At 66.4% G+C, this 55,158-nt stretch carries 52 protein-coding genes and 3 pseudogenes (1 of these 55 only partly in view); 29 read left to right on the top strand and 26 right to left on the bottom strand.

The annotated features are described in order from the left end of the window. Positions 1–71, bottom strand: the beginning of a protein-coding gene (locus B0920_RS24920; protein ID WP_078035400.1) for an SDR family NAD(P)-dependent oxidoreductase. Its footprint begins 694 nt before the window's first position; 71 of the gene's 765 nt are visible here — the first part of the coding sequence; it begins with the start codon at positions 69–71; the stop codon falls past the left edge of the window. Positions 72–175: 104 nt separating this feature from the next. Here B0920_RS24920 and B0920_RS24915 point away from each other — a divergent pair, with 104 nt between their 5' ends. From B0920_RS24915 to B0920_RS26415, 3 genes and pseudogenes are all read left to right on the top strand, one after another. Continuing rightward, positions 176–1,075 (top strand): LysR family transcriptional regulator, encoded by a 900-nt coding sequence (locus B0920_RS24915; RefSeq protein WP_078035399.1) that lies wholly within the window; start codon positions 176–178, stop codon positions 1,073–1,075. A gap of 139 nt (positions 1,076–1,214) precedes the next feature. After that, positions 1,215–1,490: pseudogene (locus B0920_RS26420) on the top strand (DUF2314 domain-containing protein); the annotation flags it as partial. Positions 1,491–1,595: 105 nt separating this feature from the next. Then, a pseudogene (locus tag B0920_RS26415) lies at positions 1,596–1,826 on the top strand (DUF2185 domain-containing protein); the annotation flags it as partial. Between the two features lie 158 nt (positions 1,827–1,984). Here the strand turns inward: B0920_RS26415 and mnmE are convergent. The 5 genes from mnmE to rpmH all read right to left on the bottom strand — a co-directional run bounded on the left by mnmE (position 1,985) and on the right by rpmH (position 6,132). Next, a complete protein-coding gene (mnmE, locus tag B0920_RS24905; RefSeq protein ID WP_078035397.1) occupies positions 1,985–3,364 on the bottom strand; it encodes a tRNA uridine-5-carboxymethylaminomethyl(34) synthesis GTPase MnmE in 1,380 nt (459 codons plus the stop codon). Positions 3,365–3,608: 244 nt separating this feature from the next. Continuing rightward, on the bottom strand, positions 3,609–5,288 hold the full coding sequence (gene yidC / locus B0920_RS24900; RefSeq protein WP_078035396.1) for a membrane protein insertase YidC: 1,680 nt from the start codon (positions 5,286–5,288) through the stop codon (positions 3,609–3,611). Positions 5,289–5,299: 11 nt separating this feature from the next. Next, positions 5,300–5,557, bottom strand: coding sequence for a membrane protein insertion efficiency factor YidD (yidD, locus tag B0920_RS24895; protein ID WP_078035395.1), 258 nt, complete (start codon positions 5,555–5,557; stop codon positions 5,300–5,302). Continuing rightward, on the bottom strand, positions 5,554–5,961 hold the full coding sequence (rnpA, locus tag B0920_RS24890; protein ID WP_078035394.1) for a ribonuclease P protein component: 408 nt from the start codon (positions 5,959–5,961) through the stop codon (positions 5,554–5,556). Before rnpA ends, yidD begins: the two co-directional genes overlap by 4 nt. A 33-nt stretch (positions 5,962–5,994) precedes the next feature. Further along, positions 5,995–6,132 carry a 50S ribosomal protein L34 gene (gene rpmH, locus B0920_RS24885; RefSeq protein WP_078035393.1) on the bottom strand — a complete coding sequence of 46 codons (138 nt, stop codon included), beginning with the start codon at positions 6,130–6,132 and terminating at the stop codon, positions 5,995–5,997. A gap of 368 nt (positions 6,133–6,500) precedes the next feature. Here rpmH and dnaA point away from each other — a divergent pair, with 368 nt between their 5' ends. The 3 genes from dnaA to gyrB all read left to right on the top strand — a co-directional run bounded on the left by dnaA (position 6,501) and on the right by gyrB (position 11,859). Continuing rightward, on the top strand, positions 6,501–7,904 hold the full coding sequence (gene dnaA, locus B0920_RS24880) for a chromosomal replication initiator protein DnaA (RefSeq protein WP_078035392.1): 1,404 nt from the start codon (positions 6,501–6,503) through the stop codon (positions 7,902–7,904). Positions 7,905–8,005: 101 nt separating this feature from the next. Beyond that, complete coding sequence (gene dnaN / locus B0920_RS24875) at positions 8,006–9,112, top strand: DNA polymerase III subunit beta (protein ID WP_078035391.1); 1,107 nt, start codon at positions 8,006–8,008, stop codon at positions 9,110–9,112. Positions 9,113–9,357: 245 nt separating this feature from the next. Then, positions 9,358–11,859, top strand: a complete 2,502-nt coding sequence (gene gyrB, locus B0920_RS24870; protein ID WP_078035390.1) for a DNA topoisomerase (ATP-hydrolyzing) subunit B — start codon at positions 9,358–9,360, stop codon at positions 11,857–11,859. Positions 11,860–11,995: 136 nt separating this feature from the next. Here the strand turns inward: gyrB and B0920_RS24865 are convergent, their stop codons facing one another. The 3 genes from B0920_RS24865 to B0920_RS24855 all read right to left on the bottom strand — a co-directional run bounded on the left by B0920_RS24865 (position 11,996) and on the right by B0920_RS24855 (position 15,561). Then, entirely contained in the window at positions 11,996–13,771 is a 1,776-nt protein-coding gene (locus B0920_RS24865; protein ID WP_078035389.1) for a DUF885 domain-containing protein, read from the bottom strand. 151 nt (positions 13,772–13,922) lie between these two features. After that, the gene (locus B0920_RS24860) at positions 13,923–14,801 is read right to left on the bottom strand and encodes a LysR family transcriptional regulator (RefSeq protein ID WP_078035388.1); all 879 of its coding nucleotides are present in this window, start codon (positions 14,799–14,801) and stop codon (positions 13,923–13,925) included. 19 nt (positions 14,802–14,820) lie between these two features. After that, the gene (locus B0920_RS24855; RefSeq protein WP_078035387.1) at positions 14,821–15,561 is read right to left on the bottom strand and encodes an SDR family NAD(P)-dependent oxidoreductase; all 741 of its coding nucleotides are present in this window, start codon (positions 15,559–15,561) and stop codon (positions 14,821–14,823) included. A 576-nt stretch (positions 15,562–16,137) separates the two neighbouring features. On the opposite strand from B0920_RS24855, the gene B0920_RS24850 reads away from it, so the two are divergent. The 3 genes from B0920_RS24850 to B0920_RS24840 all read left to right on the top strand — a co-directional run bounded on the left by B0920_RS24850 (position 16,138) and on the right by B0920_RS24840 (position 19,014). Further along, positions 16,138–17,049 carry a pirin family protein gene (locus B0920_RS24850; protein WP_078035386.1) on the top strand — a complete coding sequence of 304 codons (912 nt, stop codon included), beginning with the start codon at positions 16,138–16,140 and terminating at the stop codon, positions 17,047–17,049. After that, positions 17,046–17,930 carry a LysR family transcriptional regulator gene (locus B0920_RS24845; protein ID WP_229456864.1) on the top strand — a complete coding sequence of 295 codons (885 nt, stop codon included), beginning with the start codon at positions 17,046–17,048 and terminating at the stop codon, positions 17,928–17,930. Before B0920_RS24850 ends, B0920_RS24845 begins: the two co-directional genes overlap by 4 nt. A gap of 124 nt (positions 17,931–18,054) precedes the next feature. Then, on the top strand, positions 18,055–19,014 hold the full coding sequence (locus B0920_RS24840; RefSeq protein WP_078035385.1) for an alpha/beta hydrolase: 960 nt from the start codon (positions 18,055–18,057) through the stop codon (positions 19,012–19,014). Here B0920_RS24840 and B0920_RS24835 read toward each other — a convergent pair. Continuing rightward, the gene (locus tag B0920_RS24835; protein ID WP_078035384.1) at positions 19,011–19,262 is read right to left on the bottom strand and encodes a hypothetical protein; all 252 of its coding nucleotides are present in this window, start codon (positions 19,260–19,262) and stop codon (positions 19,011–19,013) included. The two genes, B0920_RS24840 and B0920_RS24835, sit on opposite strands and share 4 nt — an antisense overlap. Before the next feature lie 298 nt (positions 19,263–19,560). On the opposite strand from B0920_RS24835, the gene B0920_RS24830 reads away from it, so the two are divergent. Continuing rightward, the gene (locus B0920_RS24830) at positions 19,561–20,205 is read left to right on the top strand and encodes a hydrolase (protein WP_078035383.1); all 645 of its coding nucleotides are present in this window, start codon (positions 19,561–19,563) and stop codon (positions 20,203–20,205) included. 121 nt (positions 20,206–20,326) lie between these two features. Here the strand turns inward: B0920_RS24830 and B0920_RS24825 are convergent, their stop codons facing one another. Beyond that, a complete protein-coding gene (locus B0920_RS24825) occupies positions 20,327–21,613 on the bottom strand; it encodes an MFS transporter (protein WP_078035382.1) in 1,287 nt (428 codons plus the stop codon). A gap of 191 nt (positions 21,614–21,804) precedes the next feature. Here B0920_RS24825 and B0920_RS24820 point away from each other — a divergent pair, with 191 nt between their 5' ends. Next, on the top strand, positions 21,805–22,305 hold the full coding sequence (locus B0920_RS24820) for a hypothetical protein (RefSeq protein ID WP_078035381.1): 501 nt from the start codon (positions 21,805–21,807) through the stop codon (positions 22,303–22,305). Between the two features lie 107 nt (positions 22,306–22,412). On the opposite strand, the gene B0920_RS24815 is transcribed toward B0920_RS24820, so the two are convergent. From B0920_RS24815 to B0920_RS24805, 3 genes are all read right to left on the bottom strand, one after another. After that, the gene (locus B0920_RS24815; RefSeq protein ID WP_078035416.1) at positions 22,413–22,622 is read right to left on the bottom strand and encodes a cold-shock protein; all 210 of its coding nucleotides are present in this window, start codon (positions 22,620–22,622) and stop codon (positions 22,413–22,415) included. Positions 22,623–22,772: 150 nt separating this feature from the next. Then, the gene (infA, locus tag B0920_RS24810; protein WP_078035380.1) at positions 22,773–23,039 is read right to left on the bottom strand and encodes a translation initiation factor IF-1; all 267 of its coding nucleotides are present in this window, start codon (positions 23,037–23,039) and stop codon (positions 22,773–22,775) included. A 267-nt stretch (positions 23,040–23,306) separates the two neighbouring features. Further along, positions 23,307–23,549 (bottom strand): hypothetical protein, encoded by a 243-nt coding sequence (locus B0920_RS24805; protein WP_078035379.1) that lies wholly within the window; start codon positions 23,547–23,549, stop codon positions 23,307–23,309. A gap of 285 nt (positions 23,550–23,834) precedes the next feature. Here B0920_RS24805 and B0920_RS24800 point away from each other — a divergent pair, with 285 nt between their 5' ends. Continuing rightward, positions 23,835–24,272: a hypothetical protein gene (locus tag B0920_RS24800; protein WP_078035378.1), complete on the top strand. Its 438-nt coding sequence runs from the start codon at positions 23,835–23,837 to the stop codon at positions 24,270–24,272. 55 nt (positions 24,273–24,327) lie between these two features. Here B0920_RS24800 and B0920_RS24795 read toward each other — a convergent pair whose 3' ends face one another. Together B0920_RS24795 and B0920_RS24790 are read right to left on the bottom strand one after the other, a co-directional pair. Further along, complete coding sequence (locus B0920_RS24795; RefSeq protein WP_078035377.1) at positions 24,328–24,660, bottom strand: hypothetical protein; 333 nt, start codon at positions 24,658–24,660, stop codon at positions 24,328–24,330. Positions 24,661–24,788: 128 nt separating this feature from the next. Next, positions 24,789–25,844, bottom strand: coding sequence for a hypothetical protein (locus B0920_RS24790; RefSeq protein ID WP_078035376.1), 1,056 nt, complete (start codon positions 25,842–25,844; stop codon positions 24,789–24,791). Between the two features lie 571 nt (positions 25,845–26,415). On the opposite strand from B0920_RS24790, the gene leuA reads away from it, so the two are divergent. Further along, positions 26,416–28,095: a 2-isopropylmalate synthase gene (gene leuA, locus B0920_RS24785; RefSeq protein ID WP_078035375.1), complete on the top strand. Its 1,680-nt coding sequence runs from the start codon at positions 26,416–26,418 to the stop codon at positions 28,093–28,095. Positions 28,096–28,135: 40 nt separating this feature from the next. On the opposite strand, the gene B0920_RS24780 is transcribed toward leuA, so the two are convergent. After that, positions 28,136–29,773, bottom strand: a complete 1,638-nt coding sequence (locus tag B0920_RS24780; protein WP_078035374.1) for an ATP-dependent helicase — start codon at positions 29,771–29,773, stop codon at positions 28,136–28,138. Between the two features lie 191 nt (positions 29,774–29,964). Here B0920_RS24780 and B0920_RS24775 point away from each other — a divergent pair, with 191 nt between their 5' ends. The 10 genes from B0920_RS24775 (at position 29,965) to B0920_RS24730 (ending at position 40,641) form a co-directional block, all read left to right on the top strand. Further along, a complete protein-coding gene (locus B0920_RS24775; RefSeq protein ID WP_078035373.1) occupies positions 29,965–32,874 on the top strand; it encodes a polymer-forming cytoskeletal protein in 2,910 nt (969 codons plus the stop codon). Further along, positions 32,871–33,365, top strand: coding sequence for a Tfp pilus assembly protein FimT/FimU (locus B0920_RS24770; protein ID WP_179119292.1), 495 nt, complete (start codon positions 32,871–32,873; stop codon positions 33,363–33,365). The genes B0920_RS24775 and B0920_RS24770 overlap by 4 nt, the downstream gene beginning before the upstream one ends. Then, positions 33,355–33,798 (top strand): prepilin-type N-terminal cleavage/methylation domain-containing protein, encoded by a 444-nt coding sequence (locus B0920_RS24765; protein ID WP_078035371.1) that lies wholly within the window; start codon positions 33,355–33,357, stop codon positions 33,796–33,798. The genes B0920_RS24770 and B0920_RS24765 overlap by 11 nt, the downstream gene beginning before the upstream one ends. Further along, positions 33,795–34,649 (top strand): type II secretion system protein, encoded by an 855-nt coding sequence (locus B0920_RS24760; RefSeq protein WP_078035370.1) that lies wholly within the window; start codon positions 33,795–33,797, stop codon positions 34,647–34,649. Before B0920_RS24765 ends, B0920_RS24760 begins: the two co-directional genes overlap by 4 nt. Further along, entirely contained in the window at positions 34,646–35,113 is a 468-nt protein-coding gene (locus tag B0920_RS24755) for a hypothetical protein (protein WP_078035369.1), read from the top strand. Before B0920_RS24760 ends, B0920_RS24755 begins: the two co-directional genes overlap by 4 nt. A 133-nt stretch (positions 35,114–35,246) precedes the next feature. After that, positions 35,247–35,705, top strand: a complete 459-nt coding sequence (locus tag B0920_RS24750; RefSeq protein WP_078035368.1) for a (2Fe-2S)-binding protein — start codon at positions 35,247–35,249, stop codon at positions 35,703–35,705. Continuing rightward, the gene (locus B0920_RS24745) at positions 35,705–37,837 is read left to right on the top strand and encodes a xanthine dehydrogenase family protein molybdopterin-binding subunit (protein ID WP_179119291.1); all 2,133 of its coding nucleotides are present in this window, start codon (positions 35,705–35,707) and stop codon (positions 37,835–37,837) included. The genes B0920_RS24750 and B0920_RS24745 overlap by 1 nt, the downstream gene beginning before the upstream one ends. Before the next feature lie 56 nt (positions 37,838–37,893). Next, positions 37,894–38,787 (top strand): LysR family transcriptional regulator, encoded by an 894-nt coding sequence (locus B0920_RS24740; protein ID WP_078035366.1) that lies wholly within the window; start codon positions 37,894–37,896, stop codon positions 38,785–38,787. 92 nt (positions 38,788–38,879) lie between these two features. Then, complete coding sequence (locus tag B0920_RS24735; RefSeq protein ID WP_078035365.1) at positions 38,880–39,623, top strand: SDR family oxidoreductase; 744 nt, start codon at positions 38,880–38,882, stop codon at positions 39,621–39,623. A gap of 88 nt (positions 39,624–39,711) precedes the next feature. Further along, a complete protein-coding gene (locus B0920_RS24730) occupies positions 39,712–40,641 on the top strand; it encodes an AraC family transcriptional regulator (protein ID WP_078035364.1) in 930 nt (309 codons plus the stop codon). A gap of 13 nt (positions 40,642–40,654) precedes the next feature. Here the strand turns inward: B0920_RS24730 and B0920_RS24725 are convergent, their stop codons facing one another. Beyond that, positions 40,655–42,601, bottom strand: a complete 1,947-nt coding sequence (locus tag B0920_RS24725) for an FG-GAP-like repeat-containing protein (protein ID WP_143745908.1) — start codon at positions 42,599–42,601, stop codon at positions 40,655–40,657. 179 nt (positions 42,602–42,780) lie between these two features. Here B0920_RS24725 and B0920_RS24720 point away from each other — a divergent pair, with 179 nt between their 5' ends. Then, entirely contained in the window at positions 42,781–43,428 is a 648-nt protein-coding gene (locus B0920_RS24720; RefSeq protein ID WP_078035362.1) for an HAD hydrolase-like protein, read from the top strand. Between the two features lies 1 nt (position 43,429). On the opposite strand, the gene B0920_RS24715 is transcribed toward B0920_RS24720, so the two are convergent. Beyond that, on the bottom strand, positions 43,430–43,645 hold the full coding sequence (locus tag B0920_RS24715) for a hypothetical protein (protein WP_078035361.1): 216 nt from the start codon (positions 43,643–43,645) through the stop codon (positions 43,430–43,432). Between the two features lie 200 nt (positions 43,646–43,845). Here B0920_RS24715 and B0920_RS24710 point away from each other — a divergent pair, with 200 nt between their 5' ends. Together B0920_RS24710 and B0920_RS24705 are read left to right on the top strand one after the other, a co-directional pair. Continuing rightward, positions 43,846–44,874, top strand: a complete 1,029-nt coding sequence (locus tag B0920_RS24710) for a lipid A deacylase LpxR family protein (RefSeq protein ID WP_078035360.1) — start codon at positions 43,846–43,848, stop codon at positions 44,872–44,874. A gap of 83 nt (positions 44,875–44,957) precedes the next feature. Next, complete coding sequence (locus B0920_RS24705; protein WP_229456862.1) at positions 44,958–45,368, top strand: hypothetical protein; 411 nt, start codon at positions 44,958–44,960, stop codon at positions 45,366–45,368. 18 nt (positions 45,369–45,386) lie between these two features. Here the strand turns inward: B0920_RS24705 and B0920_RS24700 are convergent, their stop codons facing one another. The 3 genes and pseudogenes from B0920_RS24700 to folE all read right to left on the bottom strand — a co-directional run bounded on the left by B0920_RS24700 (position 45,387) and on the right by folE (position 47,124). Beyond that, complete coding sequence (locus tag B0920_RS24700; RefSeq protein WP_078035359.1) at positions 45,387–45,995, bottom strand: phosphatase PAP2 family protein; 609 nt, start codon at positions 45,993–45,995, stop codon at positions 45,387–45,389. Positions 45,996–46,162: 167 nt separating this feature from the next. Further along, positions 46,163–46,438 (bottom strand): annotated as a pseudogene (locus tag B0920_RS24695) (transposase); the annotation flags it as partial. 107 nt (positions 46,439–46,545) lie between these two features. Next, positions 46,546–47,124, bottom strand: a complete 579-nt coding sequence (gene folE / locus B0920_RS24690; RefSeq protein ID WP_078035357.1) for a GTP cyclohydrolase I FolE — start codon at positions 47,122–47,124, stop codon at positions 46,546–46,548. Between the two features lie 142 nt (positions 47,125–47,266). Between folE and B0920_RS24685 the strand changes: the two genes are divergently transcribed. Next, the gene (locus tag B0920_RS24685) at positions 47,267–48,148 is read left to right on the top strand and encodes a hypothetical protein (RefSeq protein WP_078035356.1); all 882 of its coding nucleotides are present in this window, start codon (positions 47,267–47,269) and stop codon (positions 48,146–48,148) included. 166 nt (positions 48,149–48,314) lie between these two features. Here B0920_RS24685 and nudC read toward each other — a convergent pair whose 3' ends face one another. Beyond that, positions 48,315–49,148, bottom strand: a complete 834-nt coding sequence (gene nudC / locus B0920_RS24680; protein ID WP_078035355.1) for an NAD(+) diphosphatase — start codon at positions 49,146–49,148, stop codon at positions 48,315–48,317. 152 nt (positions 49,149–49,300) lie between these two features. Here nudC and B0920_RS24675 point away from each other — a divergent pair, with 152 nt between their 5' ends. After that, complete coding sequence (locus tag B0920_RS24675; protein ID WP_078035354.1) at positions 49,301–50,356, top strand: glycosyltransferase family 9 protein; 1,056 nt, start codon at positions 49,301–49,303, stop codon at positions 50,354–50,356. 170 nt (positions 50,357–50,526) lie between these two features. Here B0920_RS24675 and B0920_RS26490 read toward each other — a convergent pair whose 3' ends face one another. Continuing rightward, entirely contained in the window at positions 50,527–52,158 is a 1,632-nt protein-coding gene (locus B0920_RS26490; RefSeq protein WP_078035353.1) for a methyl-accepting chemotaxis protein, read from the bottom strand. Positions 52,159–52,294: 136 nt separating this feature from the next. Between B0920_RS26490 and B0920_RS24665 the strand changes: the two genes are divergently transcribed. After that, the gene (locus tag B0920_RS24665; RefSeq protein WP_078035352.1) at positions 52,295–53,116 is read left to right on the top strand and encodes a cupin domain-containing protein; all 822 of its coding nucleotides are present in this window, start codon (positions 52,295–52,297) and stop codon (positions 53,114–53,116) included. Positions 53,117–53,203: 87 nt separating this feature from the next. Here the strand turns inward: B0920_RS24665 and B0920_RS24660 are convergent, their stop codons facing one another. Further along, positions 53,204–54,367: an MFS transporter gene (locus tag B0920_RS24660; RefSeq protein ID WP_229456860.1), complete on the bottom strand. Its 1,164-nt coding sequence runs from the start codon at positions 54,365–54,367 to the stop codon at positions 53,204–53,206. Between the two features lie 567 nt (positions 54,368–54,934). Beyond that, a partial coding sequence (locus tag B0920_RS24655) for an alpha/beta hydrolase fold domain-containing protein (RefSeq protein WP_143745907.1) occupies positions 54,935–55,158 on the bottom strand: 224 nt, incomplete at its 5' end.

The raw sequence follows: 55,158 nt of genomic DNA, 5'->3' as shown, positions 1-55,158 counted from the left end.
CTCGCGATGTTGCGGCCGAGGCCGCGGCTGGCGCCGGTGATCAGGGCGATGCGGGTATGGTGGGTCTTCATGCCTGGGCTCCTTGAGGAAAATTGATGGAGCCAGTATATTTTTCGTGCGCGCGGTAATAAATCCGCCATTTCTGCTTGGACTTTGCAGGATCTACGAAAAATCCATGAACGAACTCGATACGATCGCGGTCTTTCTCAAGGTGGCCGAACTGGGCAGCTTCAGCGGCGCGGCGCGCCAGCTCGGCTTGCCGAATGCGACGGTGTCGGCCGCCGTGCGCGAGCTAGAGCAGCAGCTCGGCACCCGGCTCCTGCAGCGCACCACGCGCCGCGTGCAGATGACCCAGGAGGGCGAAGCCTATTTCGCACGCAGCCGTGAGGTGCTGGAGCAGGTGGAAGCGCTGCGCGCCATGTTCCGCGAGGGCGGGGCCGGCGTCACCGGCCGCCTGCGGGTGGACATGCCGGTCAGCCTGGCCACCGATATCGTGCTGCCGCGCCTGGGCGAATTCATGGCGCGCCATCCGCAACTGCTGGTGGACCTCGGCAGCATGGACCGGCGGGTGGACCTGGTGCGCGACGGCTACGACTGCGTGATACGCATCGGCGAGCTGACGGATTCCAACCTGGTGGCGCGCCATCTCGGCAGCTTCCGGGTGGTCAACTGCGCCAGTCCGGACTACATCGCGCGCCATGGCGTGCCGCGCAGCCTGGAGGATCTGGCGCAGCACCGGCTGGTGCACTACGACACCCAGCTCGGCGGGAGCGCGCCCTGCTGGGAATGGTTCGATGGCGAAGCGACCCAGCGCCTGCCGGCGCCGGGCGCGCTCACGGTCAACAACACGGCGGCTTATCGCGCGGCCTGCGTGGCGGGGCTGGGCATCGCGCAGGCGCCGGCGGTGGGGGTGGCGGCGCTGGTGGAGGCGAGACGGCTGGTGGAGGTGCTGCCGGAATATCGTCCGGCCTCGATGCCGCTGTCCTTTGTCTATCCTTCGCGCCGCCACGTGCCGGCGCGCACCCGTCTGTTCATGGACTGGGTGGCGGAGCTGCTGGCTCCTTTGGTGGACTAAGGGCGCATGGGGAAATGCGCGGATTGCTCACGCGGCAAGGGCTCGGTACACTGAGCCGGTGAAGCGTTCCTTACCGGTCAAATGCGGACGCTTGCTGCTATTAGCGAAGATCATGAAACCTGATGAGGGATGACATCGTATGCCGAGTTGGACGCTGGAAGATGCGGATGAGTTGGCAGCCGCGAACAAATACACCTTCTTCAAACCGCCCAGGGAAGCAATCGCGCTCGTCCGACCCGGCGACGTCGTCAAGCTGATTTTCAATTTCGAGTCAGACGACCCCGAGGCGCCGGGAGCCGAGAGAATGTGGGTAATCGTGGATCATGTTGGCCTGGACGGGAAATTTCTTGGACGGCTGGACAACGAGCCCTATTGGATCAAAGACCTGAAGCTGGGTGATGAGGTGGCCTTCGATGCCCGGCACATCATCAATACGCCGCATGACAGCCACGATAATATCGTCGAGCGATATGCCAAACGATGTTTCGTCACTCAACGGATTCTGAGCGATGGGGCGAAAGTCGGCTATTTGTACCGTGAGGAGCCTGACAATGAGAACGATAGCGGCTGGCGCATCGCGGCGGGTGACGAATCGGATGAGTACATGGATGACCCGGACAATATTGCCTTCGTTTCCCTCGGCCGGGTGCTTTCCAAAGATGATTCCTTCATCGATCTTCTTGATGCGCCTGGAGGCGCATCGTTTGCGAGAGACCCGCAAACCGGCGCTTTCGTGTCCATGATGGACTGACCCCGGGTGGTCCGCTTCGGGTCGATAGAGGGTCTACGCATTCTCTGTCCGCTCATGAACATCAGGGCCGTGTTGCAGACTGATGCGACGCCCGAGCGCCCTCTCTCGAGAGCTCTGAGCGCTGACAGCAGCGAATCTCCGAGCTCACTCTGCAAGATTCATTTACCGATGCAGAACCGGCTGAAGATCACCCCCAGCAAGTCATCCGGCGTGAACTGCCCGGTGATACTGGAGAGCTGATCCTGCGCCAGGCGCAACTCCTCGGCGAACAGGTCGAGCGACTGGTCATCCTGCATCGCGTGCTGGCGCGCCAGTTCGAGGTGCTCGCGCGCGGCCCGCAGTGCGATCAGGTGGCGTTCGCGCGCCAGGTAGAGCGATTCGCCGGTCTGCTGCCAGCCGGCGATGCGCAGCAGCTCGGCGCGCAGCAGTTCGATGCCGAGCTTCTCGTGCGCCGACAGGTAGAGGTGGGTGGCGTCCGCGCCCTCTTCCTTCGACGGCCTGTGGCCCGACAGGTCGATCTTGTTCCAGATGCGCAGCACCGGCACGCCTTCGGGGAAGGCGGCCACGATCTCCTCGTCGGCCTTGCTCGGCCCCAGGTTCGCGTCCAGCAGGTGCAGGATCACGTCGGCCTTGCCGACTTCGCCCCAGGTGCGCTCGATGCCGATCGCCTCGACCACGTCCACGCCTTCGTCGAGCGCGCGGATGCCTGCGGTATCGATGATGTTGAGCGGGATGCCTTCGATCTGGATGGTCTCGGTCACCTTGTCGCGGGTGGTGCCGGCGATCGGGGTGACGATGGCGACGTCGGCGCCGGCCAGGGCGTTGAGCAGGGAGGACTTGCCGACGTTGGGCTGGCCCACCAGCACCACGTTCAGGCCTTCGCGCAGCAGCGCGCCTTGCGCGGCCTGGCGGAACACCGCTTCCAGCGCCTCGATGATGTCGGCCAGCTGGCCGCGCGCGTTCGACTTCTCGAGAAAGTCGATCTCCTCTTCCGGGAAGTCGAGGGTGGCTTCGACCAGCATGCGCAGGTTGATGGTCTGGTCGACCAGCTTGTGCACCACCTGCGAGAAGGCGCCCGACAGCGACTGCGAGGCCGACTTGGCGGCGGCTTCGGTGGAGGCGTCGATCAGGTCGGCCACGGCTTCGGCCTGGGCCAGGTCGAGCTTGTCGTTCAGGAAGGCGCGGCGGGTGAATTCGCCCGGTTCGGCCAGTCGCAGGCCGTGCGCGGCGCCGGCTTCCAGCACCCGCTGGAGCAGCATCTGCAGCACGATCGGGCCACCGTGGCCCTGGAGTTCGAGCACGTCTTCGCCGGTGTAGGAATGCGGGCCCTTGAAGTAGAGGGCGATGCCCTGGTCGATCACGCTGCCGGCGGCGTCCTTGAAGGGGATGTAGGTGGCGTGGCGCGGGGCCAGGGTGGCGCCGGGGAACAGGGCGTCGATCAGCGGGGCCAGCGACTTGCCGGAGGCGCGCACGACGCCGATGCCGCCGCGGCCGGGGGCGGTGGCGATGGCGGCGATGGGGGAGGTGTCGAGTTTCATGGGGGGATTGTAAGGGATTCGGGTTTTGCGGGCTGAGGGGTGTGCGGGCAGAACTTGGATCCCGGCCTGCGCCGGGATGACGTGCTAAGGGAGCGGGCCATTGACCTATAGGTTGGCCCGCGGCTTCAAGACGTCATCCCGGCACAGGCCTCGGCGGCCCCGCGGGATCCAGGTTTACGATCGCACCATCAGCCCATAAAAAAACCCGCGCCACGGCGCGGGTTCTTCGCGAAGCGGCAGCGGATTACTTGGCCGTCTCGTACTTCTTGGTGATCACCCACTGCTGCGCGATCGACAGGATGTTGTTGACCACCCAGTACAGCACCAGCCCCGAGGGGAAGAAGAAGAAGATGACCGAGAACGCCAGCGGCATGAACAGCATCATCTTCGCCTGCACCGGATCGGTCGGCTGCGGGTTCAGCTTGGTGGTGATGTACATCGACACCGCGTACAGGATCGGCAGGATGTAGTACGGGTCCGGCTGGGTCAGGTCGGTGATCCAGCCGATCCAGGGCGCGCCGCGCATCTCGACCGAGGCCTGCAGCACCCAGTACAGGGCGAAGAAGACCGGCATCTGCACCAGGATCGGCAGGCAGCCGCCCAGCGGGTTGATCTTCTCGGTCTTGTACAGCTCCATGGTGGCCTGCTGCATCTTCATCGGGTCGTTCTTGTAGCGCTCGCGGATCGCCTGCATCTTCGGCGTCACCACGCGCATCTTGGCCATGCTGCGGTAGCCGGCCGCCGACAGCGGGAAGAAGGCCAGCTTGATCAGGATGGTCAGGGCGACGATGGTCCAGCCCCAGTTGCCCAGCAGGGAGTGCAGCTGGTCCATCACCCAGAAGATCGGCTTGGCGATCACGGTCAGCATGCCGTAGTCCTTCACCAGCTCCAGGCCCGGGGCGATCTTCTCCAGGGTCTTCTCGTCCTGCGGACCCGAATACAGGCGGGTGTCGGTCGACACGGTCGCGCCCGGGGCCACGCTGCCCAGCGGCTGCACGGTGCCGATGGCGTACAGGTTGGTCGCGATCTTCTTGGTGAAGATGTCGCGCTGGATCTGGTCGGCCGGGATGAAGGCCGAGACGAAGAAGTGCTGCGAGATCGCAACCCAGCCGTTGTTGGCCTTGGTCGAGTGCTCGGCCTTGCCCTTCTCGATTTCCTCGAAGGTCAGCTTCTGGTACTTGTCCTCGGCGGTGTACAGGGTCGGGCCGGTGTAGCTCGACATGAACCAGGAATCGTTGGCAGGCTTGTTGCCGTCGTGCTGGAGCTGCAGGTAGAGCGAAGGCTGGACCGGCGCGGCGCTGGTATTGGTCACGTCATGGCGGATGCCGATCACGTAGTCGCCGCGGCGGAAGGTCAGGGTCTTGGTCAGGCGCACGCCGCCCTGCTCCGCGTCCATCACGACCTGCACCTGGTTGCCGTTGCCCAGGGTGCGCACACCCGGACGGACGGTGAACGGGGTGGTGTGGTTCGGCAGCACGCCGGCGGCGCTGGTGCCGATCAGGCCGGTCTGGCCCAGGTAGACGTTGTTGCCGCTGACGTCGAACAGGACCTGGTTCTTGGTCTTGTCGAAGTGGTCCGGATAGTTCAGCAGCTCGAGGCGCTTGATGACGCCGCCCTGGGTGTCGATGTCGACCTTGACCACGTCGGTGGTGACGGTGACGGTCTGGCGCGGGGCCACGGCGGGCGCGGCCGGTGCGCCCGGGGCTGCGGCGGCGGCCGGCGTGCCGGGCACGGCGGCGCTGCCCGCTTGCGCAGGCGCGGGCACGTCGTTCGGCTTGGCGGCGGCCTGCTGCTGGGCGACCTTGGCCGGGTTGGCCGGCGAGAACAGCGACTGCTGACCGGTCGACACCATCCAGTTGTTCCACAGAACAATCAGGGAGATGGCGAACACGATCCACAGAATGGTACGTTTATTGATTTCCATTGGGGTCTTCGTCAGGAGTGATGACAGCCTTTAGCGGCCGGATGGGAATCCCTGGTGCGCGGCGGCACCGGATCGACGCCGCCCGGGTTCCACGGGTGGCAGCGGCACACGCGGCGCGCGGCCAGCAGCGAGCCGCGGGCGGCGCCGTGCACCTGCAGGGCCTCGATCGCGTAACTGGAACAGCTCGGATAAAAACGGCACTTCGGCCCGATCATCGGGGACAGCAGCAGCTGGTAGCCGCGCAGCAACCAGACGAGCAGCGTCTTCATGATGAGGGGGTCGCAGGATCGCCGGGCGCGCGGCGCGGGCGCTGGGAAGCGAACAGGCGCGTCAGTTCGGCGCGCAGCTCGGCCTTGAGGGCGCGGGTGGTCGCCGGACCGTCCTTGGCGTTCACCGGGCGCGACAGGCGCACGATGCAGTCGACGGCCTGGAGCCGGCTGGTGCGGAACAGCTCGCGCGTGACGCGCTTGATCGTGTTGCGCGTGACCGCGCGCGGTGCGAAACGCTTGGCCGCGACGACGCCCAGCCGCGCATGCGGCAGCGTGCTGGGTCGGGTGTAGAGCACGAAATGCGCGGTTTTTTGTGCCGGCCGCAAACGAAAAACGGATGAAAATTCATCCGTTTTAACGATGCGCCGAGCGCGCGCGAAGTCGTGCGAACCTTCGCCTGTCATGGCCGACCGCGTCGCTCTGCGGGCGTGCCGTGCTTAGACGACTGCCAGGCGCTTGCGGCCCTTGGCGCGGCGTGCGTTCAGGACCTGACGGCCACCACGGGTAGCCATACGTGCGCGGAAGCCGTGCGTGCGCTTGCGACGAACGACGGAAGGTTGGTAAGTACGTTTCATGGTGGTCTCGCTTAAAGCAAAAGAAATTGCAAAATCGGGTCTGACGTCTCGTCGTCAGGATTCGGCGCCAATGACAGTTCGCAGATGTTAAGCCAGCGTCACGCCACAGCAGATACTCTTCGCCCGGCCTGCATCCGCTGTCGAATTGACAGCACGACATGGTGACCGGGCGGGGAACCCTGAATTAGACCCTACTTCCGGCCCGACTGTCAAGGCGGCTGTTGTTCAATCCGCCGTGGTTTTCCCCCACCGGACGCCGCCTGCGGTGCTGCGCCGGCCCCGCTTTTGCTTGAAAATAGTCGCGACAACCTGTGGATAACTCCCGCAGAGACAGGTAAAATAGCGTGTTACGTATCAATTAGCGAAGTATGGAAAATTTCTGGCAGACCTGTTCCGCGCAGCTGGAGCTTGAACTGACGCCCCAGCAGTACAGTGCGTGGATCAAACCCCTGGTCGCCCTCGACTACGAAGACGGCAAGCTGCGCATCGCCGCGCCCAACCGCTTCAAGCTCGACTGGGTCAAGACGCAGTTCGCCACGCGCATCACCGAGCTCGCCGCCCAGTACTGGGAAGCGCCGGTGGAGGTGCAGTTCGTGCTCGACCCGCGCACCAACCCGCCGCGCAAGCCGGCGGCGCCGGTCCCGCCCAACAGCGATGGCGCCGCGCCCGGCACGGGCCTGCTGCGTCCGCCGCCCGTCGGCCAGGAAAACACCGTCCAGAACCTGAACATCGCTAATTCGCCCAAGCGCGAGCAGAGCCGCATCAACACCGAGCTGACTTTCGAGAGCTTCGTGACCGGTAAGGCCAACCAGCTGGCGCGCGCCGCCGCGATCCAGGTCGCCAACAACCCGGGCGTGTCCTACAACCCGCTGTTCTTCTACGGCGGCGTGGGCCTGGGCAAGACCCACCTGATCCACGCGATCGGCAACCAGGTCATGGCCGACCAGCCGGGCGCGCGCATCCGCTACATCCACGCCGAGCAGTACGTGCGCGACGTCGTCACCGCCTACCAGCGCAAGGGCTTCGACGACTTCAAGCATTACTACCACTCGCTGGACATGCTGCTGATCGACGATATTCAATTCTTTGGCGGCAAGAGCCGTACCCAGGAAGAGTTCTTCTATGCCTTCGAAGCCCTGATTGCAGCCAAGAAACAGATCATCATCACTTCGGATACCTATCCGAAAGAGATCACCGGCATGGACGACCGCCTGATCTCGCGCTTCGACTCGGGCCTGACGGTGGCGATCGAGCCGCCGGAGCTCGAGATGCGCGTGGCGATCCTGCTCAAGAAGGCCCAGTCCGAGGGCGTGACCCTGAACGACGACGTCGCCTTCTTCGTGGCCAAGCACCTGCGCTCCAACGTGCGCGAGCTGGAAGGCGCGCTGCGCAAGATCCTGGCCTACTCGCGCTTCCACGGCAAGGACATCACCATCGACGTGGTGAAGGAAGCCCTGAAGGATCTGCTGTCGGTGCAGAACCGCCAGATTTCGGTGGAAAACATCCAGAAGACCGTGGCCGACTTCTTCAACATCAAGGTCGCGGACATGTATTCCAAGCGCAGGCCGGCGAACATCGCCCGCCCGCGCCAGATCGCCATGTACCTGGCCAAGGAACTGACGCAAAAGAGCCTGCCGGAAATCGGCGAGCTGTTCGGCGGACGCGACCACACCACCGTGCTGCATGCGGTGCGCAAGATCGCCCAGGACCGGGCCAAGAACGCCGAGTGCAACCATGAGCTGCACGTGCTGGAGCAAACCCTCAAAGGGTAAAGAAGTGGGCCCCTGCCCGGGGTTTGTGTTCTCTCCGGGCAATGGCAAAATACTGCATTAGAAACAAGTTCAACAAAACAAACTCTACTGAGGATAAACCTATGCAATTGGTCAAATCCACCCGAGACACGCTTCTCCGGCCACTGCAGATCGTGAGCGGTATTGTCGAGCGTCGGCACACTATGCCGATTCTGGCCAATATCCTCATTCGCAAGAACGGTGAAAGCGTCTCGTTCCTGTCGACCGACACCGAAGTGCAGATCACCACGCACGCCGACATCGGTGCGGGCGACGAGGTCACGGGCACGACCGTGGCCGCGCGCAAGCTGCTCGACATCCTGCGCGCGCTGCCCGAGTCGGGCGACGTGACCATGACCCTGCAGAACAAGCGCCTGGCCGTCCAGAGCGGCAAGTCGCGCTTCGCCCTGCAGACCCTGGCGGCCGAGGAATTCCCGACGGTGTCGGTGGCCGACAGCTACAACGCCACCGTGACCCTGCCGCAGAAGACCCTGAAGCACCTGTTCAACATGGTGTACTTCGCGATGGCCCAGCAGGACATCCGCTACTACCTGAACGGCCTGCTGCTGGTGCTGGATGGCAACAACATCATCGCCGTGGCGACCGACGGCCACCGCCTGGCCTTCTGCCAGGTGGAGTCCGAGCAGTCCTTCGAGCGCCAGGAAGTGATCATCCCGCGCAAGACCATCATCGAGCTGCAGCGCCTGCTCGAGGAGAGCGACGAGGAAGTTCGCCTGGACATCGCGGCTTCGCAGGTGAAGCTGACTTTCGCCGACATCGAGCTGATCTCGAAGCTGGTGGAGGGTAAGTTCCCTGACTACACGCGCGTGATCCCCAAGGGTTACAAGAACGACTTCACGATCAGCCGTGACGAGCTGCTGCGTTCGCTGCAGCGCGCCGCGATCATGACCAGTGACAAGTTCAAGGGCGTGCGTTGCATCATCGGGCCGGGCAGCATGAAGATCAGCTCGACCAATGCCGACCAGGAAGAGGCGGTCGAGGAGCTGGAGATCGATTATGGCGGCGACGCGATCGACATCGGCTTCAACGTCACCTACCTGCTCGACGTGCTGAACAACCTCAAGTGCGACCAGGTGAACATCGCCCTGGGCGACTCGAACTCGTCGGCGCTGATTTCGATTCCCGACAATGGCGACTTCAAGTATGTCGTCATGCCGATGCGTATTTGATGTGAATGCAGGCAGACCGCGCGCTCAAGCTTAAGACATAGCCTCAACCCGTCATCCCCGCGTAGGCCTCGGCGGCCCCACGGTGATCCAAGTTTGCATGAGCGCATACAACTTGGATTCCGGCCTGCGCCGGAATGACGGTTTTTAGGTTGCAGGTGCAAGGGAGCCAACCAGCGTGCCAACGCCGCTGCGACCAGCTCAGTGCATCAAGCACCTGAAATCACCCGTTTTATAGAAAGCAGTCCATGTCCGAGAATACCCAAGCAGTAATGGCCCCCGCCCCGCAGGCGGAAGAATACGGCGCCTCCTCGATCCAGATCCTGGAAGGCCTGGAAGCGGTACGCAAGCGTCCGGGCATGTACATTGGCGACACCTCGGACGGCACCGGTTTGCACCACCTGGTGTTCGAGGTGCTGGACAACTCGATCGACGAAGCCCTGGCCGGCTTCTGCTCCGAGATCCACGTCACCATCCACTCCGACAACTCGGTCTCCATCACCGACAACGGCCGCGGCATCCCGACCGGCATCAAGATGGACGACAAGCACGAGCCGAAGCGCTCGGCGACCGAGATCGCCCTGACCGAGCTGCACGCCGGCGGCAAGTTCAACCAGAACGCCTACAAGGTGTCCGGCGGCCTGCACGGCGTCGGCGTGTCCTGCGTGAACGCGCTCTCGAAGTTGCTGCGCGTGACCGTGCGCCAGAACGGCAAGGTGCACCAGATGGAATTCGTGCGCGGCGTCCCGCAGAACCGCGAGATCGAGATCGTCAACGGCGTCGAAGTGTCCCCGATCAAGGTGATCGGCGAGACCGACAAGCGCGGCACCGAAGTGCACTTCTGGGCCGACGAAGAGATCTTCACCACCGTCGAGTTCCACTACGAGATCCTGTCCAAGCGTATCCGCGAACTTTCGTTCCTGAACAACGGCGTCAACATCAAGCTGACCGACCAGCGCACCGGCAAGGAAGAAGTGTTCGCCTTCGAGGGCGGCACCCGCGGCTTCGTCGAGTACATCAACAAGAACAAGAACGTGCTGCACCCGACCGTGTTCCAGGCGACCGGCGAGCGCGTCTCGGACAACGGCACCAACATCACGGTCGACGTGTCGATGCAGTGGAACGACGCCTACAACGAGCAGGTGCTGTGCTTCACCAACAACATCCCGCAGCGCGACGGCGGCACCCACCTGACCGGCCTGCGCGCGGCGATGACCCGCGTGATCAACAAGTACATCGACGAGAACGACTTCGCCAAGAAGGCCAAGGTCGAGATCTCGGGCGACGACATGCGCGAAGGCCTGACCTGCGTGCTGTCGGTGAAGGTGCCGGAGCCGAAGTTCTCGTCGCAGACCAAGGATAAACTCGTGTCGTCCGAAGTGCGCGGCCCGGTCGAGGAGATCGTCGCCAAGACCCTGACCGACTACCTGATGGAAAAGCCGAACGACGCCAAGATCATCTGCGGCAAGATCGTGGAAGCGGCGCGTGCGCGCGAAGCCGCCCGCAAGGCGCGCGACCTGACCCGCCGCAAGGGCGTGATGGACGGCCTGGGCCTGTCCTCCAAGCTGGCCGACTGCCAGGAACGCGACCCGGCGCTGGCCGAACTCTACATCGTCGAGGGTGACTCGGCAGGCGGCTCCGCCAAGCAGGGCCGCGACCGCAAGTTCCAGGCCATCCTGCCGCTGCGCGGCAAGGTGCTGAACGTGGAGAAGGCGCGCTTCGAGAAGATGCTGTCGTCGGAGCAGATCACCACCCTGATCGCGACCCTCGGCACCTCGATCGGTCCGGACGAATTCAATGTCGACAAGCTGCGCTACCACCGCATCATCATCATGACCGACGCGGACGTCGACGGCGCCCACATCCGCACCCTGCTGCTGACCCTGTTCTATCGCCAGATGCCGCAGCTGGTCGAGCGCGGCCACGTGTACATCGCGCAGCCGCCGCTGTACAAGGTCAAGGCCGGACGCGACGAGCGCTACCTCAAGGACGACGTCGAGGAAGCGAGCTACATGATGACCGTGGCGCTGAAGGATGCGTCGCTGCTGCCGCGCGAAGGCGCCGACCCGATCAGCGGCGAGGCGCTGGGCGAGCTGGTGCGCCAGTACAACCTGGCCAACGCCATCATGATGCGCCTGTCGCGCGTGATCGACCGCGCCGCCCTGACCGCGATCATGAGCGGCGTGACCCTGGACATGACCACCATCGACAACGCCAATGCTTCGGCCAAGGCGATGGAGGCGGCGATCAACGATCCGGCCGTGAAGATCAGCGTGCGTTCGGATGACCTGTCCGAGAAACATGCGCTGCGCATCGAGCGTATGCGTCACGGTAACGTGCAGGTGACCTCGATCGACGCCGACTTCGTCGCCGGCCCGGACTACGCGGTGCTGTCGAACGCGGCGGCGACCTTCCGTGGCCTGATGGGCGAAGGCGCCATCATCCGTCGCGGCGAAGGCGAGAAGCTGAAGGAATTCGCGGTGCGCGAGTTCCACGAGGCGATGCTGTGGCTGCGTGAGGAAGCCGAACGTGGCGTGTCGAAGCAGCGCTACAAGGGTCTGGGCGAGATGAATCCCGAGCAGCTGTGGGAGACCACCATGGATCCGACCGTGCGCCGCCTGCTGAAGGTGCAGATCGAGGACGCCATTGCGGCGGACCAGATCTTCACCACGCTGATGGGCGACGAAGTGGAACCGCGTCGTAACTTCATCGAGACCAACGCGCTGCAGGCAGGTAATATCGACGTTTGATCCTTCCTGTGTGGAGGTTCTCAAACTACATGAGATAAATCTCATTATTTGAAAAAACGGCGGCCACGCAAATGGCCGCCGTTTTTTTATCCGAACACGGTACTCGCCAGGAGGCAAGCACCGCGCTGCCGATTTCCTAGGGCTTCGACGGGACGAACTCCTCCATCACCGCCTTGCGCAACAGGTTCGGGGGAATCAGCCCCTGCGCCAGCACGAAGTCGTTGAACTTCTGGCGGTCGAAACGGCTGCCCATCGCCACTTCGGCCGCCTGGCGCGTCTCCATCAGGCGCTGGTAACCGTAGAAGTAGGAGGTGGCCTGGCCCGGCAAGCGGAAGGTGTAGCGCTGCACCTCCTGGGTTGCCATGCCCTCTGAAAGACCGACCTCCCGCATCAGGAAGACCTTCACATCCTCGGGGGTGATCTCACCCAGGTTGACCATCGGGTCGAGGAAGGCGCGCGCCGCGCGCATGCCGCGCGCCTGCAGCGCGAACAACTGGCCGTCGAGCGGCTCGTAGGGCTGCATCTCTGCTTCCGCATACAGGGCCCAGCCCTCGACGTTGACGCTGTTAAAGGCAAACACCGCGCGCGCCGTCGACACCCCGGTCTCGATCATCTTCGCAAACTGCATCTCGTGGCCCGGACGCGCTTCATGCGCCGTGATCGACCACGTGCCGGCCTGGTGGGTAAAGTCGTCGAACACCAGTTGCTTGCCGCTTGCATCGGGCGGCATACCGGTAGTGAGCACGAATTCGCCGTACTCCCCAGTGTTGCCGATCAGGCGAGGTGGACTCATGTGCGGTGCCGGCTGCGCCGCATTCTCAGCCATCGTCGCCAGCCGGATCACGGCGCGCCGCTCGGGCAGGGTGACGACCTTCTGCTCACGCGCCGATTTTTCCAGCGCGGCCAGGCGCTCGGCATACAGCGGCATCACCTGGTCGGTCGGGATCTGTTGCTTCTTCAGTTCGAGCATGACGGCGCGATAATCGGCATTTTTGAATCCACGCTCTTTTGCCACCAGGTTGGCAGTGATCTGCATTTGATTGCGGATTTCCGCGAACGAAGTGAGCGACTTGGAGATCAGTTCCTGCGGGCTGATATCGACGCCGAAGTTCTTCAGGTTGTCGGCATAGACTTCCGGCGGCAGGCGATGGTCAGCGCGCGCGCGCGGCAGGATCTCCGCCTTTACGCGCGCGTTGTAGGCCGACAGCTGCTTTTCCAGCGCATCGAAACGCGGTTCCCAACCCGTCAGCCCGCTTTTCGCCAGCAGCTCGCGCATACCCTTGAGCAGAGTGGGCGCGTCGTTGATCGACTGCTCGACCTCGCCCTTGTAAGGGCCGAGCAGTTTCGGGTTCGCTTTCAGGCGCTCCTGCAAGCGTTCCTGCGCCAGTTCCGTAATCGGCCGATAGCCCTTGGCCAGTCCCGCATATTTGTCCAGGCGGGCCAGTAGCGTACGCTGGCGCGCTGGCGGAATGCGTGGGTCGAGCGTCGCGCGCACCACGCCATACACCACCCGGGTCAAGTCCTGGTAGGGCATGAAGTACTTGCGCTGCAGGGCGGCCGTCTTGAGCTGGTCCTGGGCCTTGTCGATCAGGATCTGCAGGTCTTGCCTGATCTTGCTGTCAGTCTCGCTGCGCAAGCGCTTCTGCAGCTCAGCGATGGCGGCGCCCAGATCTCGATTGGATGCGTCGAACTGGTCGCGCGACAGGTCCATGATCTGCTCGTCATAGCCGTCGACGCCCAAATTGCTGGCTGTCTCGGGAGAATATTTTGCAAGGACGTTCAGCAAGACCTTGGCGTTGGTATTACTTTTCGTAACCCATGCCGGCTCAGCGGCCACGGCCGGCAAAGATAGCGCGGCTGCGAGCAGGCCGAGCATGGTGGTTCTGGCGAAGGGAATAGCAGGCAGCAGCATGTACATCCTTAATATGTGAAACAGCGTGGTCGGACATCAGAACAGGTTTTAAAAAACCGACATTCCAGTCCATGATAATTAATTTCTTAGGCGAGTGTGGGGGCATGCGCTCCAGGTGGATAGCGCTGCTGCCTTCCCCCAGGCCCGCTGCCTAATCTTCCGCCGTTCCGCCAAAGCGCACGAGCAGCGCATCGGTCAGGACGCGGACCTTGCGCGACGAATGTGGGCTCGGTGGACGGACGACATAGATACCCGAAGGTTGAGGAGGATAGCGCACCATCACCGGCACCAGCGCGCCCGATGCCAGGTGCTCGGCAATCACGCAATCGGACAGGTAGGCCAGGCCAAGCCCGGCAACCGCAGCCGCGAGCAGCGCGACGGGGTTATCGGCCTTGAAGCTTCCTTGCGGATGCGCCACGATCGGCTGGTCGCCATCCAGGAAGCGCCAGCTTTCTGTTCCCTGCATGAGGGATTGGTGACGAGAAAGCTCGTCCGGCGTCTCGGGAGCGCCGAAGGCGTCGATATAGCTGGGGCTTGCCACCAGCTTGCCATGGATGCTGCCGACGCGTCTTGCCATCAGGTTGGAATCCTGGAGATGGCCGCTTCGGATCGCGCAATCGAAACCTTCGCTGATGAGGTCGACCACGCGATCGCTGTAGCTGGCCTGGATGCGCAGCAGCGGATGGCTGCGCGCCATCTCCGCGAGGACTGGGCCGATTTGCGACGGCCCGAACAAAATGGGTGCAGCGACTCGAAAACGGCCGCGCAAGGGTCCGGCGGGAAGGATGGTCTCCCGCGCCGAATCGAAGTCCGCCAGCATCCGGGCGGCGTATTCCCGGAACGCTGCTCCGGCTTCCGTAAGAGCGGCGCCCCGGGTCGTCCGCGCCAGCAACTGGACCCCGAGTTCGGTTTCAAGCTTCGACAGCCTGCGGCTGACGATGGATTTCGACACGCCCAGACGATGCGCCGCGGACGAGATGCCGCCTGCATCGGCAACCTCGACGAAGGACTGGAGCTCTTCGATATCCAATTCCGTCTTTCCTTTGCACTCAGGCGAGCGCGCCACCATCGGCGGTAAGGATGGCACCCGTGATCACGCTGGCCGCCGGGCTGGCCAGGAACACCACCGCGTTCGCGACTTCCCTGGGCTCACCGAAGCGTCCCAGGGCCGTCATGCCGCGCTGGAAGTCGGCAGCCGGGCCGTCGGCCGGATTCGCATCCGTGTCGGTGGAGCCGGGCTGCACGAGATTGACAGTGATTCCCTGCGGGCCGAGTTCACGCGCCAGCCCGCGGGTAAACGAGAGCAGGGCCGACTTGGACATTGCATACGCCGTCACGCCCGGAAAGGGCACCCGCTCTCCCAAACCCGATCCGATCGAGACGATACGGCCGCCAGCGCCCAGATGCGGGATGACCGCTTTGGCATACAGGAGCGGAGCACGCACGTTCACATCCATCATCGCCTGGTAAGCGTCGATATCGAGATCGGCAATCATTCCATTCAGGCCGACGGCTGCGCTGTTGACGAGGATATCGAGTCCGCCAAGTGCATCGACAGCCAGGTCGACGGAACGCGTGATCGCTTCCGGATCGGCGCTGTCAGCCTGGATCGCGATAGCGCGGCGGCCCAGCCCTTCGATGGAAGCGGCCATGGCCTGCGCTTTGCCGGCCTCCGTGCGGTAGGTGAACGCGACGTTGGCGCCGTTTTCCGCCAGCGCCAATGCGATCGCCGCGCCAATTCCGCGCGAACCTCCGGTGACCAGTGCACGCTTACCCTTCAGATCAATCATTCTATAACTCTCCATATACGGTTGTCGGACTACCCATGGCATGCGCTGTCAAGTCATGCGAATAGTGCGCATCGTAACGATCTGGAATGGCGGCTCCTAGCCCCGAAAATCACCACACTATGTTGCGGAAAGCGGAACGCCCGGCGTGTCGGGACCTCGACCAGGCCGCCACGAAGGTCCTCCTTCTGCATACGTCGTCTGCGCGTACATTTCATCTTTTCGTAGAGTCGTAAACACGCTACCGGAAAAAATTACTATTTGATAAAACCAAATTCCCCGCAATGAATGCTGCGATGCGCCATTTTTTGCACCTTAACTTCGGTTTCGCGCTGAAGAGCGTGATGCGGCGTCGCACCATATACATCATTGGCATGGCAGTTGCTACCGGATACAGGTACAAGCGGCCGACCCATCACTGACAAAACGCTCTACGAGTCAACAAGTCGCCGGTTTAACCCGACTACCCCTCCGCTCGTCGGAGGCCGATAACTTGGCTCAGCTTTGAGTTCGGCATGCGGAGGTCCTTACCTGTTGCCGGGTTCACTAACATGAGTTCCAATCTTAGAGGGAAGCAAAATGAAATCCATCATTGGCGTCTTTAGCGCACCGCGTCCGCATTGGGTCGGGGATGGCTTCCCGGTACGCACCCTGTTTTCCTACCGCGACATGGCGCAGCAGATCAGTCCCTTCCTGCTGCTCGACCATGCGGGGCCGGCGGAGTTTTCCCCATCGCCGCAGCCGCGCGGCGTCGGCCAGCATCCGCACCGCGGCTTCGAAACCGTCACCATCGTGTACCAGGGTGAATTGGCACACCGCGATTCCAACGGCGGGGGTGGCGTGATCGGTCCTGGCGACGTCCAATGGATGACGGCCGGATCGGGCATCCTGCATGAGGAATTCCATTCCGAGGCCTTCACACGCGCGGGAGGGATGCTGGAGATGGTGCAGTTATGGGTCAACCTGCCGCGGCGCCACAAATTAGCGCCGCCCGCTTACCAGTCGATACGCTCCGCGGACATTCCCGTCCTTCCCCTGCCCGCCGATGCCGGCCGGCTGCGCCTCATCGCCGGTGATTTTGCCGGCCGCAAGGGACCGGCGCGCACCTTCACGGGAATCGATGTATGGGACCTGCGCCTGGATGCGGGCATGACGGTCACCCTGCCTCTGAAGGCGGGAAGGACGGCCTTGTTCATCATGATCCGCGGCACCGCCCTGCTCGGGCAGACCGACGTGCTCCGCGAAACCCAGTGGGCGCTGGCCGGCAGCACCGGCACGATGCTGCGGATCGAAGCGAATACGCACTGCAGTATCCTGGTCCTCAGCGGCGAGCCGATCGATGAGCCGATCGCCGGCCACGGTCCTTTCGTCATGAATACCGAGGCGGAGATACAGGCGGCGTTCCGCGACCTGCAAAGCGGCCGCTTCGGGCAGCTCATCCCCCTGCCTCATCCGGCCGGACATGGCGGTGCGGACGGAACGGGAGTATGAAAGTGGATATCGAAGTGCTGCAGACCTTCGTCGAGGTTGCCGGCGCCGGCGGAATTTCGCCGGCAGCCTCGCGACTCGCCTTGTCAAAATCGGTCGTCAGCCGGCGCCTCGCCCGTCTTGAAGACGAGTTGGGACTGCAGCTACTGTCGCGCACTTCGCGTGGCGCGGCGCTGACCGAGGCTGGCTTGACCTTCATGCACTACGCGTCCCGGGCCTGTGCAGAGATGGATCTTGCGCGAGAAGCCATCCATCCAGCAGGCGACCTGCGCGGACGGCTGCGTATCTCCGCGCCACTGTCCTTCGGCTCGACGCATTTTGCACCTGTGATCGCTGAAATGGCGCGGCGTCATCCACTGCTGAACATCCAGACCTCATACACTGATCAGGTCGTCGATCTGATCGCGGAAGGCTACGATTGTGCGATTCGGCTCGGCTACCTGCAAGACTCCACCCTGGTCGCGCGACGCGTCGGCCCGATCTATCGAACGGTTGTGGCCAGCCCGGCCTACGTCGCCGAGCACGGTTCCCCGGAGACATTGGAAGAACTCCAACACCATCAGGCCCTCATGCAGGGCACTGAAGCGTGGTATCTCATGAACGGAGATACTAGGGTCGCAGTGCGCCCGCAAGGGCGCTTCAAGGCTGACAATTGCAACGCCCTCCTTGCTGCCACGCTGGCCGGACTGGGCATCGCTTGCCTACCCACTGGCCTGGTTCGCGAACACCTGAATGCCGGGTCACTGGTAGCGGTCCTATCCAATCACTCCCTGCCGCCGGCTAGCGCCTACGTAGTGCGTCCGCCCGGCCAGCGCACCACCGCAAAAGTGCGCACCCTCACCGAACTGCTGATCGAGTATTTCGACAAGACGCAGGCCTCTTGAAGCGCTTGCACGTCGTCTTGACTCTTCAGAACGTTCCGCTGCGCGCGACGCAGCTGCGCTGCACCGGTCGCTACCGAGGTGTGATCGGACGGGGTATATTCCCACGCATACCGAGGAGGACATCATGACGGTGGAATGTCGACGTATTACCTTCAAGAACAATGGCACGGACATCGTCGGCGATCTGCGCCTGCCTCCGGGCTTCCGCGAAGACGGGACCTACCCTTCCATCGTGGTGGTCGGCCCCGGCAGCAGCGTCAAGGAGCAGGCCGGTGCGACTTACGCGCAGAAGCTGGCGCAGCGCGGTTACCTGAGCCTCGTGTTCGATCCGTCCTGCCAGGGCGAGAGCGGCGGTTTGCCGCGAGATGCCGAAAATCCGGCCGTGCGTGTCGAGGACATCCGCTGCGCCGTCGACTTCCTGGTAACGCAGCCCTTCGTCGACGAAGAAGCGATCGGCCTGCTCGGCATCTGCGCCGGAGGCGGCTATGCCGTGAATGCGGCGCTGATCGAGCGCAGGTTCAAGGCGGTAGGCACGGTCGTTGCCAACGATATCGGCACGGCCTTCCGGCGCATGCAGCCGCAGGCCGGCGCCGTCGAGGAGATGCTGGTGGCGGTCGGCCGCCAGCGCACAGCCGAGGCGCGGGGCCAGGAGCGGCGCCGCGTTGCCTGGCTGCCCAGTCCTGAGGAAGCGCAGGCTGCGGGGGTCGCTGATCCGAGCTTGCTCAATGCCATCGACTATTACGCCACGCCACGCGGCCATCATGGGAATCGCAGCAACCAGCGTCTGTTCATCAGCGATGCGCTCCTGCTGGGCTTCGATGCCTTCCATCTCGCCAGCGAACTGCTGGTACAGCCGCTCCAGGTGATCGTTGGCGGAAAACTCGGAACCACTTTCTCGCACGAAGCTGGCAAAGCCTTGTGGGAACGTGCACGCAATCGCCGCGACTTCGTTGTGATCGACGGCGCCGACCACTACGACATGTACGACAAACCGGAATACGTAGACGAAGCCATTGCCCACCTGGCGGCAATGTACGATGATTGCCTGCGCCCGACGGGGGCGCGCGTTCGAGACGCCTCTTAGCTGAGTTCCTCCTCCACGGCTTCGCGCGACAGCCCATACGCCAGGATGAAGACGCTGTACTCCATGCCTGTGGCGGTATCGGTCAGCGTTTCGATGCCGACCGTGTCCATCGAACCGGACAATGTCCCGCCGACCGCCATCGGCTGGGCATCCAGCTGCTCGGCCAGCAGGTAGCCACTTTCCTCGACTAACAAGCCGAAGCGTCCCTTGGCCCTGTCCATTAGAACAAGCTTGCCGTTCTGGTTCATATGCTCTCCGTTGAGATCTGCCGGGCAGCACCGGGTCGGCGTGTTGCCGGAACCTGGATTGTGCTGTCGTGCGTTCGTTGACGGTAGTAGCGGCGAACGACAAGCTGGGTTGCCGGTCCGGGAACGCCGGATGGCATGACTGCGTTTGCACGCGGGGTTGCATGCCGCGCGACGCAACTTGCCGGCGGATGGCGCTATCGAAACGCGGTCAGGAACAGCACAATAGCCGTTCAGGTAATGCGGTATTCGCCCAGCCTGCCCGGATATTCATCCCATCACCGCAAGGAGCGTAGAAATCATGACCACCGAAAAAATCCGCAATCCGCATACCGATCATTTGCTGACCCCCGAAAATGCGGCGCTGATCATCATCGATTACCAGCCGGTCCAGGTCTCGTCTATCCGTTCAATGCCACGCGATGAACTGGTGTTCAACATCGTCAGCACCGCCAAGGCGGCCCTGAACTACAAGCTCCCGATCATCCACTCGACCGTCAATGTCGCGACCGGCCGCAACAAGCCTCCGATCGCCGAGCTGCAGGACGTGCTTGGCCACCTGCCGACCTACGACCGCACTTCCATCAACAGCTGGGAGGACACCGAATTCAAGGAAGCGGTCAAGGCGCTCGGCCGGCGCAAGCTGATCATGACCGCGCTGTGGACCGAGGCCTGCCTGACCTTTCCCGCGCTCGACGCGATCCAGGAGGGCTACGAGGTCTACGTGCCGGTCGATGCGGTGGGAGGTACCTCGCTTGCCGCACACGAGGCGGCGCTGCGCCGCATGGAGCAAGCGGGCGTGACACTCATCAGCCGGGTCCAGATGTACTGCGAGCTTCAACGCGACTGGTCGCGCGCCGAAACAGTCCCGGGTTTCATGGGCGTCTTCGAGAATCACGACGGCTTTAACGCCGAAAAGGCGATGCACGAAGCGGCCCGGAAATAAGGAAATGCCCGATGGCGGCCAGGCTCGTGGCCGGCCGCGATCGAACATGAAGGAAAAACCTGGGACGCATCCTGATGAGGTCAATCAGCTAGCGTGTTGTTCGCTTTTTACAACGACGCGCTCAGCCGTGCTCTGGAATCGGCTTCACTACCAGGAACTGGTAGCACATGGCGCCCAGGAAGGCGATGCCCGCGCCGGTGAGCAAGGCCGGCACGAAGGACCAGCTCTGCGCGATGAAACCGGTGAGGATGGGCGCCAGCGCCCCACCCAGGAAGCCACCGAAATTCTGGATCGCGCCCAGGGAAGCCACACGGCTCGGCGGCGCGGCCACCGTGGCCAGCGACCACGAGCAGGCCGAAGACGCATTGGCCAGGAAGATGACCACCGAGATGCACGCGATCGCCGCCACGTTGCTCTCGACCAGGGCCGCCGGGATCGTGAAGCCGACCATGCCCAGCATCGACACCACCACCGCCGTCCGGCGTCCCGACACCGGAGACTTCGCCATGCGCGCCACCCGGTCCGAGGCCCAGCCCGCGATCAGCGCGCCCAAGAAGCCGCACAGGAAAGGAACGGTGGCGGCCAGCCCCGCATAGGCCAGGTCCATCTTGCGCTCGGTGCGCAGGTAGCCCGGCAGCCAGGTCAGGAACACCCAGTTCAGGTAGACCGAGCCGAAGAAGCCCAGCAGCATGCCCCAGGTAGCGCGGTGGCGGAACAGCGCCGCCCAGGCCGCGAAGCCCATCTGAGGGGCCGCCTCGACCTTCTGCTCGGCGTCGAGATAGGCGCGCTCCTCCTCGGTCAGCTCTTCGCGCACCGGATCCCGGTACAGGCTGACCCAGACCACCGCGGCGACCAGGCCCATGGCCCCGGTCACGTAGAAGGCCCAATGCCAGCTAGTGGCCGCGATCAGCGGCGACAGGCACAGGGGCGCCAGCGCCACGCCGAGCGGCGAGGCCGAGTTGAAGATGCCGGTCGGCGTGCCCCGTGAACGCGGCGGGAACCAGTTGCTGACCACGCGCGCCGCGGCCGGGAACTGCGGCGCCTCGCCAATCCCGAGCACGATGCGCGCCAGCACGAAAAAGCCGAAGGTGGAAGCGAAACCGCCGGCCATCTGTGCCAGCGACCACACCACCAGCCCCATGCCCAGCAGCCAGCGCGGCCCGATCTTGTCCACCAGCGCGCCCACCGGAAGCTGGCACAGGGCATAGCTCCACGAGAACGCGGACAACAGCAGGCCCATCTGGCCAAGCGAAAGCCCGAGGTCCGCCCGGATGAATTCATTGGCGACCGCCAGGGTGGCGCGGTCGAGGTAATTGATGACGCCGGTAACGACCAGCAGGACAAGCGCCAGGATCTGGCGACGGCGGATACGCGGAGGCGTGGCCGTGGTGGCGGAAAAATCAGTCATGGGCGAGATGCTACCAAACCGATGTTGATAAGGCGAAAGATATCTACTGCCAATCGATGGCGGTGGGGTGCGTTCGATTGCCGGTTTGCAACCCGGGCAATTTTGTCGAAATTGTTATAGTTGGGTATCCCATTAACCAGCCGGAGTCCCACCCCATGCTTCGCAAAGCTGCCGTCACGCTTGGAGGCACCTTGCTTCCCACCCTCGCCATCGCCGCGCCTGACATGCAGGCCAAGGCCTTCATGGACATTTATTCGTCGCACTGCCTGAAGTACCTGCACGACTTCGGCGGCCTGCGCAAACAACTGAAAGCCGCTCCGGAGCTGGCCGCCGACAAGGCCGCCGTCTTCCTCAAGGGTGCACGCGGCAAAGCCTGGATTCTGCCCCACCCGCAAGGCCCCTTCGTGCTGGTGCTGGATGACGACAAGAACCTGTGCGCGGTCTATGCCAAGACCATGCAGGCCGCGCCTGCCCAGGAACTGTTCCAGAAGCTGGTCAGCAATGCGCCCGCCCCCTTCCGCAGCGAACAGAAGCGCAACACGACCTCCACGGTCGACGGCGCTTCGGTACGCACCATGGCCTACGAATGGACCAAGGAAGGCGCGCCCGGCAAGCCGCTGTTCGGCCTGACCGTCACCACCAGCACCACTAGCGTCGCCCAGGGCGTCGCGACGGCGACCATCGGCCGTTGAAGCGGCCAGGCGCGATGACGCCTGCCGCGTCATCGCAGCGGTGCGCAGCGAGCGCGCAAGAAAAAGGCCCAGCATTGCTGGGCCTTTTTACTGGGCGCCTGGCCGATTCACAGGTTGGCTGGCTGGATGTTCGATGCCTGACGGCCTTTCGGGCTGCTGCCGACCTCGAAACTCACGCGCTGGCCTTCGCTCAGCGACTTGAATCCGGCGCTGCGTACTTCGGAGAAGTGGGCGAACAGGTCGCCGCTGCCATCGTCCGGCGTAATGAAGCCGAAGCCTTTTGAATCGTTAAACCATTTCACGGTGCCAGTATTCATCATCAATCCCAGGAAAATTTACAGAGCTGCTCACGAGTTCATGTGCAAGACATGAAGCGATCCATAGTAGCGGCCCCGACCAGGGACGATGTCAGCGCCGGGCGCGGCCTCGCGTAGGAAAAGGCGCCGCCCATTGCTGAGTTGACAACATCAACGCCGGCGCGGCGGTCCGCTGCGCGGCTTGGACGGCATGCGGTTTTCGATGTGGCGGAACACGATCCTGCCCTTGGTCAGGTCGTAGGGCGAGAGCTCGAGCGTCACGCGGTCGCCGGCAAGGATGCGGATGTGGTTCTTCTTCATGCGGCCGGAGGTATAGGCGATCATCTTGTGTCCGTTATCGAGGTCGATACGGAAACGCATTTCGGGGAGGACTTCGGACACCAGTCCGTTCATTTCGATCAGTTCTTCTTTTGCCATGCGGGATTCTCCAGAGACGGGCAACGGGACATGCACAGGCATGCACCGTGGGATTAAGAGGGGGCGACCTGTTGCGATCGCTGCGTGGAGGGCCGGCCATGTGCGGCCAGGTCAGGAGGAACGGAGCCGGCAAAGGCGGGCTGCGTTTCAGGGCGTGTCGGGGGTGGCGCTTGCGCGCGAGCACGCGGCGGACCGCGGCGCTGCGGCCAGTGTAACAGCAATTGACGAGTATTAGCCGAGAATCGGCTTTTCCTGGCGCCGCCCGGCTCAGCCGGGCTCCTCATGACTGGCGGTGGCGCGCTCGGTTTCGATCGAGCGGTCGATCTCGCCGCCATCCTCGTCGCTCACCTCGGGCGGGTTCAGCATATCGTCCAGCATGGCGTCCAGCTCGGGCGTTTCCCACGCCTTGCCCGCATGCTGCTGGTGACGGATATAGGCAAGCACCTGCCGGTTCTGCTCGTCCGTGAGCGGCAGTCCGTGGAAGGTGGACTGGGGAGAGGAATCGTTCATGAGGACCTCCTGGTCTGGCCAGGCACGGTCAGATGAGCCCACTATACGCCTTGCACGGCCGGGTGGCGCACGGCATTGGCCGCCCGAGCGAGCGGGCTGCAGGTGCTGTCATCCCGTACTCCGTGCCGCCGTTCCGTGTTAGCATTCTGCACGGGCTGAGCAGGACGCCCACTCTCGCGAAAGCCAGCGCACCTGCCCAATCTAGTTCGACACTTTTCGAGAACCTAGCTTCCGATCACTGTAGCCGTAGCGAGAGCGGCAGTTCACTGTGAAAAGGAAACTGGTATGCACCTGCCATCCCACGCCGCATCGACTGCGGACACCAACACCGACTTCCTGCGCCGCTACGCCCGCCGCATGCTGCGCGACGCCCATTCGCCCCATCCCAGCAAGGCCCTGCCCGTCGTGCGCCGCGTGCATGCGGCGCGCGCGACGGCGGCCGGGCGCGTGACCGATCTCTATCATGCGCGCGCGACCCTGCAGCTCAAGCACATGTACCGCACCATCGCGGTGGAGCTGGGCTATGCCGACTGGGACGCCTGCAAGCGCGACGTCGACCGCCATGCGCCCGAGATGCTGGATCGCTTCCGGCTCGACCTGGGGGCCTTTGGCGATTATGAGCAGGTGTGGTTCCCGGATGCGCCGAGCGCGCAGGCCTGGCAGCGCGAGCATGGCGGGCGCGTGGTCGTGTATGGTCGCCAGGCGGTAGTGATGTCCATGTAAGGACGCCGGGCGATCTCGCGCCAGGGCAAGGCTCAGGACAGTTCCCGCGCTCCGCTCACCGCCGCTCGTCCGGGAAAGCCTCCGTCCCCGGCTCGATCCGTGCGTCGTAGTGGGCGAGCCGGCGGACAATCGCCGGATTGCGGCTGTACTTCTTTTTCAGCGAAGCCAGGGTCCGGTCCGTCCCCCGGCAGTACTTGTCGAGTTGGCGCTCGACCTCCTTCATCCGCTCACGCTGGTCGGGATCGGGCATCTCGCCGAGGAAGTGCTCGCAGGTCTCTCGTCGCTCGATGAACTGCTGAACGTCCTTCGGCAGCTTTTCCGCTGCCTCGAGTGGCAAAGCAAACAGCAGCGAAACAAGGATGACAAACGGCCTGGTATTCATCGTCATGCTCCGGTATCCGGTCAATACGGATCGTCCATGCGCGGGCCCTGCTCCGCTGCCAGGAACTGGCGCGGTAGGACCCCGCCGAAATCCGGCGCGGAGTTCCCGCGCGCAGTGCGCTTCGAACCGCCCGCTCAAGGCAACCTGATCTTGACGATCGCGTGCCCCGAGGTGACGTAGAGATTGCCCTTGCCATCCGTGGCCATGCCGCGCACGGTGGCCAATCCACCCGGCAGCGGACCCGGCACCACCGTGCTCGAGTCGCCCGATCCCGCAAACACCGATACGACTCCTGCGGGCGTGATCTTGCGTATCAAGGTGTTGTGGGACGCATAGAGATTACCCTGGGAGTCGACCGCCATCGACTCCACCCAGGAGGGGGCCGCGGAGCCGGTGAGCGTCAAGGGAGCCATGCTGCCAAGTCCGAAGGCGCCATTCGGCGTCCACTTGCTGACCCGGTTATCGATACTCCACAAATAGACGCTGCCGCCGCTGTCGACCGCGATCCCGCGCGGCGGAATGAGCCTCGTGCCAAACAGGTTGTCGATCACCAGATCGCCTTCCAGCATGCTCACGCCGGTATTGCTGATGCGGCGAGTACTCGGGCCATTCGTCAGGTAGACGTTACCGCTGGCATCGGCTGCGATACCGCGCAGCACGATGTACAAGGAAGCCCGGCTATCGACATTCGAACCGATCGGCAGCCTGTAGATCGTGCTGACCTGGGCTGAGGTGTCAATCCTTCGGACATTGTAGCCATCGACAGCGTACAAGATGCCGCCCCCGTCGATGGTCATTGCGGAAGGGCCGCCGAATCTCGCACCGCTGCCCGTGCCATCGACCGACTCGGAACGGTTGAACTCGCCGGCGAAGGTGCTCACTGCGCCTGAGGGCGTGATCTTGCGAATCACGTTGTTGCCGTAATCGGCCACGTAGAGATTGCCCGCGGCGTCGATGGCGATGCCGCTGGGTTCGTTGAATCGTGCCGCTGCCCCCGTACCGTTGACGGCGCCGGATACGGCCGGGTCGCCCGCCACGACGCTGATCGCGGGCGGCGGTGGCGGGGCGGGCTTGTCATCGTCCCGGTCTTTGGGAGGATGGTCTCCACAAGCAGCCAGGAGCACCGCGAGCGCCGAGGCGGCAAGGAGTTTGACACGGGTTCGCGCAGCTTCCGGCACCGAATGTTTCATGTACTTTCCTCAAGTATTTACTTTCTCTGAATGCTAGCACACGCATCCAAAAGGTTGAACATGCGCATTCATGAGTCATGCATAGAATAAACATTCTCGTTAAATCAAGCCGCTCGTCTCGGACGCTGGCTGCAAGACGGCGCACGACAAGGCGATTTTTCCGTACTTTCTTCGCCGCATCGCACAAAAATCTGCTTGACATACGGCCGAGCCTCCCATAAAGTCGAAATTATGTCCTTCCAACTGCATCTGTCGACTTTCCTACCAGCCGCCGGCGAACTATCGCTGGCTGCCCTGCTACTACGCGCCTGACCCCGTCGCGCCCCGTCCGGCCACAGCCGGCCTCCCCCAGCAGCCAGGAATTCGTACCGATGTTCACCAGTCTCACTTTCGCGCCAACGCTTCACCATCCAGGTTTCCTCCTGGCGGTCGGCTCGCGCGCCCAGTTCCGCCTGCTGCTAAAACTACCGACCGGTTGCCGGGCCTAGCGTTCGTGGCCCGTCCGGCAGCCTGTCGCCACACCCCGCCGCCACGCCGCGGCCACGTGACCACATTCCAGGAGCAACCGAACATGTTGAAGAACCCCGCCGCCAAATACCGTCCCTTCCCCGCCGTCCCGCTGACCGACCGCCAGTGGCCGAGCCGCAGCATCACCCGCCCGCCGATCTGGATGAGCACCGACCTGCGCGACGGTAACCAGGCCCTGATCGAACCCATGAGCCCGGAAAAGAAGCTGCGTTTCTTCGAGATGCTGGTGAAGATCGGCCTGAAGGAGATCGAGGTCGGCTTCCCCTCCGCCTCCCAGACCGACTTCGACTTCGTGCGCATGCTGGTCGAGGAAAAGCGCATCCCCGACGACGTGACCATCATCGTCCTGACCCAGGCCCGCGATGAGCTGATCCGCCGCACGGTGGAAGCGGCGGCCGGCGCCAAGCGCGCCATCGTCCACGTCTACAACTCGGTGGCCCCGGTGTTCCGCCGCGTGGTGTTCAACATGGAGCGCGACGAGATCGTGCAGATCGCGGTCAAGGGCACCCAGCTGATCAAGGAACTGGTGGCCCAGCATCCGCAAACCGAATGGGGCCTGGAATATTCGCCGGAGTCCTTCTCGACCACCGAGCTCGATTTCTCCAAGCAGATCGTCGACGCCGTCAGCGCCGTGTGGCAGCCGACCCCGCAGAACCGGATGATCGTCAACCTGCCCTCGACCGTGGAAGCGGCCACTCCCAATGTCTACGCCGACCAGATCGAGTGGATGTGCCGCCATCTCGAGCGCCGCGAATCGCTCGTCATCAGCGTGCACCCGCACAACGACCGCGGCACCGCCGTGGCGGCCGCCGAGCTGGCGGTGATGGCGGGCGCCGACCGCGTCGAGGGCTGCCTGTTCGGCAACGGCGAGCGCACCGGCAACGTCGACCTGGTGACCCTGGCCATGAACCTCTATACCCAGGGCGTGAACCCGGGTCTCGACTTCTCCGACATCGACGCGGTGCGCCAACTGGTCGAGGACTGCAACCAGCTGCCGGTGCACCCGCGCCACCCCTACGCGGGCGACCTGGTGTTCACCGCCTTCTCGGGCTCGCACCAGGATGCGATCAAGAAGGGCTTCGCCCAGCAGAAGGCCGACGCGATCTGGGAAGTGCCCTATCTCCCGATCGACCCGGCCGACCTGGGCCGCAGCTACGACGCCGTCATCCGCGTCAACAGCCAGTCGGGCAAGGGCGGCATGGCCTACCTGCTCGAGCAGGAATACGGCCTGCAGCTGCCGCGCCGCCTGCAGATCGAGTTCTCGCGCGCCGTGCAGAAGGTGGCCGACGAGAGCGGCCGCGAGATCGCGGCCAGCGACCTGCACCAGCTGTTCGCGCGCGAATACCTGGAGCAGGACGAGCCTTACCACTACGTCGGCCACCGCATGCAGGAGGCCAGCGGCGAGGACGTGCAGCTCGAGGTGAACGTGGCGCGCCACCATGCGCCGCAGGTGTTCAAGGGCACCGGGAACGGGCCGATCGACGCCTTCGTCAATGCGCTGGGACTGGAGATCAAGCTGATGGACTACCACGAGCATGCGATCGGCTCGGGGGCGGACGCGAAGGCGGCCTGCTACGTCGAGCTGCGCGTCGGGAACGGGCCGACCCTGTTCGGCGTCGGCATCGACAGCAATATCGTGACCGCCTCGTTCAAGTCGGTGCTGTCGGCGGTCAACCGGCACCTTGCGGCGGCAGGGGTGGACGCGGGCGCGATGGCTGCCTGAGTTTCGCCGGCGAGGCAGGCGCGGCGCCCCGGGGCCCGCCCTACCTCGCGCTCACCCGGTCCAGGATCTGGACCGAGGCCCGCTCGCTCATCACCAGCACCAGCTTCAGCCTGGCCCGCGTCATTCCCACGAACAGCTTGCGCAGCGCCAGCTCGTCCAGTTCCTCGAAATCGATCTCGGTGAAGATCAGGGCCGGCGCCGACTGCCCCTTGAAGCGGTACACCGACTCCGCCAGCAGCCCCCCTTCGCGGAACAGCGGATTGCCGAACAAGTCGTACTCCCCGGTGAAGGAGCGCAGCGAATGCGCATCGCTCAGCTTGTCCAGCTTGAGGATCGCCGACTTCTCCCTCCCCCGGAACGAACAGATCGCGATGTCCTGCCGCCCGAAGCCGGCTCCCAGGCACAGGGTCACGGCGCGCCGCGTCTGCGCCAGCATGGCCTCGACTTCCCCTTCGGGATAGGTCAGCTCCTCGATGTCCGCGCCCTTGAACGGGCTGCCCGCCTCCACCGGCTGGCGCGCCGCGCCGATCGAACCCAGCATGTCGACGATCTGGCGCGGGCTGCGGTAGTTGGTGTTGGAGTGCAGGGTCACCCAGCCCGGCAGCGGCACCATCTCGCGGCCGTAGAGGTTCTGGTCCGGGTCCTCCAGCCAGATCGCGCGCCCGCCTTCCTTCAGCATGCGCAGCACGATGTCGCGCCAGACGGTCGAGAAGTCCTGGCCCTCGTCCACGATCACCACGTCGTACTGCCAGGTTTCGGGCAGCTCGGCCGCCGCCAGCGACTGCTCGATCTCGCTCCACACCGTGGGCGAGCCGTAGTCGGGCGTCTGGTCCTGGGCGCGCAGCCAGGCATCGCACAGGGTGTGGAAGGTGGCGACCCGGCCGCCGGCCGGCGCCAGGCGCTCGATATGGTCGGCGAGCGGACGGTTGAAGCAGACGTAGAGCGGACGCAGGCCGGCGTCGATCGCGGCCGTGTATTCGGCCAGCGCCAGCTGGGTCTTGCCGCTGCCGGCCGTGCCCACCACGCGCAGGCGGAAAGGGCTGAACTCGAGCCGGCGCGCCCAGGTGGCCAGCCCGCCCGACAGGCGCGTGACCATGTTGACCGCGTGCCCGATCATCGAGCTCGGGTCCGGCCGCAGGTTCAGGGTGTCGCTCAGGAAGCGCGTGACCTTGTCGAATTCCTCGGTCTTGGGCGTGATCGGCAGGGCTTCGCGGATCACCCGCGCCAGCTTCGGCTTGTTGGTGGCGTCGATGATGTGGTGCGGGTCGATCCCGGCCAGCTGCTGGTCGCGCACGATGTAGTCCGGGCAGTAGAGCAGGTAATCGATCGACAGCGCGCCCTGGTAGCGCTTGCTCAAGCCTTCGATGGTGGACAGGATCTGGTTGCGGATCTTGCGCGGCTTGCCCTGGTAGGCCTTGACCAGGCCATCGCGGGTCTCGTTCAGGAAGCCCGCCACCTGCTCGATGACCAGCATGCGGCCGTTGGGCGCCACCACGATGAAGTCGATGTCGCCGTAGACCGAATAGCCCTGCTCGACATTGGTCCAGTGCACCCCGTGGTAGATCTCGTACGGCGCGTCCGCCAGGCGCTGCTCGAGCGTGGCCAGGGTTTCGATTTCACGCGCGGCGGCGCCAGTGACGGACATCTCGCGCCAACCTGCTGGATGAATATGGGCCATGAGGTCTCGACTGGGTGTTTATTGGACAGAAATATTGTAAAGCTGTTTACACCAGTTACCCGCACCGTTGTTTTCGGCACGTTTTTGAACCGGATAGTTGTACTGCCAATATTGCCTGCCCGAAAAAGTTGTTGTGTGGAAAAGGGAGCTGATGCACACTTTCGCCTACGCCTTCCGCGTTCGACCTTCCCATGCCCAGACTGTCACCGACATCGCTGTTTCGCGCCGGCCGCCAAGGTGCGCGCCTCGCCGCCGTCTTGCTGACGGGCGCGCTCGGGCTGGCGTCCGGCGCGGCCCAGGCCGCCGTGTACACATTCGGCGGCGCCAGCGGCGTCATGAATTGCAGCCTGTCGGGCAAGGTCTATACCTGCGCCAAGCTCACCCTGCCCGAGTGGAACGACGCCATCGTGATCGCCGACGGCTACACCGTCAACGTTCAGTCGGACGTCTCCTTCGGCTTCAACCATGGGCTGACCATGTCGGGCAGCGCGCGCCTGACGAGCACGGGCGACCTGAATATCGGCGGCATCGACCCAGACAAGTTCAAGGTCAGCGGCGGTTCCTTCGAGGCCGCCGACACCTTCACCTTCGGCAAGCAGGCGCAGACGATGAAGGCCGACGTCACGGCCGGCACGCTGATCCTCGGCAGCGGCTCGACCATCCAGATCAGCGGCACCCTGGTTTCAAAGGGCACAGTCTCGATCGGCTCGCACGCCACCATCAACGGCCCGGTGAGTGGCACCACCATCACTACCAGTTCGCCGGTGGTGATCAACGGCGCGGTCAACGCCAGCACCAAGTTCACTCTCGCTTCCGGCAGCAAGGTCACGGGCGCGATCACCGCGCCGGTGGTCGACCTGCTGGCTTCCGGCAGCGTGGTCACCGGCGATATCAAGGCCGCATCTTCGCTCACCCTCGCCTCCGGCACCACGGTCGACGGCGACGTCGACACCGGCACCCTGACCCTGGAAAGCTCGGAAGCCATCGTCAAGGGCTCGGCCATCGTCGACCTGGCCAACCTGTACTGGCACGGCCGCGTCAGCGACACCATCACTTGCCGCAAGGGCGCGACCGCGGGCGACTGCAGCTGCGTCAACAACCAGAGCGGCTATGGCTTCTACACCACGCTGGGCCCGAAGTGCGCCGCCCCGGCCCAGCCGCCCGGCATCAACCACTTCCGCATCACCCACGACGGCAGGGCCGACACCTGCGTGCCCGAACGGGTGACCGTCACCGCCTGCGCCGACGCCTCGTGCAGCAAGCGCTACACGGGCGGCGCCACTGTCACCCTGCAGCCGGGCGGCGCCAAGGTGCAGATCGGCAGCAGCGGCGAGAACAGCACCGGCGAGGTGTCGCGCATCGCCAAGGGCATCGCCAAGCTGAGCCTCGACCACGGCGGCGCGACGACCGGCGCCACACAGTGCAGGAACACCGCCAACGGCGGCAGCAGCTGCGACATGACCTTCGAGGGCGACGCCAATTTCGCGATCACGGTGCCCGACCACTACGCCGGCGCGGGGCAGACCGCCATCATCCAGGCCCTCAAGGCCAACCAGAACCAGACTGCCTGCGTGCCCGCTTTCGCCAACGTGAGCAAGCCGGTGCAGTACGCCTGCAATTATGTGCGTCCGGCCAGCGGCGCGGCGAGCCTTACCTTGGGCGGAACGGCCCTGGCCTGCAACGGCGCGCAGCAAGCGGTGTCGACTTCCTTCGACGCCAACGGCAAGGCGCAGCTTGCACTGGTGTTCCCGGACGCCGGTGACATGAAGCTGCGCGCCACGCTGGAAGACGTCAATGGCGAGGGCCGTTTCATCGCGGCGCCGGCGAAGTTCAGGATCGCCGCCAGCACTGCGGCGGCCGAGGGCATGCGCTCCGGCAAACCCTTCAACCTGGAGTTGACGGCGCTGAACCTCAACGGTGCGATCACCAGGAGCTTCGACAGCGCGAAGCTGAGCGCGACCCCGGAAGCGACCAACGCCCAGCTTGCGGTGAGCTGCGTGCCGGGTGGCCTGGACAAAGGCGTATTGGCGCCGGGCGCAATGAGCGATTTCAAGGATGGCGTCGCCACGGTACAGGCGACCTGGAGCGAAGCCGGCAAGGTCGATTTCCTGGCCTCGGTCACGGCTTTCCTGGGCAGCACGCTGAAGATCGAGGGCGCGAGCGGCGCGAACTCCCCATCCTGCGAGGCCAATTTCGGCCCCTTCCTGCCAGCCTGGTTCGAGGTCGCCCTGACCGACGCCGAGGCCGCGAAGAACCGCAAGTTCTACTACGTGGGCGAGCCGGTGCCGGTGAAGGTGAGCGCGAAGAGCGCGCTGGGCAACGTGACGCGCAACTACGCGGGCGAGCTGGCCAAGGCGGTGAGCCTGTCTGCCTGGAGCGATAGCGGCACAGTCGAGAAACCCGGCGGCGGCACCCTGAGTGGCCAGGCGATCGCGGCCTCCGCCTTCAAGGCCGGCGTGGCGACGGCCGCTCCCGTCTATACGCTGGACAAGACGGCCCCGTTCAAGCTGCGGCTGCGCGCCGACAACGGCCTTTCCGCCAAGGCCGAACTCATCAACTCCACAGGAGCGGAGACGAACGAGCTGGCCCGCCCCCTGCTGCGCAGCGGGCGCCTGCGCATCGCCAGCCGCGTGGGCCTGAAGGGCACGCGCCTGGACTTGCCGGTCAGCGCCGAATACTGGACCGGAAAGAGCTGGTTGCTGAACGAGGACGACAGTTTCACCAGCATCCCCGCCAGCGCGTTCAGCGCCAGGTCTTCCGCCCAGCGCGGTTCCTCCGGCAATGGCGCGGCGCCCGTGATCAAACCCTTCTCGGGGACGCTCAAGCTGGCTAAGGGCGGCGCTGTGCTGCCCGTCGAGCAGATCGACGGCGGCGCCGGATGGGTCGACCTCGCGCCCAACCTGGGCAGCAGCGCCGGCAACAACGCCTGCGTCGCGGACCTTCCTGCCTCCGGCGGCGCGAACCTGCCCTGGCTGCGCGCGGTCCAGGACTGCGGCGCGGCCGGCGCGCCGCTCGCGCGCGACCCGGCAGGGCGCGCGACCTTCGGCATCATCCCGCCCGAGAACAGGCGCATCATCCACGTGCGCGAGGTCTTCCATTGAAGCGGCAGCACGGCTTCACCTTCGTCGAACTGATCACGGTGATCATCCTGATCGGCGTGCTGGCCGCGATCGGCGTGCCGCGCCTGATGGGCGAGAACACCACTGCCGCCACGGTGTTCGGCGACCAGGTGACGAGCGCGCTGCGCCAGGCCCAGAAGACCGCGGTGGCGCGCCGCCGCGTGGTGTGCGCCACGCTGGAGGCGGGCGGCGTCAGGCTGCGCCTCCGCCAGCAGCCCACGCGTCCGCTCGATGCCGAAGGCGCTGGCGCCTGCGGCCTGCAGCTGGCCGGCGTCGCCGACAACCAGTTCGACAGCACGGATACGGCGGTCAGCATGAGCGCCCGCTTCCAGGTCCTGTATTTCCATCCCAACGGCACGATTTCCACGACACCCTCCGGCTCGGCGCTGGCCTTCGAGAGCGTCGAGATCCGCATGTCCGGCGCCACGCGCCGCACCATCAAGCTGCAAGGGAGCACCGGCTATGTCAACTAGGCGTGCGGCCGGCATGACCCTCGTGGAGCTGATCATCGCCATCGTGATCGTCGGGATCGCGCTGGCCGGCCTGGCTGCGGCCTACGCACGCGCCAACCTCGCGAGCGCGGATCCGATTGCGAGCCAGCAGATGCTGGCCATCGCCGAGAGCATGATGGAAGAGATCCTGCTCAAGCCCTTCGCCGTCGACGCCACGCCGGCCCCCAGCCGCGCAGGCTGGAACGACGTGCGCGACGCCAACGGCTATGCCACTAACGGCATCTTCGACGTTGCCGGCAACAAGGTGGAAGGGCTGGAGGGCTACGCCCTGGGCGTTGCGGTCGACCAGCCCATCCTGACCGGCATCCCCGCCGGAGGAGCGCTCAGGGTGCGCGTGACGGTGACGCATCGCGGCGAGTCCCTGACGCTGACCGGCTGGAGGACCCAGCCATGATGACACGCCAGCACGGCTTCACCCTTGTCGAGCTGATCGTCGTGATGGTCCTGATCGGCGTCCTGGGCGGCATCTTCGCCCTGCAGCTCGGACCGGCGATCCAGAGCTATCTGCTGGTCGGACAGCGCGCAGGCCTGACCAACCAGGCCGACACCGCGCTGCGCCGCCTGGTCGGCGAAGTGCGCGCGGCGGTGCCGAACTCGGTGCGCCCGCTCTCCAGCCAGTGCATCGAAATGGTGCCCAGCCGCGATGGCGGCCGTTACCGCAGCGGCCCGGATACCCAGAACGACACGCCGGCCGCGCCCAGCGCCTTCCTGGAAACCGATGTGGCCAAGACCCAGTTCGACGTGCTGACGCCATTCGCCGCGGCGCCGGCTCAGGGCGACCGGATCGTGATCGGCAACCAGAACCCCGACGATGTCTACGGCGGCGTCAACGTCGAGACGGTCCAGGCGGTGGAGCCTACGGCCGCGCACATGGGCGCGCATCGCATCACGCTGCAGGCGCCGATGCGCATCCCGCCCGGCTACGAGGGCGGACGCTTCGTCGTGGTGCCGGGGCAGGAACAGGCGGTCACCTATGCCTGCGACAAGGTCGGCACCGACCCGGCCACCGGCACGGGGACAGGGACGCTGTACCGCTTCGCGCGCACCCTCCCCGCGGCAGCCCAATGCACGCTGCCGGCCAACGCGGCCGTCCTGGCGGACAAGGTGTCGGCCTGCAGCTTCCTCTACGAACCCAACCAGGGGGCCACCCAGGAAGCGGGCTTCGTGCAGGCGCGCCTGACCATCACCGAGCGCGGCGAATCGGCCTCGCTGGTGCTCGGCGCCCACGTCGACAACGTGCCATGAGAGCGCGGCGTCAATCCGGTTTCGCCTACATCGCCGCGGTGGTGCTGCTGGTGGTGGTCGCCGGCCTGGCCGTGGCGCTGGCGCGCCTGACCGGCACCCAGCAGGCGACCGTCGACCAGGCCCTGCTCGGCGCGCGCGCCGCCCTGGCCGCGCGCGGCGGCATCGAATGGGCCTATGCCAACCTGGCGGGCAACTGCGCGGCCGGCGCCGGCAAGACCACGCAGCTGAACGACTTCCTGGCCGACAGCGGATTTCGCGTGAGCGTCACCTGCTCCGTCACCGGCTACAACGAGGGCGAGGCCAGCGAAGGCGTCCCCTTGCAGAAGCAGATCTACCGCATCCAGGCGGTCGCCTGCAATGGCGGCGGAGCCTGCCCCGACGCCGACGCCGTCGCGCGTCCCGACTACGTGGAACGCGCGCGCGTGGCCACCATCTGCACTGCCGGCAGCGCGTTCTGCAACTGAGCGATTGTTTAGCCAGGCTGCACGGTCCATGCAGCCGCGCACGGCTAGTCGCCGCCCCCACCCCGCCCTACCATGTCTTCGAGCCGCCATCCCGGCGCGTGCGAGTAGTAAGCAAAGACATGGAAGCGAAGACATGATCGAACTGACCCTGAACGGAAAACCACTGCGCCTGGATGCGGAAGGCGAGATGCCGCTGCTGTGGGCGGTGCGCGACCTGGCCGGCCTGACCGGCACCAAGTACGGCTGCGGCATGGCCTTGTGCGGCGCCTGCACGGTGCACGTGGACGGCGAGCCGGTGCGCGCCTGCCAGACCCCGCTGGCATCCGTCGCCGGCAAAACCGTGACCACCATCGAAGGCGTCGGCGCCACGGAACTGGGCCGCAAGGTCCAGTCGGCCTGGGTCGCCGCCGACGTGCCCCAGTGCGGCTACTGCCAGTCGGGCCAGGTGATGAGCGCGGTGGCGCTGCTGCGCCGCATACCGCGTCCCGACGACAGCCAGATCGACGAGGCCATGAGCGGCAACATCTGCCGTTGCGGCACCTATGCGCGCATCCGCGCCGCCATCAAGAGCGTGTCCACGCAGGAGGCATGATGAGCATCGACTTCGCCCCCGCCAGCGACGCCCGCCGCGGCTTCCTGCGCACCCTGCTGCTGGCCGGCGGCAGCCTGGCGATCGGCGCCGGCCTGCCGGAGGCATTCGCCGCCGCGCCCGGCGCCGCCACACCCTTCGCGCCAAATCCCTTCCTGCGCCTCGGCGCCGACGGCAGCGTCACGGTCATCTGCGGCAAGTCCGAGATGGGCCAGGGCGTGCTCACCGGCCTGGCCCAGATCGTGGCCGACGAACTCGACGCCGACTGGCGCAGCGTGAAGGTCGAGCAGGCCCCCGTGCACGCCGATTACGCCAATCCGAAAGCGCCGCTGATGTCGACCGGCGGCTCGACCTCGGTCCGCCTGAACTGGGAACGCCTGCGCCAGGCCGGGGCGGCGGCGCGCGCGGTGCTGGTCGCGGCGGCGGCGCGCCAATGGCAGCTCGAGCCCGCGCAGCTGTCGACCCGCGCCGGCCGCGTGCTCGGCCCGGGCGGCCGCAGCGCCGGCTATGGCGAGCTGCTGGCGCTGGCCGCCACCCTGCCCGTGCCCCAGGACCCGCCCCTGAAGAACTCGCGCGACTTCACCCTGATCGGCAAGCCCCTGCCGCGCCTGGACACGCCGGGCAAGGTCGACGGCAGCGCGCAATACGGGATCGACATGCGCCTGCCCGGCCAGTTGGTAGCCGTCATGGCCTTCCCGCCCGCCTTCGGCGCCACCCTGCTCAAGCACGACCCGGCGCCGGCGCTGGCGGTCAAGGGCGTGCGCGCCGTGATCCCGGTCAGCGGCGGCGTGGCCGTGCTGGCCGAGCACACCTGGGCCGCTTTGCAAGGCCGCAAGGCCCTGGTGACCGAATGGTCGCCCGGTCCGCTGGGCGACACCGGCATGGAAGCGCTGCGCGAACGCTACGCCGCCGCCCTGCGCGAGCCGGGCCTGGTCGACCTGGCCCAGGGCAGCCCGAGGACAACGCCGGGCCGCTCGCTCTCGCTCGAGTTCGAACAGCCATTCCTGGTGCAGGCCTCAATGGAGCCGATGAGCTGCACGGTCCACATCCGCCAGGACAGCGCCGAGGTCTGGACCGGCACCCAGCACCAGACCGTGGCCCAGCGCGAGGTGGCGCGCATCGCCGGCCTGAAGCCGGAGCAGGTGCGCATCCACACCTTGCTGCTGGGCGGGGGCTTCGGCCGGCGCGGCGCGCCGGACTTCGTGCGCAGCGCGGCCGAGATCGCGAAAGCGGCCGGCCGCCCGGTCAAGCTGATGTACACCCGCGAAGACGACATGCGCGGCGGCTACTACCGCCCCTACAACCGGATCCGCATCGACGCTTCGCTGGGCGGCGACGGGCGCATCGATTCCTTCCAGGCGCGCATCGCGGTGGCGGCGATCAGCAAGTGGACCGGCTTCGCTTTCCTGCGCAAGCCCAACGGCGTCGACCAGTACGCCACCGAGACCCTGGCGCCGCCCTACGCCATCCCGAACCTCGAGGTGCGCTGGATCGACACCGACCCCGGCATCCCGATCTGGTTCTGGCGCACCCCGGGCGGCAACCAGAACTGCTTCGCGGCCGAATCCATGGTCGACGAGCTGGCCCACCGGGCCGGGCGCGATCCGCTGGCCTTCCGCCTGGCGATGCTGGACGGTCGTCCGCGCCAGCGCGCGGTGCTGGAACTGGCGGCGCGCGCCGCCGGATGGGATCGCCCGCCGCCGGCCGGCAGCGCGCGCGGCATCGCGATGTGCGAGATCTTCGGCACCGTGGTGGCCGAGGTGGCGGAGGTGCGCATCGAGAACGGCCAGCCGCGCGTGACGCGGGTCACCTGCGCGGTCGACTGCGGCACCGTGATCAACCCTCAGCAGGCGCGCGCCCAGGTCGAAAGCTCGATCGTGTATGGCCTGTCCGCCCTGTTGTACGGCGAAGCCACGGTGGAGAAGGGCGCGGTGCAGCAGTCGAACTTCCACGACTACCCGGTGCTGCGCATGCACGAGATGCCGCCGGTGGACGTGCACCTGGTGGCCAGCGACGCGCCGCCCGGCGGGATGGGCGAGCCGGCCCTGCCGCCGGTGCTGCCGGCGGTGGCGAACGCGCTGCGCGTCCTCACCGGCAAGCGCATCACCCGCCTGCCGCTGCGCCTGGAGGGCTGAGCGCCGTCGCGGCTTCCTGTTGCATAATGGGGCGTTTCCAACTCTGGCAAGGCCCCATGCGCAAGATCGCGCTCCCCGACCTCGAAGCCTTCGCCTGCGTGGCCCAGCACCGGAGCTTCCGGCGCGCCGCGCTGGAGCGCCAGGTCTCGACCTCGCTCCTGAGCCAGACCATGCGCCGGCTGGAATCCCAGCTTGGCCTGCCCCTGCTGCGCCGGACCACCCGCAGCGTGGCCCTGACCGAGGCCGGCGAATACCTGCTGGCCAGCCTGGGGCCGGTGTTCGAGCAGGTCGACGAGGCCCTCGATGGCCTGAACCGCTTCCGCGACACCTCGGCCGGCACCATCCGCATCAACGCGCCCGGCCCGGTCGCCCAGTACCTGCTGGCGCCCCTGGCCGCGCGCTTCCTGCAACTGCATCCCGACGTGCACATCGAGATCGCCTCCGACGCGGCCCTCACCGACATCGTCAGCGAGGGCTTCGACGCCGGGGTGCGCTTCGACGAGGAGCTGGCCCAGGACATGGTGGCCCTGCCGCTCGGACCCGACCAGCGCTATTGCGTGGTCGCCGCGCCGGACTACCTGGCGCGCCAGGGCGTCCCGGCCACGCCGCAGGACCTCGCGCGGCACGCCTGCATCCGGCAGCGCTTCCCCGGCGGGACCATCTTCGCCTGGTGCTTCCGCAAGAATGGCGAAGCGCTCAAGCTCAAGCCGCAAGGCGCGCTGACCGTGACCGACGCCCTGGCCGCCACCATGGCCGCCAGCGGCGGCGCCGGCGTGGCCTACGTGCCGGCCGATTACGCGCGCGCCGGACTCGCATCCGGTTCCCTGGTATCCGTGCTGGACGACTGGGAACCCGGCATCGGCCGCCCCTTCCTCTACTATCCGCGCCAGCGCCAGACGACGCTGGCGCTGCGCCGCTTCATCGACTTCGTCAAAGCGCAGGATTGTTAATACAAACTGAATGAAGTTGCTGTTTTGCGCGTAATGATCTTTTTGCGCTAATAGTCGATCATGCATCCATCCATTCAATCAAGGAGGACAGCATGAACCAGCAAGCACAGCAACCCGTCGCCATCGTCACCGGCGCCTCGCGCGGCATCGGCGCGGCCGTCGCCCGGCGACTGGCGGAGGACGGCTACCGCGTCGCCGTCAACTACGCCAGCAATGCCGCCGAAGCCGACAAGACCGTGGCCGCCCTGCGCGCCGCCGGCCACACGGCGATCGCGGTCAGGGCCGACGTCTCGCGCGCCGACGAGGTGCGCTTCCTGTTCGACAGCGTCGAGCGCGAATTGGGCAAGGTCGACGTCCTGGTCAACAACGCCGGCATCCTCAAGACCATGCCGCTGGCCGACACCTCGGACGAGCTGTTCGCCCAGACCTTCGCCATCAACGTGCAAGGCACCTTCAACACCCTGCGCGAAGCGGCGCGCCGCATCCGCGACGGCGGCAGCATCGTCAACTTCTCGACCTCGGTGCTGGCCCTGAAACTGCCGGGCTACGCGGTCTACAGCGCCACCAAGGCCGCGGTCGAGACCTTCACCGGCGTCTTCGCCAAGGAGTTGCGCGGCCGCCGGGTGCGCGTGAACGCGGTGGCCCCGGGGCCGGTCGCGACCGAACTCTTTTTCAATGGCAAGACGCCGGAGCAGATCGAGCACTTCGCCAGGATGCCGCCGCTGGAGCGCCTGGGCGAGCCCGAGGACATCGCCAGCGTGGTGTCCTTCCTGGCCGGGCCGCAGTCCGGCTGGGTCAACGGCCAGGTGCTGCGCGCCAATGGCGGGGTGGCCTGAGGCCTTGCCGGAGGATCAGGCAATCAATCCGGACCCGCGCCCGCACGTTTTCGTGTTCAATAATGCCATCCCGATCGAAGGAGACCGTATGCAAGCGATCCGTGAACTGGCGGCCCTGATCGCCCGCCACGCCCCCACCGACGGCCAGCACGAGACCGCCGTGCCCGGCCTGTGGCTGGTGCGCGCCTCCGCGCCGACCCAGCCGCTGCACACCGTGCACGTGCCGGCGGTTGGGATCATCGCCCAGGGCAGCAAGATGGTCACCCTGGGCGAGACCGCCTACCACTACGGCCCGGCCAAGTTCCTCACGGTGTCGGTCGACGTGCCGATGTGCGGCAGCGTGCTCACCGCCACGCCCGAGGAACCCTACCTGTCCTTCCGCCTCGACCTCGACCGCGCCATGCTGGCCTCGCTCAACCTCGAGCTGCCCGGCGCGACGCCGCCGGCGCGTCCGCGCGGCAGCGTGCCGCGCGGAGTGTTCGTGAGCGACACCACGGCCGAGCTGGCCGAGGTTGCGGTGCGCCTGCTGCGCCTGCTCGATACGCCCCAGGACATCATGGTGCTGGCGCCGCTGGTGGTGCGCGAACTGCACTACCGCCTGCTCACCAGCGAACAGGCCGACGTGATCCGCTACATCGCCTGCGGCGAGAGCCGGGTGCAGCAGATCACCCGCGCCACGGTCTGGATCCGCGAGCACTACAACCGTCCCTTCAGCATCGAGCGCCTGGCGAGCGAGGTGGGGATGAGCCCCTCAACCCTGCACGAGCACTTCAAGACCGTCACCGGACTGTCGCCGCTGCAGTACCAGAAGCAGATGCGCCTGCAGGAAGCGCGCCGCCTGATGCTGACCGGCCAGCGCGACGCCGCCGGCGCGGCCCATGCGGTCGGCTACGAAAGCAGCTCGCAGTTCTCGCGCGAATACACCCGCTTCTTCGGGCTGCCGCCGGGACGCGACGCGATGCGCCTGCGCCAGTCGATGCTGGAAGGCGGTCCGAGCGTGCTGCAGGTCGTGCCCTGACGCGCCGCGCGGGTCAGCCGAAGGGCGTGTAGGCGACGCCGTTGGCCATCACGCCGACCAGCGCCGCCACGTTCTCCGGGCTTTCGCTGAAGCCCATCAGTACTTCGGCCACGGTCGCGTGCTTGTTGTCCAGCACCCCGGTCCAGTAGTCGACGCCGGCCTTTTCGCCCGGGCGCTTGAGCACGTTCTGGTAGAACTTCTCGACCAGTTCGCGATTGGCCGGGCTGGCGCCGTAGCGCTGCGCGAACTCTCCCGACGCGACGAAGCCGGCGGCGACGCTCGCCAGGCTGGCGCCCTTGTCCATGGCCTCGATCCAGTAACCCAGCCCGCCCTGGTCGGGCGTGCGCGCGAAAGCCGCCTGGTAGACGCGATAGGCCTGGCCGGCCACGCCCTCGACGTCGAGCGCGACCGCCTTGTCGGCGAAACGCAGGCGCTCCACCGCGGCCAGGGTGTCGACGCCGTCGGCGCCCGACAGGTCGCGCACGGTGGCGCCGCCGCTGGCGCGCACCACCTGGTAGCCGGACGCCGCCTTGGCATAGACCACGGTGTCGAGGCCGGCGCCGCCGTCGATGCTGTTGCTGGCGCTGTTCTGGCGGATCACGTCGTCGCGCGCCGTGGCGCGGATCGCCGCCACCGGCGGCAAGGCCTTGGTGGCCCAGGCCGTGTTCTGGTACAGCGTGCCCTCGTACAGGTTGAGCGCGCTGAAGCTCAGGCCGTGCTTGGTCGGCACCGGCAGGTTGTACACGCCGACGAAATAGGGGTCGCCCGCCAGGGTAGTGAGCTGGCCGGCGCGCAGCGCCACCTCGAAGTGGCCGAAGCCGTCGTTGGCCCATACGATGGGCGTATTCGCCGTCGGCAGGTTGTTCATGAACTGGGTGACGACGATGTCGCGGCTGCCGTCGCCGTTGGCGTCGATCAGGCGGATGAACTGGCTGGCGCCGATCTTGCTGTTGGTGTTGGGCAGGCCTTCGCGGCTGTCCTCGGCCCGGAAATGCTCCAGGGTGGCGTCGGCGAACTTGCCGCCGTCGTTGCGCACCACTTCCAGCGACCAGCCGTCGGCATAGGCGTCGCTGGGGGTGGACTCGGACGAGAGCAGCAGCAGGTCCTGGTCGCCGTCGCCGTCGATGTCGGTGGCGGCGAGGTCGTGCACGATGCGGGTATCGCCGAAATACCCCTGCGGCAGGGTGCTCATCGCGCTGGCGCTGTAACCGCCGCCGGTGTTCCAGTAGACCAGCGAACGGTGCTCGCGGTTGTGGACGTTGCCGTCGTTGCCGAGCACGAGGTCCAGGCGGCCGTCGCCGTTCAGGTCGGCCAGCAGCGAAGAGGTGAAGCCGAAGCCGCCGTTCTGCCGGTTCAGCAGACCGCCCGACTCGACCGGCAGGCCGACGTTCGAGCGGCTGAAGTTGCCCGCGCCGTCGCCCAGCAGCACATAGGGTTCGGCGGGGCTGGCCGGGCTGCTCATGTTACCCACGAACAGATCCAGATTGCCGTCGCCATTGATGTCGCCCGCCGCCGCGCTGTGGCTGTAGTCCGGAAGCTGGGGCAGCCTGGCGCTGGCGTCGACCCAGCCGCCGCCGGCTTGGCTCAGCAGCAGCTTGTTCTGGGCCCCCGGGAAGGGCGCGGCGTCGTAGCCATGGTCCGCGATGAAGAGGTCGGGCCGGCCGTCCTTGTTGAAGTCGGCCTGCACCACTTCGCGCGGGTGGATGGTGCTCAGGCTGGCCGGCAGCATGCCGGCCGGCGCCGGCGTATAGGTGCCGTCGCCCTTGCCAAGCATCAGGAAGGAGGGCTGGGCCACGGCGCTGCCGCCGTTGTGCGGATACCAGGCGCCGAAGGTCAGGATGTCGGCGATGCCGTCGCCGTTGGCGTCGACGATCTCGGGAATGGCGGTGGACACCGGTGTGGAGCTGGCGGGCGCATGGGCGCGCACCATGTCGAAATAATCGTCGGCGTTCAGGTTCATGGGGTGGCGGGACAGGATCACGTGGAGGTTTGGCGATTCTGTCAGGAAACGAAGTTTTACTCAACAACACATACCGGCAAGCCGGGGCATGCGTGATCATCCAGCAACGCCGGCTGCCGGGTCTTGCCCCCTTTCGCGGCCTATATAATCGGCGCCATGGACCTTCCGAGCTGCGACGCATGAACTACCGCCTGGCGATCTTCGACTTCGACGGCACCCTGGCCGACTCGTTCCCGTTCTTCATGAGCGTGTTCAACGAGATCGCCGACCAGCATGGCTTCCGGCGCGTCGACGCCGCCCAGGCCGAACGGCTGCGCCACTACGGTCCGCGCGACATCATGCGCCACGTCGGCATGCCGGCCTGGAAGCTGCCGCTGGCCTCGCGCTCCTTCATCGAGCGCATGCGCGACAACGCCGGCCGCATCCCGCTGTTCGAGGGCGTGGCCGAAACCCTGGGCGCGCTCGACCGGCACGGGGTGGAACTGGCGGTGGTGTCGTCCAACTCGGAGCAGAATGTGCGCCTGGTGCTGGGGCCGGACCTGGCGGCCCTGGTGCGCCAGTACGAGTGCGGGATGTCGATCTTCGGCAAGACCGCGCGCATCCGCAAGGTGGTCAGGCGCGCCGGGGTCAGGCCGGAACAGGCCTTGTACATCGGCGACCAGGCCACCGACGCCGACGCCGCGCGCAAGGCCGGAGTCGGCTTCGGCGCGGTGAGCTGGGGCTATGCCCCGATCGAAGCCCTGCGCCGCTGCGCGCCGGCATGCGAGTTCGCGGCCCCGCGCGACCTGCTGGGGCTGGGCCAGGCCGCGCGCAAGAGCGCGGACTAATTCAGGCGCCGAAGCCGGCGTTGCGCTCGACCGCGCTGCGCACCGCCGTCACCAGGCCGGCATAGGCGGTGTCGCGGCACAGCGGATCGCCGGGCGCGTCCACTGGCGGCGCCGGGTCCGCGCCGGGCGCCGACTGCTGCTGGAAGCGCGGCCCCTGGCGCATGCGTTCGGGAGCGGCGCTGCGCCGCCCCCTGGTCAGGCTCGGTTCGTCTTGCATCGGTGTGCTCGCTTATCAAAGGCGCCGCCGGACGGCGGCGCGGTCGCTGGCTGGGCAGGCGGCCTATCATGGCGTAAATCGGCAATCGACGGAGTTCGCCTGAAACCGACAAGGATGCTGCAGCAAATCTCTGTTGCAGATCAACAAAGTCCTTTCCGCAAGTTCGACACTAGGCTGGTGACGAACTCGAAAGGCCGACGATGCAGCCCTTGCTCACCCGCCTCCTTGCCCTCGCGCTGCTGCTGGCCGGTAGCGCCGGCGCCCAGGAGTCGCGTTTCCTCACCTACGAGAACGACGATTTCTTCGGCACCGACCGCTACTACACCAACGGCATCCAGCTCGCCGGACGCCACCTCGCCGATACGCGCGGGCCGCGCATGCGCTCCCTGACCGAGAGCCTGTGCCGCGTGTTCGACTGCGCCGGCGACCGCCTGCTGTTCACCCAGAACAGCTTCGGGCAGCTGATGTACACCCCGAACGACATCACGGTGGCCCGTTACCAGTCCTGGGACCGGCCCTACGCCGGCCTGCTCTACCTGCAGCGCGACTACCTGTTCCTCTCGCCCGGCGGCGAAGTGCTGACCACCTTCAGCGCCCAGGCCGGCATGACCGGCAGCCTGTCGCTGGCCGAGCCCACGCAAAAACTGGTGCACCGCGTGGTCGAGCGTCCCGAACCGCGCGGCTGGGACCACCAGGTCGGCAATTCCCTGGCCTTCGTGCTGGCGGTGGAAAAGCGCGCCGCCCTGCCCGGCCTGTCGGGGGACCTGGGCAGGGTGCAGGTGCAGACCAATGCCTACTGGCGCGCCGGCCTCGGCACCCTGATGAGCTACGCGGCCGGCGGCGTGACGCTGGCGCTCGGCAAGGACCTGCCGCCGGTCTCGCCGATGCCGCCCGGGATCAGCCATCGCCTGACCGGCAACAAGCTCGGCACCTCCTGCCTGTGGGACTGGGTCCAGTGCACGGCCTTCGTCGGCCTCGAAGGGCGCTACATGGCCTACAACCTGTTCCTCCAGGGGCGGCCCGGGCGCGACGACCCCGGCGTGCGCCCGCGGCGCTGGGTGGGCGACGCCATGGCCGGCCTGCGCCTGGACTTCCCGCGCACCCGCGGGGTCGACCACGGCCCCTGGTTCGTGCAGTTCAAGGCGACCCGGCGCACGCCCGAGTTCTGTTCGCCCTGCAAGGTGCACCGCCACAGCTTCGGCGCGCTGACGCTCGGCACCGAGTTCTGACACGGGCGCGGTTGCACGGCGCGGAAGGCGCTTCTATACTCGGCGGGAGATGCAATGTTGCATCGACGAACTTCGGATCTCCCATGCGCCTTTCCCCCCTCCTGCCCGCGCTTCTGCCCCTGCTGCTGGCCGGCTGCACCAGCGAAACCGCCAGCTACACCATCGACGACAACCAGCATGCGCTGATCGTCCGGGTCGACCAGGATTATTTCTGGAGCAAGCGCGCGGCCCTGCGCCTGATCGTCTCGCGCATGCCGGATTGCCAGCGCCAGATGGAACTGGGCGAAGTGCGCCTGCCGGGCATGGAGATCGAGCTGTTCGACAGCGGCAACGGCACCTATACGCTGCGCGCCGACGACGAGGCCTGGCTGGTCGAGACGCGCGGCTGCTCCGAGCTCGAAGCGCCGGACGCCGACGCCGTCACCGGCCAGGCGATCGGCGTGTTCCGCTTCGACGCCGACAAGAAGCTGGTGTTCGTGCCGCCCGAGGAATAAGCCCCAGGCCGGTCGGGGTCAGGGCTGCAGCCAGCCGCGTCCGATCGGCAGCGCCAGCAGGCGCCGGTACAGGGCTTCGAGCGCCGGCAGGGCGCGCCGGCTGGCCGCCTGTGCGGCCGGGGTATGGGCCAGCAGCGCCATCGCGGCCGAGACCGCCAGCGCACCGGCCATGTCCTTCGGCCAGTGCACGCCCAGGTAGACGCGCGACCAGGCGATCACCAGCGCCAACGGCAGCAGCGCCATGCCGATGCGGCGCGCCAGCGGGACCGCGCTGAAGGCAAGCACCAGGGCCACCGAGAAGATGCTGGTCGCATGGTCGCTGGGGAAGGAACTGTCGGGGTCGTGGAACAGGAAGGTGTGGCCGATCTCGGCCACGAAGGGACGCGGGCTGTACCAGAAATGTCCGATCAGGGCGTTGACACTGAGCGCGCAGGCCGCCGCGAAGAAGGCGCGCAAGGCCACGTCGCGCCGCGCGCCGGCCCCGCCCGCCCACAGGAGCACCAGCGCCAGCGGCACCAGGAAGATCAGCCATTCGGCCGCGAACACGGCGCCCAACAACTGCCAGCCGGACAGGCCGGCATGGGCGTTGAGGGCCGCAAACAGGGTGAGGTTCAGGTGCTCGAGCATGATTCCGCCGACAATAAAATTTTGACAACTTTATTGTTAGCTTAGCCCAAGTGCCCTCGCGCACTTCTGGGGAAATGCAACAGATTGTGACAAGGCCGTGACAGGGCTCTTCCGGCCGCTTAGCGCCGGTGCAGCAGCTTGTGCAGATGCACCAGCTCAGGTTCGCGCCCGGCCTTGTGCAGCACGCTCTCGAGTAGGGTGCGATCGCCGTCGTACAGCATGTTCCATTGGGTGAAGTACTCGTGCACCGTACGCCAGGGTGGAAAGCCGGGCGGCAGGTTGCGCCAGGTGCTGCCCGTCTGGAGAAAGTAGAGCACGGCGCAGAACACGTCGTACAGGTCGTGCTTGCGCGGCCTGGTCTTGCGCCGGGCGGACTCGAGCATCCCGCGGATGTCCTCGAAGGCTTCACGCGAAATGTCGCTGGGGTAGGCGGGACGGTCCATCGCGGCCTCCAAAACATCTTGGAGGCCCCGGATATGGAACAGGTTCCCGGATCAGGACGCGCAAGCGCGGCCGCGCCCGCCGTGCGGGCATGCGGCCGGCGCCGGGTTCAGGCCCCGCGGTCGTCGCGCGCCAGCGACAGGAACTCGGTGCGCAGCGCCAGGTTCGGCTGCAGATCGCCCAGCAGGGCCGAGGTGATGGTTTCCTCGCCCGGGGTGCGGATGCCGCGGCTTTCCATGCACATGTGGCGGCACTTGATGACCACGCCCACGGCCTTCGGTTCCAGCACTTCCATCAGGGCGTTGGCGATCTGGATCGTCAGGCGCTCCTGCACCTGCAGGCGCTTGGCGAAGATGTCCACCAGGCGGGTCAGCTTGGACAGGCCGACGATGCGGCCGTTCGGCAGGTAGCCCACGGTGGCGCGGCCGAAGAAGGGCGCCAGGTGGTGCTCGCAGTGGCTGTAGACCGGGATGCCGCGCACCACGATCAGCTCGTTGTACTCCTCGGCCCCGTCCTCGAAGGCCTTGAGGACTTCCACCGGATTCTGGTCGTAGCCCGAGGTCCAGTGTTTCCAGGCCTTGGCCACGCGCGCCGGCGTCTCGTGCAGGCCCGGGCGGTCGGGATCCTCGCCCAGGCTGGCCAGCAGGCGACGCCAGTCGTGTTCGGTGAAAGCTTCTTTGTCAGACATGGTAAACCTTAAAAAATCAATTGCCGCAAGTATATAGAAAATGCCCCTAGCCGACCCTTTCCCGCCGGCTTCTTGAGCAGGAATAAACCTTCAGGCCACGGATGGCCTAGGCTGAAAGGCGGATCCATCCGGGAGACACGCCATGTTCGGCAGCACCGTTCTCGAAGTCGCCATCGGCCTCGCCTTCTGCTACGGCACCCTGGCGCTGGTGGTCAGCACCCTGCAGGAAGCCCTGGCCGCGGCCTTCGGCCTGCGCGCCGCCCTGCTGCTCGACGGCGTCAAGCGCATGCTGGCCGATCCGCGCTTCGAGGCGCTGGCGCGCAGCCTGTACGCGCATCCGCTGGTCAACCCGCAGGGCAGCACCGGCGCGCGCGACGGCCGCGCACCGGAATTGCGGCCATCCTACATCGAACCCGCCCATTTCGCCCTGGCCCTGGTCGACACCATCCGCGAGGGCGAGAACTCGGTCGGCGCATCCATTGCCGCCGTGCCCGATCCCCAGCTGCGGCGCACCCTGCAGATCCTCTACGCCCAGGCCGGCGGCGAACTGCAGCGCTTCCAGGACGGCGTCGCCGCCTGGTTCGACAACGCCATGCAGCGCCTGTCGGGCGTCTACAAGCGGCGCCAGCTGCTGGTGTCCTGGCTGCTGGCGCTGCTGCTCGCCATCCTGTTCAACATCGACAGCATCCACCTGTTCCGCAGCCTGTGGCAGCACCCGGTGCTGGCGGCCCACATCACCTCGGTGCCCGCCGGACTGGACGGCGCCACCCTGGACCAGCTATGGGCCCTGCCGATCGGCTGGACCAGCTTCCCGCCCGTGCTCAATGCCGATTTCGCCCTGCAGGTGGCGGGCTGGCTGGTCACCGCCTGTACCACCCTGTTCGGCGCCCCGTTCTGGTTCGACCTCCTGCAGCGCGCCATCAATCTGCGCGGCACCGGCGCCAAGCCGGCCCCGGTGCTGCCGCAGGAGGCGCGCGCCTCGGCCCAGTCCGTGCAGCCGCTGCAGCCGGCCGAACCGGCCTGAGCATCGGGCGCGCCGACGCACTCGGCGCGCCCGGCGCAATCTGCCCCGCCCGACCTGCCCCACGCGAACTGCCCGGCTAGACCTGAGCGGACCGACCTGGGCGGCCCGCACTGCGCGGCCGGCCTGCGCGGCCCCACCGGCTCCGGCCGGCGTGGCCCGGCCAGCTTCAGCGGCCGGGCGGACGGTGAGCGTCGACCAGCACGCTCGACACCGAGAACTGGGGCACGCGCTCCGGCCATTCGTCGTCCGGGCCGAACCAGCGCGCCTCGGCGATCTCGCTCTCGTCCACGCGGATCTCGCCGTCCAGGTAGTCGGCGGTAAAGGCCAGCATCAGCGAATGCGGGAAGGGCCAGGACTGGCTGGAGAAATAGCGCAGGTTGTGCACGCGCAGCCCGACTTCCTCGTACACCTCGCGGTGGATCGCCTCTTCCACCGACTCGCCCGCCTCCAGGAAGCCCGCCAGCGGCACGAAGCGCTTGACCGGCGAGGCCAGGTGCATCGCCAGCAGCACCGCGTCGCCCTTGCGGATCAGGACCATCATGGCCGGCGAGATGCGCGGATAGGCCATGTGGCCGCAGTTCACGCACTTGAAGCAGCGCTCGCCCGTGGCCAGCACGGTGCCGCTGCCGCAGGCGCCGCAGAAGCGGTGGGTGCGCGCCCATTCGGCCACCTGGGCCGCGCGCCCCGCCAGGCCCAGCAGCTGCTCGTCGAGCTCGCCGAACAGCGAGCGCAGGCCGCGCCAGGCATAGCCGGGCGGCGGCGCAGGCTCCCCGTCCAGCCAGCCCGCCTGGCAATAGCGCTCGCCGAAGCGATCGCCGAACAGGCCGAGCGGCTGCAACTGGCCGGGCGGCAGGTCCAGGGCCGCCAGCACGGCGGCGTCGGGCAGGGCCAGGTCGGGTTCGCGCACCAGCAGGCGGCCGCCGCTGAACAGGAAGTTCAGCGCATGCGGATCCGGCCGGGGAGCGAACAGCGGCGTGAACGAGGCGGGTGTCTGGAGCATGGTGGTGATCAGCGATTGGCGTTTCCCGATGATACCGGTTTTCGCCCTGCCCCTCCCGGCGCCGTCCCGCTTTTGGCCCGAACTAATTCCACGCGCCCTTCTCCAACGATGACCCGGGCGCCGCGCGGCGCCAAGAACAAGAGGAGAATCCCATGGCCCGGCGTGCGCTGCTGCAGCGACCCGACATCCGCTCGGTGGCGGTGTTCCGGGCCCTGCCCCTGAGGGACCTGCTGTGCGCGGCGCCGGCCTTGCGCGCCCTGCGCGCCGCCCTGCCCCTGGCCCGCGTGGTGCTGGCCGGCCTGCCTGAAGGCGCAGCATTCGCGCGCCGCCACCCGGCCTATGTCGACGAGTTCCTGCCCTTCCCCGGCCACCCGCTGCTGCCCGAGCAGCCGGTACGCCAGGAGGCGCTGACGCCCTTCTATGCCGAGGTCTGCGCGCGCGCCTTCGACCTGGCCCTGCAGCTGCACGGCAGCGGCGACGTCAGCAACCACATCGTGGCCGGCTTCGGCGCGCGCGCCATGGCCGGCTATTGCCAGGGCCGGGGCATGAGCAGCGAGCGCACGGTGCTGCTGCCCTATCCGGACGCCGGCGGCGGCGCCGAGCCCGAGCGCCTGCTGCGCCTGGTCGAAGCGCTCGGTGCGCCGCGCACCGACAACCGCCTGGAGTTCCCGCTCGCGCCCTGCGACGAGCGCGAGCTGGCGGACAGCGGCCTGGCGGCGGCGCTGGAGCCCGGCCGCTACCTGTGCGTCCATCCGGGCGCCACCCACGACGGCGCCTGGCCGCCGCAGCGCTTCGCCGAGCTCGCCGACCGGCTGGCCGACGAATTCGCGCTGGCGGTGGTGCTAAGCGGCTGCGGCGACGAGGCGGCGCCGGCCGACGCGGTGGCCCGCCACATGCGCAGCGCGGCGGTGTTCACGGCGCCGCCGCTCTCGCCCGGCGCACTGGGCGCGCTGCTGCAGCGCGCGCGGCTCCTGATCTGCCACGACGGACTCGTCTCGCACATCGCGGCCGGGCTGGGCCTTCCCAGCGTGGTGATCTTCGCGCGCGGCGACATCGCGCGCTGGGCCCCGCCCGACCGGCGGCGCCACCGCTGCATCTGGGACCCGGGTGCGCAGCGCGCGCTGGCGGTGCTGGAGCACGCGCGCGCCCTGCTCAAGGGGACCGAACCGAGCGAACTGCGCGCGGTCGGGCTGTGGCCCTACTGGTGAACGGCGGCGGTGGGCCGTGCTGTGGCCCTGCTGGCAAACAGCTGCCGTGGGCCGCGCCGTGGCCCTGCTGGCAATTGGCAGCCGTTCGCCGGCCGCGGCCCAACTTGTAAGCGGCGGCCGTGGCCCGGGCGCGATCGCGATCAGGCCAGGCCGTTCACACGTGGCCCGACTCAGGCCGTCGCCAGCCGTGGCTGGCGCGCCGGTGCTCGCGCCGCCGGCCGTGCGGCACCGGCCCCGTCCGCCAGGCGGAACACGCTGACCTGCTGGGCCAGCCCGGCCGCGCTTTCCTGCAGCGACTGGGCGGCGCTGGCCGCTTCCTCGACCAGGGCGGCGTTCTGCTGGGTCACCTGGTCCATCTGGCTGATCGCCTGGTGGATCTGCTCGATGCCGGCGCTCTGCTCGCTGGTGGCGGCGGTGATCTCGCCCATGATGTCGGCCACCCGGCGCACGCTCAGCACGATCTCCTGCATGGTGGCGCCGGCCTGGTTGACCAGGCGGCTGCCGCTGTCGACCTTGCCGACCGAGTCGGTGATCAGGTCCTTGATCTCCCTGGCGGCGCTGGCCGAACGCTGGGCCAGGTTGCGCACTTCGCTGGCGACGACGGCGAAGCCGCGCCCCTGCTCGCCGGCGCGCGCCGCCTCCACCGCCGCGTTCAGGGCCAGGATATTGGTCTGGAAGGCGATGCCGTCGATGACCGCGATGATGTCGACGATGCGGCGCGCCGATGCCTCGATCGCGCCCATGGTGTCCACCACCTCGGCCACCACCTCGCCGCCGCGCACGGCGACGTCCGAGGCGCTGGCGGCGAGGTGATTGGCCTGGCGCGCATTGTCGGCGTTCTGGCGCACCGTGGTGGTCAATTCCTCCACCGAGGCGGCGGTTTCCTCGATCGCGCTGGCCTGCTGTTCGGTGCGCGACGACAGGTCCATGTTGCCGGTGGCGATCTGGGTCGAGGCGGAGGCGATCACCTCGCTGCCACGGCGCACGCCGCCCACGATGCCGTCCAGGCTGGCGGTCATGTCGCGCAGCGCGCCCAGCAGCTGGCCGAACTCGTTGCGCGAAGCGGGCACGATATGCATGCTCAGGTCGCCGTCGGCGACGCGGCGCGCGATGCCGACCGCTTCCGCGAGCGGCTGGGTGATCGCACGCACCAGGTAGACGGCGGCGAGCAGGGCCAGCAGCACCGCCAGCGCCAGCGCGCCGGCCAGCAGGAGGTGCAGGAAGCCCAGTTCTTCCTGCAGTTCGATGCTGCGGCGTTCGTTGCGCTTGCTCATGTAATCCTGGAGCTCGGCGTAGGCCTGCTGGCTCTTCAGGTAAGTCGGGTTGATGCCCCGGCCCAGCAGCTCATGGGCGGCGTCCCAATTGCCGGCCTCGACCGCGCGGGCCGCGTCGCCGACCAGGTTCACGCCGAAGTCCTGGCTGGCCTGGCGCCAGCGCCCCAGGGCCTCCCGCGTTTCCGGCAAACGCATCGACGCCAGCAACTCATCGTGCTCCTGCTTCAGCTCGGCGCTGTTGCGCTCGATCTGGCGCATGTGGTTGGACAAGGGGTGGTCGTGCAGGGCCGCGAAGCGGCTTTCCGGGTTGTGCTGCAGGGCTTGCAGGATCTGGCTGCGGTTGGCTTCCATCCGGTACACCAGCTTGGACAGCGCCAGCTGTTGGTGGGCGCCGCGCAGGGCGAGATTCTGCAGCAGCTCGACCGATTGCTGGGTCGCGTAGTAACCGATACCGCCCACGACCAGGGTCAAGGCGATCAGTGCGCCGAGAACGGACGCGATGACGTGTTTGATGCGCAAGTGCTTCATAAATAGACCATGAACAGGGAAAAGTGCGGCGGAACGCCGGGAAGACCTGTATTCTCGATGTTGACACGGATTATTTCCACATGGAAATTGTGCTTATCGTCTATAAAACTTTGCCTAACGTCGGGAATTTTGCTTCATGGACAAACTGTCGTTCCTGTTCGGCCGCCACGCCTTCAATGCGCGCGTCTTCTTCAATGGCCAGTTTTGCGACGTGAACCAGTTCCATGCCAACGGCCGCTCCGGCCACCTGCACCTGGTACGCCAGGGACCGGTCGAGTTCATGCACGAGGACGGTTCCATCCTGCGCGCCGACCAGCCCGCGCTGGTGTTCTACCCGCGCGGCAGCAGCCACCGCCTGCAGGTGCCGGCCGGCCACATGGCTTCGCTGCTGTGCGCCGACATCGCCTTTGAGAGCGAGCTCGACAACCCGCTGACGCGGGTGCTGCCGGACTGCATGCATGTGCCGCTGGCCGAGATCGCCGGCCTCGGTCCCACGCTCGAGCTGCTGTTCGGCGAAGCGGGGGGCCAGCATCCGGGCCGCGAGCTGATCGTCGACCGCCTGTGCGATGTGCTGCTGGTCCAGGTGGTGCGCCGCGAATTCGAGAGCGGCCGCCTGGCGCTCGACCTGCTCGAAGGCCTGAGCGACCGCAACCTGTCGCTGGCCCTGGCGGCCATGCACGAGCGGCCCGAGGAAGCCTGGACCGTGCAATCGCTGGCCCGGGTCGCCTGCATGTCGCGCGCCGCCTTCACCGAACACTTCCGCGAGGTGATGGGGGTGCCGCCGGGCGAATACCTGACGCGCTGGCGCATCACCCTGGGCGGGCGCCTGCTGCGCCAGGGCTTGCCGGTCAAGCAGGTCAGCCTGCGCACCGGCTATACCAGTCCCTCGACCTTCACCCGCGCCTTCAGCGCGCTGATGGGCGTTTCGCCACGCGACTGGGCGCGCCGCGGCGCCTGAGCACCGCGCACGAAAAAAAACGCAGACGTCCTTGCGGAAGCGTCTGCGCTGGAGGAAGGGCGGCCCGGGCAGGGCCGCCAGGAAGCATTACTTGAGCAGGCGGGTGCGGCTGGCCACCATGGCGATCACCAGCGACAGGCCGCCGACGTAGCCGATGGCCGCCTGCATGCCGACATAGTGGGCGACGGCGCCGATCACCGGCGGGCCCATCAGGCTGCCGCTATAGGCCATGCTGGCCACCGCCGCCAGGGCTGCCGGACCCTGGGCGCCGGCGGCGCTGAACACGAAGGGGAACAGCAGCGACAGGCCGAGACCGGCGATGGCGAAGCCCGCCAGCGCCACGTAGGCATTCGGCGACAGGACCGCGAAGAACAGGCCGCTGGCGGACACGAGCGCGCCAATCGTCACCAGGCGCTGGGCGCCGAAGCGGAGCTTCAGCTTGTCGCCGACCAGGCGCGACAGCAGCATCATGACCGAGAAGGCCGACAGGGCCAGCGGCGCCAAGCCGTCCGACGCGCCGAAGTGTTCTTTCAGGAACACGCCGCTCCAGTCGGCGATGCTGCCTTCCGACATCGAACCCAGGAAACCAAGCAGGCCCAGCAGCGCCAGCGGACCGCGCGGCAGCGAGAAGGACTTCTTTTCCACCTGCTCCGCCTCGTCTTCGATGTCCAGCATCGAGTAGGCGGCCCACAGCAGCAGGGCCAGGGGACCGGCCAGCATCATGAAATGGGTGGCCGGGGCGATCTTCAGGCTGGCCATCAGGCTGCCCAGGGTCGCGCCCGCCAGGCCGCCGGCGCAGCCGAGGCCGTGCAGGAAGGACAGTTCCGACTTGCCGGTCTGCTTTTCACGCTTGGTCGCGGCCGAATTGATCGCGACGTCGAAGGTGCTGGCGGTGATGCCCAGGAACAGGACCGCCAGCATCAGGCGCGGCACGGTCGGCGCCATGCCGATCGCCACCAGCACGCCCAGCAGGGCCATGCCCGAGACCAGGAGGGTCTTGCGGGCGCCGAAACGGCCCATCAGGAAGGACGAGATCGGGTAGGACACCACGGCGCCAAGACCGCCGCACAGCAGCACCATCGACAGGGCGGAATGGGAAACGTGCACGCGCTCGGCCAGGGCCGGGATGCGGCCGGCCCAGGAACCCATGATCAGGCCGAACAGGGTGAACAGGAGCGGCAGGGCGAATTGCTGGGCTTGCGCAAACGAAAAACTGGAATGGCGCGGAATGCTTGCTGCAGAGGTGTGCATGGGAGCGAGACTGTTAAATTTCTTGGGGTGGAAAGCGTTGCCAGGTTGGCCGGTGAGCCCCGCGATCATCGAAAATATTGACGCCCGGAAGCTGATGGACGGCAATTCTAAACAGTTCCCTGAGGAATTCGTTTTCCGTACGGAAAAAATTTTCGGACGTTGTACATTGTCGACGCAAGGATGACAATTTCCTTGGTAGAGGAGCAAGAAAAGACGCCCAATACCTCGTCATATTCGCGAAGAAGATGACAGATATAAGTAAATTCGAGGGTTTTATTGCTGAGTTCGCGTCGTCCGGGCGCAGATTTCGTGGGCTCGGAAAATGGTGCCGGCCCACCGTTCAGGCATCGGATGCCTGATATTTATTGCAGGTTTGTCCCGATCCGGCGGCCGAACTGGATGTCATTTTTTCCACGCCCAGCGCGCTTTCGTGAGCTGAGCATCAATTCCTTGAATTGTGAAATTTTTCGTTGATGGGCAAGGCCAGAGGCAGGCGAAAAAAAGCCGCCCGAAGGCGGCTGAGAGCGGACCCGGTCAGGGGCGCGGGTCCGCGAGGAGACACGGTGCTTACTTGGCCAAGGCTTTCTTGAGCTCGGTGCCGGCCTGCAGCACCTGGGAGCGCACGCCCGGCAGGGTGGCCAGCGGGTTGAGCAGGCCGAAGTCGTGGATCATGCCGTTGTAGCGGGTGACGGTCACCGGCACGCCGGCCTGGTCGAGCTTGCGGCCGTAGGCTTCGCCTTCGTCACGCAGCACGTCGTTCTCGGCGGTCTGGATCAGGGCCGGCGGCAGGC

The organism is Massilia sp. KIM (assembly GCF_002007115.1).
Taxonomy (GTDB): Bacteria; Pseudomonadota; Gammaproteobacteria; order Burkholderiales; family Burkholderiaceae_D; genus Telluria.
The sequence above is the reverse complement of the archived record's forward strand: the minus strand, read 5'-3'. Positions and strand labels throughout refer to the sequence as shown.

What these genes read in the sequence shown, in the direction of transcription:
- B0920_RS24685 (WP_078035356.1), top strand. Translation starts at nt 47,267, where the DNA reads ATGTTCGGCAGCACCGTTCTCGAAGTCGCCATCGGCCTCGCCTTCTGC.
- B0920_RS24800 (WP_078035378.1), top strand. Translation starts at nt 23,835, where the DNA reads ATGCACCTGCCATCCCACGCCGCATCGACTGCGGACACCAACACCGAC.
- B0920_RS24675 (WP_078035354.1), top strand. Translation starts at nt 49,301, where the DNA reads ATGGCCCGGCGTGCGCTGCTGCAGCGACCCGACATCCGCTCGGTGGCG.
- B0920_RS24710 (WP_078035360.1), top strand. Translation starts at nt 43,846, where the DNA reads ATGCAGCCCTTGCTCACCCGCCTCCTTGCCCTCGCGCTGCTGCTGGCC.
- B0920_RS24865 (WP_078035389.1), bottom strand. Translation starts at nt 13,771, where the DNA reads ATGCTGCTGCCTGCTATTCCCTTCGCCAGAACCACCATGCTCGGCCTG.
- B0920_RS24825 (WP_078035382.1), bottom strand. Translation starts at nt 21,613, where the DNA reads ATGACTGATTTTTCCGCCACCACGGCCACGCCTCCGCGTATCCGCCGT.
- nudC (WP_078035355.1), bottom strand. Translation starts at nt 49,148, where the DNA reads ATGCTCCAGACACCCGCCTCGTTCACGCCGCTGTTCGCTCCCCGGCCG.
- B0920_RS24765 (WP_078035371.1), top strand. Translation starts at nt 33,355, where the DNA reads ATGTCAACTAGGCGTGCGGCCGGCATGACCCTCGTGGAGCTGATCATC.
- B0920_RS24755 (WP_078035369.1), top strand. Translation starts at nt 34,646, where the DNA reads ATGAGAGCGCGGCGTCAATCCGGTTTCGCCTACATCGCCGCGGTGGTG.
- mnmE (WP_078035397.1), bottom strand. Translation starts at nt 3,364, where the DNA reads ATGAAACTCGACACCTCCCCCATCGCCGCCATCGCCACCGCCCCCGGC.
- rnpA (WP_078035394.1), bottom strand. Translation starts at nt 5,961, where the DNA reads ATGACAGGCGAAGGTTCGCACGACTTCGCGCGCGCTCGGCGCATCGTT.
- B0920_RS24780 (WP_078035374.1), bottom strand. Translation starts at nt 29,773, where the DNA reads ATGGCCCATATTCATCCAGCAGGTTGGCGCGAGATGTCCGTCACTGGC.
- B0920_RS24660 (WP_229456860.1), bottom strand. Translation starts at nt 54,367, where the DNA reads ATGCACACCTCTGCAGCAAGCATTCCGCGCCATTCCAGTTTTTCGTTT.
- B0920_RS24705 (WP_229456862.1), top strand. Translation starts at nt 44,958, where the DNA reads ATGCGCCTTTCCCCCCTCCTGCCCGCGCTTCTGCCCCTGCTGCTGGCC.
- B0920_RS24815 (WP_078035416.1), bottom strand. Translation starts at nt 22,622, where the DNA reads ATGAATACTGGCACCGTGAAATGGTTTAACGATTCAAAAGGCTTCGGC.
- yidD (WP_078035395.1), bottom strand. Translation starts at nt 5,557, where the DNA reads ATGAAGACGCTGCTCGTCTGGTTGCTGCGCGGCTACCAGCTGCTGCTG.
- rpmH (WP_078035393.1), bottom strand. Translation starts at nt 6,132, where the DNA reads ATGAAACGTACTTACCAACCTTCCGTCGTTCGTCGCAAGCGCACGCAC.
- B0920_RS24725 (WP_143745908.1), bottom strand. Translation starts at nt 42,601, where the DNA reads ATGAACCTGAACGCCGACGATTATTTCGACATGGTGCGCGCCCATGCG.
- B0920_RS24750 (WP_078035368.1), top strand. Translation starts at nt 35,247, where the DNA reads ATGATCGAACTGACCCTGAACGGAAAACCACTGCGCCTGGATGCGGAA.
- B0920_RS24730 (WP_078035364.1), top strand. Translation starts at nt 39,712, where the DNA reads ATGCAAGCGATCCGTGAACTGGCGGCCCTGATCGCCCGCCACGCCCCC.
- leuA (WP_078035375.1), top strand. Translation starts at nt 26,416, where the DNA reads ATGTTGAAGAACCCCGCCGCCAAATACCGTCCCTTCCCCGCCGTCCCG.
- yidC (WP_078035396.1), bottom strand. Translation starts at nt 5,288, where the DNA reads ATGGAAATCAATAAACGTACCATTCTGTGGATCGTGTTCGCCATCTCC.
- folE (WP_078035357.1), bottom strand. Translation starts at nt 47,124, where the DNA reads ATGTCTGACAAAGAAGCTTTCACCGAACACGACTGGCGTCGCCTGCTG.
- B0920_RS24720 (WP_078035362.1), top strand. Translation starts at nt 42,781, where the DNA reads ATGAACTACCGCCTGGCGATCTTCGACTTCGACGGCACCCTGGCCGAC.
- B0920_RS24745 (WP_179119291.1), top strand. Translation starts at nt 35,705, where the DNA reads ATGAGCATCGACTTCGCCCCCGCCAGCGACGCCCGCCGCGGCTTCCTG.
- B0920_RS24845 (WP_229456864.1), top strand. Translation starts at nt 17,046, where the DNA reads ATGAAAGTGGATATCGAAGTGCTGCAGACCTTCGTCGAGGTTGCCGGC.
- B0920_RS24805 (WP_078035379.1), bottom strand. Translation starts at nt 23,549, where the DNA reads ATGAACGATTCCTCTCCCCAGTCCACCTTCCACGGACTGCCGCTCACG.
- B0920_RS24795 (WP_078035377.1), bottom strand. Translation starts at nt 24,660, where the DNA reads ATGACGATGAATACCAGGCCGTTTGTCATCCTTGTTTCGCTGCTGTTT.
- B0920_RS24840 (WP_078035385.1), top strand. Translation starts at nt 18,055, where the DNA reads ATGACGGTGGAATGTCGACGTATTACCTTCAAGAACAATGGCACGGAC.
- dnaA (WP_078035392.1), top strand. Translation starts at nt 6,501, where the DNA reads ATGGAAAATTTCTGGCAGACCTGTTCCGCGCAGCTGGAGCTTGAACTG.
- gyrB (WP_078035390.1), top strand. Translation starts at nt 9,358, where the DNA reads ATGTCCGAGAATACCCAAGCAGTAATGGCCCCCGCCCCGCAGGCGGAA.
- infA (WP_078035380.1), bottom strand. Translation starts at nt 23,039, where the DNA reads ATGGCAAAAGAAGAACTGATCGAAATGAACGGACTGGTGTCCGAAGTC.
- B0920_RS24740 (WP_078035366.1), top strand. Translation starts at nt 37,894, where the DNA reads ATGCGCAAGATCGCGCTCCCCGACCTCGAAGCCTTCGCCTGCGTGGCC.
- B0920_RS24715 (WP_078035361.1), bottom strand. Translation starts at nt 43,645, where the DNA reads ATGCAAGACGAACCGAGCCTGACCAGGGGGCGGCGCAGCGCCGCTCCC.
- B0920_RS24835 (WP_078035384.1), bottom strand. Translation starts at nt 19,262, where the DNA reads ATGAACCAGAACGGCAAGCTTGTTCTAATGGACAGGGCCAAGGGACGC.
- B0920_RS24830 (WP_078035383.1), top strand. Translation starts at nt 19,561, where the DNA reads ATGACCACCGAAAAAATCCGCAATCCGCATACCGATCATTTGCTGACC.
- B0920_RS24790 (WP_078035376.1), bottom strand. Translation starts at nt 25,844, where the DNA reads ATGAAACATTCGGTGCCGGAAGCTGCGCGAACCCGTGTCAAACTCCTT.
- B0920_RS24855 (WP_078035387.1), bottom strand. Translation starts at nt 15,561, where the DNA reads ATGATTGATCTGAAGGGTAAGCGTGCACTGGTCACCGGAGGTTCGCGC.
- B0920_RS24735 (WP_078035365.1), top strand. Translation starts at nt 38,880, where the DNA reads ATGAACCAGCAAGCACAGCAACCCGTCGCCATCGTCACCGGCGCCTCG.
- B0920_RS24915 (WP_078035399.1), top strand. Translation starts at nt 176, where the DNA reads ATGAACGAACTCGATACGATCGCGGTCTTTCTCAAGGTGGCCGAACTG.
- dnaN (WP_078035391.1), top strand. Translation starts at nt 8,006, where the DNA reads ATGCAATTGGTCAAATCCACCCGAGACACGCTTCTCCGGCCACTGCAG.
- B0920_RS24700 (WP_078035359.1), bottom strand. Translation starts at nt 45,995, where the DNA reads ATGCTCGAGCACCTGAACCTCACCCTGTTTGCGGCCCTCAACGCCCAT.
- B0920_RS24850 (WP_078035386.1), top strand. Translation starts at nt 16,138, where the DNA reads ATGAAATCCATCATTGGCGTCTTTAGCGCACCGCGTCCGCATTGGGTC.
- B0920_RS24760 (WP_078035370.1), top strand. Translation starts at nt 33,795, where the DNA reads ATGATGACACGCCAGCACGGCTTCACCCTTGTCGAGCTGATCGTCGTG.
- B0920_RS24775 (WP_078035373.1), top strand. Translation starts at nt 29,965, where the DNA reads ATGCCCAGACTGTCACCGACATCGCTGTTTCGCGCCGGCCGCCAAGGT.
- B0920_RS24665 (WP_078035352.1), top strand. Translation starts at nt 52,295, where the DNA reads ATGGACAAACTGTCGTTCCTGTTCGGCCGCCACGCCTTCAATGCGCGC.
- B0920_RS26490 (WP_078035353.1), bottom strand. Translation starts at nt 52,158, where the DNA reads ATGAAGCACTTGCGCATCAAACACGTCATCGCGTCCGTTCTCGGCGCA.